General features: G+C 73.7%; 37 protein-coding genes and 1 tRNA gene (1 of these 38 running past the window's edge). 19 read left to right on the top strand and 19 right to left on the bottom strand.

Features of this window, described 5'->3' with window-relative positions:
* Positions 1-163 precede the first annotated feature (163 nt).
* The 4 genes from BM237_RS24790 to BM237_RS24770 all read right to left on the bottom strand — a co-directional run bounded on the left by BM237_RS24790 (position 164) and on the right by BM237_RS24770 (position 4,383).
* The gene (locus tag BM237_RS24790) at positions 164-1,330 is read right to left on the bottom strand and encodes a HEAT repeat domain-containing protein (RefSeq protein ID WP_245794017.1); all 1,167 of its coding nucleotides are present in this window, start codon (positions 1,328-1,330) and stop codon (positions 164-166) included.
* Positions 1,331-2,049: 719 nt separating this feature from the next.
* Positions 2,050-2,520, bottom strand: a complete 471-nt coding sequence (locus BM237_RS24780; protein WP_175541122.1) for a GNAT family N-acetyltransferase — start codon at positions 2,518-2,520, stop codon at positions 2,050-2,052.
* 87 nt (positions 2,521-2,607) lie between these two features.
* Positions 2,608-2,694, bottom strand: a tRNA-Ser gene (locus BM237_RS24775).
* Between the two features lie 48 nt (positions 2,695-2,742).
* A complete protein-coding gene (locus tag BM237_RS24770) occupies positions 2,743-4,383 on the bottom strand; it encodes a S1C family serine protease (protein WP_093851945.1) in 1,641 nt (546 codons plus the stop codon).
* Between the two features lie 188 nt (positions 4,384-4,571).
* Between BM237_RS24770 and BM237_RS24765 the strand changes: the two genes are divergently transcribed.
* The 3 genes from BM237_RS24765 (at position 4,572) to BM237_RS24755 (ending at position 7,185) form a co-directional block, all read left to right on the top strand.
* Positions 4,572-5,378: a glycerophosphodiester phosphodiesterase gene (locus BM237_RS24765; RefSeq protein ID WP_093851944.1), complete on the top strand. Its 807-nt coding sequence runs from the start codon at positions 4,572-4,574 to the stop codon at positions 5,376-5,378.
* Positions 5,379-5,568: 190 nt separating this feature from the next.
* Positions 5,569-6,114, top strand: coding sequence for an ATP-binding protein (locus BM237_RS24760; protein ID WP_093851943.1), 546 nt, complete (start codon positions 5,569-5,571; stop codon positions 6,112-6,114).
* A gap of 102 nt (positions 6,115-6,216) precedes the next feature.
* Positions 6,217-7,185, top strand: a complete 969-nt coding sequence (locus BM237_RS24755; RefSeq protein ID WP_093851942.1) for a DUF5926 family protein — start codon at positions 6,217-6,219, stop codon at positions 7,183-7,185.
* A 236-nt stretch (positions 7,186-7,421) separates the two neighbouring features.
* Here BM237_RS24755 and BM237_RS24750 read toward each other — a convergent pair whose 3' ends face one another.
* Together BM237_RS24750 and BM237_RS24745 are read right to left on the bottom strand one after the other, a co-directional pair.
* A complete protein-coding gene (locus tag BM237_RS24750; protein WP_175541121.1) occupies positions 7,422-8,174 on the bottom strand; it encodes a hypothetical protein in 753 nt (250 codons plus the stop codon).
* 163 nt (positions 8,175-8,337) lie between these two features.
* Positions 8,338-9,048: a bifunctional DNA primase/polymerase gene (locus tag BM237_RS24745; protein ID WP_093851941.1), complete on the bottom strand. Its 711-nt coding sequence runs from the start codon at positions 9,046-9,048 to the stop codon at positions 8,338-8,340.
* Positions 9,049-9,781: 733 nt separating this feature from the next.
* On the opposite strand from BM237_RS24745, the gene BM237_RS24740 reads away from it, so the two are divergent.
* Together BM237_RS24740 and BM237_RS24735 are read left to right on the top strand one after the other, a co-directional pair.
* The gene (locus tag BM237_RS24740) at positions 9,782-11,350 is read left to right on the top strand and encodes a PP2C family protein-serine/threonine phosphatase (protein WP_175541120.1); all 1,569 of its coding nucleotides are present in this window, start codon (positions 9,782-9,784) and stop codon (positions 11,348-11,350) included.
* Between the two features lie 158 nt (positions 11,351-11,508).
* Positions 11,509-12,984, top strand: a complete 1,476-nt coding sequence (locus tag BM237_RS24735) for an aminopeptidase P family protein (protein ID WP_093851940.1) — start codon at positions 11,509-11,511, stop codon at positions 12,982-12,984.
* A 125-nt stretch (positions 12,985-13,109) separates the two neighbouring features.
* Here BM237_RS24735 and BM237_RS24730 read toward each other — a convergent pair whose 3' ends face one another.
* A complete protein-coding gene (locus BM237_RS24730) occupies positions 13,110-13,721 on the bottom strand; it encodes an ATP-binding protein (RefSeq protein WP_093851939.1) in 612 nt (203 codons plus the stop codon).
* 214 nt (positions 13,722-13,935) lie between these two features.
* On the opposite strand from BM237_RS24730, the gene BM237_RS24725 reads away from it, so the two are divergent.
* The 9 genes from BM237_RS24725 to BM237_RS24685 all read left to right on the top strand — a co-directional run bounded on the left by BM237_RS24725 (position 13,936) and on the right by BM237_RS24685 (position 24,337).
* On the top strand, positions 13,936-14,865 hold the full coding sequence (locus BM237_RS24725) for a hypothetical protein (protein ID WP_093851938.1): 930 nt from the start codon (positions 13,936-13,938) through the stop codon (positions 14,863-14,865).
* Positions 14,866-15,025: 160 nt separating this feature from the next.
* A complete protein-coding gene (locus BM237_RS24720) occupies positions 15,026-15,853 on the top strand; it encodes a YcnI family protein (protein ID WP_093851937.1) in 828 nt (275 codons plus the stop codon).
* Positions 15,854-15,972: 119 nt separating this feature from the next.
* Positions 15,973-16,674 carry an SCO family protein gene (locus tag BM237_RS24715; protein ID WP_093851936.1) on the top strand — a complete coding sequence of 234 codons (702 nt, stop codon included), beginning with the start codon at positions 15,973-15,975 and terminating at the stop codon, positions 16,672-16,674.
* A complete protein-coding gene (locus BM237_RS24710; protein ID WP_093851935.1) occupies positions 16,671-17,201 on the top strand; it encodes a copper chaperone PCu(A)C in 531 nt (176 codons plus the stop codon). The genes BM237_RS24715 and BM237_RS24710 overlap by 4 nt, the downstream gene beginning before the upstream one ends.
* A 16-nt stretch (positions 17,202-17,217) precedes the next feature.
* Complete coding sequence (locus BM237_RS24705) at positions 17,218-19,224, top strand: copper resistance CopC/CopD family protein (protein ID WP_093851934.1); 2,007 nt, start codon at positions 17,218-17,220, stop codon at positions 19,222-19,224.
* A 71-nt stretch (positions 19,225-19,295) separates the two neighbouring features.
* Positions 19,296-20,630: an iron uptake transporter deferrochelatase/peroxidase subunit gene (efeB, locus tag BM237_RS24700; protein WP_093851933.1), complete on the top strand. Its 1,335-nt coding sequence runs from the start codon at positions 19,296-19,298 to the stop codon at positions 20,628-20,630.
* A gap of 43 nt (positions 20,631-20,673) precedes the next feature.
* Positions 20,674-21,612: a prephenate dehydratase gene (gene pheA / locus BM237_RS24695; protein ID WP_093851961.1), complete on the top strand. Its 939-nt coding sequence runs from the start codon at positions 20,674-20,676 to the stop codon at positions 21,610-21,612.
* A gap of 629 nt (positions 21,613-22,241) precedes the next feature.
* Positions 22,242-23,519 carry a serine--tRNA ligase gene (gene serS, locus BM237_RS24690; protein WP_093851932.1) on the top strand — a complete coding sequence of 426 codons (1,278 nt, stop codon included), beginning with the start codon at positions 22,242-22,244 and terminating at the stop codon, positions 23,517-23,519.
* The gene (locus BM237_RS24685; RefSeq protein WP_093851931.1) at positions 23,516-24,337 is read left to right on the top strand and encodes an HAD family hydrolase; all 822 of its coding nucleotides are present in this window, start codon (positions 23,516-23,518) and stop codon (positions 24,335-24,337) included. The genes serS and BM237_RS24685 overlap by 4 nt, the downstream gene beginning before the upstream one ends.
* Before the next feature lie 82 nt (positions 24,338-24,419).
* Here the strand turns inward: BM237_RS24685 and BM237_RS24680 are convergent, their stop codons facing one another.
* The 5 genes from BM237_RS24680 to BM237_RS24660 form a co-directional block, all read right to left on the bottom strand.
* Entirely contained in the window at positions 24,420-24,893 is a 474-nt protein-coding gene (locus BM237_RS24680) for a MarR family winged helix-turn-helix transcriptional regulator (protein ID WP_093851930.1), read from the bottom strand.
* Between the two features lie 94 nt (positions 24,894-24,987).
* On the bottom strand, positions 24,988-25,707 hold the full coding sequence (locus BM237_RS24675; protein WP_093851929.1) for an ABC transporter permease subunit: 720 nt from the start codon (positions 25,705-25,707) through the stop codon (positions 24,988-24,990).
* 58 nt (positions 25,708-25,765) lie between these two features.
* On the bottom strand, positions 25,766-26,683 hold the full coding sequence (locus tag BM237_RS24670; RefSeq protein ID WP_093851928.1) for an ABC transporter ATP-binding protein: 918 nt from the start codon (positions 26,681-26,683) through the stop codon (positions 25,766-25,768).
* Between the two features lie 101 nt (positions 26,684-26,784).
* Positions 26,785-27,726, bottom strand: a complete 942-nt coding sequence (locus tag BM237_RS24665; protein ID WP_093851927.1) for an ABC transporter permease — start codon at positions 27,724-27,726, stop codon at positions 26,785-26,787.
* Positions 27,716-28,759: an ABC transporter ATP-binding protein gene (locus BM237_RS24660; protein WP_093851926.1), complete on the bottom strand. Its 1,044-nt coding sequence runs from the start codon at positions 28,757-28,759 to the stop codon at positions 27,716-27,718. Before BM237_RS24660 ends, BM237_RS24665 begins: the two co-directional genes overlap by 11 nt.
* A gap of 195 nt (positions 28,760-28,954) precedes the next feature.
* Here BM237_RS24660 and BM237_RS24655 point away from each other — a divergent pair, with 195 nt between their 5' ends.
* Positions 28,955-30,841, top strand: coding sequence for an SDR family oxidoreductase (locus tag BM237_RS24655; RefSeq protein WP_093851925.1), 1,887 nt, complete (start codon positions 28,955-28,957; stop codon positions 30,839-30,841).
* An 88-nt stretch (positions 30,842-30,929) separates the two neighbouring features.
* Positions 30,930-31,478, top strand: coding sequence for an RNA 2'-phosphotransferase (locus BM237_RS24650; protein WP_093851924.1), 549 nt, complete (start codon positions 30,930-30,932; stop codon positions 31,476-31,478).
* A 137-nt stretch (positions 31,479-31,615) separates the two neighbouring features.
* Here BM237_RS24650 and BM237_RS24645 read toward each other — a convergent pair whose 3' ends face one another.
* The 4 genes from BM237_RS24645 to BM237_RS24630 all read right to left on the bottom strand — a co-directional run bounded on the left by BM237_RS24645 (position 31,616) and on the right by BM237_RS24630 (position 33,158).
* Complete coding sequence (locus BM237_RS24645) at positions 31,616-32,008, bottom strand: type II toxin-antitoxin system VapC family toxin (protein ID WP_093851923.1); 393 nt, start codon at positions 32,006-32,008, stop codon at positions 31,616-31,618.
* On the bottom strand, positions 32,005-32,286 hold the full coding sequence (locus BM237_RS24640; protein WP_093851922.1) for a hypothetical protein: 282 nt from the start codon (positions 32,284-32,286) through the stop codon (positions 32,005-32,007). The genes BM237_RS24645 and BM237_RS24640 overlap by 4 nt, the downstream gene beginning before the upstream one ends.
* A gap of 225 nt (positions 32,287-32,511) precedes the next feature.
* Positions 32,512-32,913 (bottom strand): DNA-binding protein, encoded by a 402-nt coding sequence (locus tag BM237_RS24635; protein WP_093851921.1) that lies wholly within the window; start codon positions 32,911-32,913, stop codon positions 32,512-32,514.
* A complete protein-coding gene (locus tag BM237_RS24630; RefSeq protein WP_093851920.1) occupies positions 32,910-33,158 on the bottom strand; it encodes a type II toxin-antitoxin system CcdA family antitoxin in 249 nt (82 codons plus the stop codon). Before BM237_RS24630 ends, BM237_RS24635 begins: the two co-directional genes overlap by 4 nt.
* 79 nt (positions 33,159-33,237) lie before the next feature.
* On the opposite strand from BM237_RS24630, the gene BM237_RS24625 reads away from it, so the two are divergent.
* From BM237_RS24625 to BM237_RS24615, 3 genes are all read left to right on the top strand, one after another.
* Positions 33,238-34,137 carry an LLM class flavin-dependent oxidoreductase gene (locus tag BM237_RS24625; protein ID WP_093851919.1) on the top strand — a complete coding sequence of 300 codons (900 nt, stop codon included), beginning with the start codon at positions 33,238-33,240 and terminating at the stop codon, positions 34,135-34,137.
* 195 nt (positions 34,138-34,332) lie between these two features.
* A complete protein-coding gene (locus BM237_RS24620) occupies positions 34,333-35,193 on the top strand; it encodes a Cof-type HAD-IIB family hydrolase (protein WP_093851918.1) in 861 nt (286 codons plus the stop codon).
* A gap of 207 nt (positions 35,194-35,400) precedes the next feature.
* Complete coding sequence (locus tag BM237_RS24615; protein ID WP_093851960.1) at positions 35,401-36,312, top strand: aldo/keto reductase; 912 nt, start codon at positions 35,401-35,403, stop codon at positions 36,310-36,312.
* A gap of 82 nt (positions 36,313-36,394) precedes the next feature.
* On the opposite strand, the gene cydD is transcribed toward BM237_RS24615, so the two are convergent.
* The 3 genes in view from cydD to BM237_RS24600 are tightly spaced (at most 19 nt apart) and all read right to left on the bottom strand, a layout consistent with a single transcriptional unit that may run on beyond the window.
* The gene (gene cydD / locus BM237_RS24610; protein ID WP_093851917.1) at positions 36,395-40,084 is read right to left on the bottom strand and encodes a thiol reductant ABC exporter subunit CydD; all 3,690 of its coding nucleotides are present in this window, start codon (positions 40,082-40,084) and stop codon (positions 36,395-36,397) included.
* Entirely contained in the window at positions 40,081-41,118 is a 1,038-nt protein-coding gene (gene cydB / locus BM237_RS24605) for a cytochrome d ubiquinol oxidase subunit II (RefSeq protein ID WP_093851916.1), read from the bottom strand. The genes cydD and cydB overlap by 4 nt, the downstream gene beginning before the upstream one ends.
* A 19-nt stretch (positions 41,119-41,137) precedes the next feature.
* Positions 41,138-41,227 carry the 3' end of a cytochrome ubiquinol oxidase subunit I gene (locus BM237_RS24600; RefSeq protein WP_093851915.1) on the bottom strand. The gene runs 1,422 nt beyond the window's last position, so only the last 90 of its 1,512 coding nucleotides appear in the window; the start codon falls outside the window, past its right edge — the gene reads right to left on this strand; it ends in the stop codon at positions 41,138-41,140.

The following is a 41,227-nucleotide window of genomic DNA, read 5'->3' as shown; positions in this document are numbered from 1 at the left end:
GATCCTCCGCAAGGCCCGGTGCAGCACCAACCGCATCGGTCGCACGGTCGCCGCCGTTCACGCCATCGAGATCGCCTGGCGCTCAGGATGAGAAGCGTTCACTGACATCCGGTGGAAGATGTCGTGCGCGGAGTGGATGTCGGTGCGGCGCAGGGTTTTGTCATCAGAGCAGGGCTCGGATGTCGTCGCGCTGCTCCGGCAGGTTGGCCTCTCTGAGCCAGCGGAATTTGTTGCCGATGTTTCCCCAGCATTCGTCATTGGCGGTGACGGCTCGCAGAAGCTCCCGTTGCACGGCCGACAGCGGCAGGTCAGGGCTGTAGCCGGTGGGGAAGGCTTTGACGAGCAGCGGACCCCAGTCCTGGTCGACGGTGTAATCGCTGGCGAGCGGTATCAGGGCCATGGCCGCTGGGGCCAGGTCCTCGAAGGCGTCGACGCGGTCAAGGACGGCCTTCAGGAGGGTGAAGCGGAACCAGCCGTCAATCTGGGGAAGGGGGTCGGGGAACCAGTGGTCTGCCTCGGCCGGGTTCTGCAGGGCTTCGAGCAGGACGGCGGTGGCGCGGGGTGTGTGCGCGCATCCGGTGGCCAGAGCGGCGCAGGCGCGCACGGCGGGATCGGGATCGTCGAGGAAACCGGTGGTGTCCTGGCCCCAGGCGCCCATTGCCAGAGCCGCGGAGGAGCGTTCTCGGCGGCTGCCGTCTGCTGCGAGAACGCTTCGCAGGCGGCGGGCGACGCGGGGGACCAGTTCTGCGAGGTCGGGTGCCTTCAGAAGCAGGGTGACCGTGCCGAGCGCTGCCTCTCGGGTGTCCGGATGCGGATCGTCGAGGAACGGTTCGACCGCGTCGTAGAGCTCGGGTCGGATATTTCGGCATGCGCGGATCGCTTCGAGTTCGTCTTCGTCTTGGCCGTCGCGCTCACCCCCGTACTCGACCTCGTCGCCGGGGTCCTCACCGTAGGAAGCCGAGTCGACCATCTGGCCGAGCCAGTCGAGCAGTGCGGCTCGCAGTGGCCGGGTCCGGTCGTCCCAGGGGAAGAAGCTCTCGTGCTCGGCCAGAGTCCGGGGATGAGGCAGGATCGCCGCCACGAACCGTGCGGCGGGCGGGGTGGCGCTGTACAGGGATCCTTGGTGCAGCACGGACATCTCGAGCATTCCCAGTGCCTCGGCCTGCACCTCAGGGTCCTCGTCCAGGAGTTGGCACAGGTACGGCGGGATTTCCCCGGCACTCCCATACGCATGCTGCAGAGCGTCCCATTCGGTTGCCACGAGCAGCTCTCTGGCCGTCGGAGGCAGTCCGGACCAGATGCGGGCGGCACGTTCCTCGTCTCGATTCATCACATACACACCCTGCCGAACAGCACTGACAAGTGGTTGTACCAGGGTGCCGGGGGTTTTTCAGGAGTGCGGGATGTCGTCGTCGAGGAGTGGGTTCGGGGAGGCTGGTTCGGGTGGCGGCAGCTTCGTCGTACGTGGCCAGGGTCCGGTAGAGGGTGGAGCGGCCGACGCCGAGGCGCCCGGCGATGGCGAGGTCGGGTTCGGGCCGGACTCCCAGACGCGGCCGGGACCGCGGGCGGTGGGGATGTGGGTCGCGGGTCCGGACTTGAGCTCGGGGATCTTGCTGTAGCGGCCGGTGTGGTGGTCGACGGCGACGACGTCAGCCCCTACTGACACCCGTCATGTCGCCGGCCGCTGACAGTCCGTGTCGCTAGCTACTGACAGCCCGATGGCGTCCGACAGCAGGTGTCGGACGCCTTGATCCCTCCCTGGCGCCGCCTTCAACATCTCCGGACGCAGTAACCGGCGGAAGCGAGTTGAGGTCGCCTCTTTCCCCCGTGGAACATCTCTGCCCGCTCTCGGAACGCGGGTCGAGGGTGAGGTGATCTGGCACACCGAGCACAACCACCAGATCAAGATCAGACTCACTTGTGCGGGGTAGCACAGCACGTGGTTGTCTCGGCTCGGCCGTCGTGGGCCGTGGGAGAGGACGTTCCGCCGGCGAACCTGCTGGGCAGACCCCGAAACCGTACTGAGCATCGACCGGGAGGCAGGGAAACCTACCGCTGGGCCGGGACTTCGTCGAGCACCAGAACGATGTGCTCGTGCTCGCCGTACCGGACCGTCCCGGTACGCCGGAAGCCGTGTTTCTCCAGCAGCCGCACCGAGCCGGTGTTCCCGGCGAAGGGATCGGCGTACAGGGGACGGGTCTTCTCCCGCTCCAGGAACAGCGCCAGGGCCCGCGTGCCGACGCCCCGGCCCCAGTGCCGTCTGCCGAGCCAGTACCCGATGAAGCGCCGTCCCTCGTCCCACCAAGCCACCATGTTGCCCGCCAGTTCCCCGTCGACGGTGACGGCCTGCACGAAGACGGTGGGATCGCCGAGGACCCTCGTCCTCCAGTGAGTCATGAAGGCCTCCCGCTCCCGGGGCGGGAACTTCGACCGCCGCACGGCCTCGGGATCGTGCTCCTGCGTGAAGAACTCCTCCAGATCGGCCGATTCGACGTCTCTCAAGCGCACCTGGTCACCCATGCCGACGAGTCTGCCGCCGACCACTGACACTCCCGGAACGCCAACGGCCCCCGACCGCATGCGCTGGTCGGGGGCCGTTGTGAGGTGCGGAGGCTGTGGGATTTGAACCCACGGTGGTGTCGCCACCACGACGGTTTTCAAGACCGTTCCCTTAGGCCGCTCGGGCAAGCCTCCCCACGCCGCGCCGTGCGGTACGGCGTGGGGGACAGCCTAGCCGGTTCGTCAGTCGCCCTCGCGGGAACCCAGGGTCAGTTCGGCCTTGTTCTGCTTGCCGCCACGCATGTAGGTGATCGAGATCTTCTCGCCCGGCTCGTGGGCCCAGATCTCGCTGATCAGGGTGGGGCCGCTGTCGATCGGGACACCGTCGAGCCTGGTGATCACGTCGCCCGGCTTCAGGCCCGCCTTGTCGGCCGGGCCGCCCGGGGTGATGGGGTCGCTGCCGTCGTCGGTGTCCTCGATGATGCGGGCGCCGTTGCCCTGGGCGCGGAGGTCGACCTGGACGCCGATGACCGGGTAGACGGGCTCGCCGGTCTCGATCAGGGCCTTGCCCACACGCTGGGCCTGGTTGATCGGGATGGCGAAGCCGAGGCCGATGCTGCCGGGCGCGCCCTGGCCGAGGCCGCCGCCGGCCGACTGGATGGCGGAGTTGATGCCGATGACCGCGCCCTTGGCGTTGAGCAGCGGGCCGCCGGAGTTGCCGGGGTTGATGGAGGCGTCGGTCTGGAGGGCGCTCATGTAGGAGGCCTTGGAGCCCTGGCCGTCGCTGGAGGCCACGGGGCGGTTCTTGGCGCTGATGATGCCGGTGGTGACCGTGCCGGACAGGCCGTACGGGGCGCCGATGGCGATGGTGGCGTCGCCGACCTGGACCTTGTCGGAGTTGCCGAGCGGCAGCGGGGTGAGCTTGGCGTCGCCGGCGTTCTTCAGCTTGATGACCGCCACGTCGTAGCCCTGGGCCAGGCCGACGACCTCGGCGTCGTACTCGCGGCCGTCGGAGAAGGTGGCGGTCAGCTCGCCGCCGTCGGCCGCGCTGGCCACCACGTGGTTGTTGGTCATGATGTGGCCCTGCTGGTCGTAGACGAAGCCGGTGCCGGTGCCGCTCTCGCCGCCGCCCTCGGCCTGGATCGTCACGACGCTGGGCAGGGCCTTGGCCGCGATGCCGGCGACGGAGTCGGGGGCGCGGTCGACCTGTTCGAGGCCGCCGTCGGCGGAGATGGTCGTCGAGCCGCGGTCCGCGCGGTCGGCGGCCCAGAAGCCGACGCCCGTGCCGACGCCGCCCGCGAGGAGGGCCGCCGCCGCGACGGCGGCGATCAGGGCGCCGAAGCCGCGCTTCTTCTTCCCACCCTCTGGGGGCGGCGGGGAGGCGAGCGGCGCGCCCCAGGGGGAGGCCGGGCCGCCGCCGGGGGTGCCGGGGGCGGGCTGCGGGGTGCCGTAGGCGTCGTAGCCGCCGCCCGGTGCGCCCCACTGCCCGGCGGAGGAGTGGGGGGCGGGGGAGGCGTACGCGGCGGGGGGGTCCTGCGGGGCGTGGTGGCCCTGCGGGGGCTGCGGGGCCGGGTGGCCCTGCGCCTGCCCCTGTGCGACGTGCCCCTGCTCGGCGTGGCCTTGTGCGGCGGGGGACTGGTGGCCGGGCTGGGGCGACGGCTGGGGGCCCTCCGGCTCGATCTTCCGCAGGAGGGTCGTCGACTCGTCCCTCGGCGCCGCCTCCGGGGCGGGGGCGGGGGCCTGGAGGTCGTAGTCCTCCGGCGGGCTGTCGGTCGGTGTCCTGGGCGCGGCGGCGTCGTTCGCGGCGGACCGGTCGGCCGGCGGGTGCGGCACGGGGGCGCCGGCCGCGTGCTCGCCGGCGGCGCCCTCGTTCTCGGTGCTCACAGCTCTCTCCTCAGGTACACGACAGTCGCGCACCTTCCCGGAGGCGGCGCGCGTATTCAGGTGTATGGCGTCAAGCTTCTCCCACCGCACGTCGGACCGGCGTAAGCGCACCCGTCCGAACGGACGCCCGGGCCGCCGCGCACGGGGCGGGGTGGCACCATAACGCGGTGAGCCCTGACCAGCCCCAGATGTCGCCCGGATCCCGGCGCCCCATCTCAGTCGTCGCCCACCGCGGGGCCTCCGAGGACGCCCCCGAACACACCCTGGCCGCGTACCGCAGAGCCGTCGAGGACGGCGCCGACGCGCTGGAGTGCGATGTGCGGCTCACCGCCGACGGGCACCTGGTGTGCGTCCACGACCGCCGCGTCAACCGTACCTCCAACGGCCGCGGCGCCGTCTCCTCGCTGGAGCTGGCCGAACTGGCCGAACTGGACTTCGGCTCCTGGAAGGGGCGGCTCGGCGACGAGGAGTCGCCCGAGACCGAGAGCCGCGAGCACACCTCCGTCCTCACCCTGGAGCGGCTGCTGCGACTGGTGGAGGAGCAGGCCTCCGCGGGGCGCCGGGTGGAGCTGGCCATCGAGACCAAGCACCCCACCCGCTGGGCGGGGCAGGTGGAGGAGGAGCTGCTGCGGGTGCTGGCCCGTCACGATCCGGCCATCCCCGTGCGCGTGATGAGCTTCTCGGCGCGCTCCCTGCACCGGATACGGGCCGCGGCGCCGTGGATCCCCACCGTCTACCTGATGCAGTTCCTGCTGCCGCGCCACCGCGACGGGAGGCTGCCGCCGGGCGTGGGGATCGCCGGGCCGAGCATCCGCATCCTGCGCAACCACCCCGAGTACGTGGCGTGGGCGCACCGGGAGGGCCACCGGGTGCACGTGTGGACGGTGGACGATCCGGCCGACGTGGAGCTGTGCGCGCTGCTCGGCGTGGACGCCATCATCACCAACCGGCCCCGGCACGTGCTGTCCCAGCTCGACGAGATGTTCCGGGACTGAGCCGGGACCGGGGCGGGGCGGGTGCTGAGCGGGGACCGGAGCGGGGCGGCCCGCGCACCACGGCGCACTCGGAGCCACCGGTGGTGAACGGGCGGTGAGGGCTGCGTCACGGTACCGGGTCGGGCGGTTTCCGCCGTCGGGCAAAAGGGCATCCATCACGTGGCGTGGGGCGAACAAGGAGGTCTCGGGGGTGGCGTTGGTGGTTGCACAGGAGGCGCCGACGTCGTCGACGATGGCCGTACCCCACGGTCCCGCGGGCGTGGGTGCGGCGAGGCGCAGGATGCGCGAGGAGCTTCTCGGCTCCGGTACGCCCGAAGCCGTCGTGGACGACGCGGTTCTCATTCTTTCCGAACTTCTCAGCAACGCGTACCGGCACGCCAGACCGATCGGCGTGAGCGACTGCGTGCGCGCGGCCTGGGGCCGCACCGCCGATGGCGGGGTGAGCGTCTCCGTGACCGACGGCGGGGGCCCCACCAGACCCCGGCCGTCCAGCCCGTCGGTGACGGCGCGGGGCGGCAGAGGGCTGTCGATCATCACCTCGCTCGCCAGCGACTGGGGCGTGCGCGAGGACCGCGGCGGTCGCGGACACGGCCACGGTCATGGGCAGGGTCACGGACACGGGCACGGCCACGGCGGGGTGACGGTGTGGGCGGTGGTGGCGCCGTCGGAGGACGACGCCTTCTCCTCCTCGATGCGCTTTGACCTGTCGGAGCTGGAGGGCCTGGAGGACCTCTGAGGTAGTCGTTCCGGGTGGTCTCCCCCGCGTACGCGTGCCGCCTCGGCCCCAAGGGCTAGGCTCGCGCCGAAAGCGTCCTCAGAGACCGGGAGACCCCACCCCATGGCCAAGAAGCGCCGACCCCAGACCAAGGCCGCCAAGCCGCGGCTCGCCGACGGTGAGATCCCCGTCGTCGGCGCCCGCGAGCCCTGCCCCTGCGGATCCGGCCGCCGCTACAAGGCCTGCCACGGGCGTGCCGCCGCGCAGGCGGTGACCGAGCTGGTGCGCCGCCCGTTCGAGGGGCTGCCCGGGGAGTGCGACTGGGTGGCGCTGCGCGAGCTGGTGCCCGCCGCGACGGTGCCGCTGAAGCTGAGGGAGGAGCTGCCCGAGGACGTCCCCTCGGTGACGCTGGCCACCGTCCTGCCGATGGCCTGGCCCGCGCTGCGCCGTGACAACGGGGCCGTGCTGCTGGGTGTGCAGAACGACACCCCCTCCGGCGACATCAGCCGCGATCTGGCCGATGTGCTGCGGCGGGCCCTGACGGCGAAGCCGGGCACCCCGGTGGCCGCCGAGCGCATCCCCGCCGACGCCCCGCGCCTGCAGGACCTGCTGGACCTCGACGCGTCCTTCGTGCCCGAGGTGCACAGCGGCTTCGAGTTCTGGGTGGAGGACGCCGGCAACCAGAGCCCGGAGGTCGCCGCCTCGCTGGAGCGCGCCAACTCCGCCGCCCTGCCGACCGCCCGGCTGGAGGGGGTGGAGGCCGCGTACTGGTGCGAGACCCCGGAGAAGAACCACCTGCGCTGGGTCATGCCGCACCCGGAGGAACGGCTGCTGGACGCGCTCGCCCGGCTGCACGCGGCGGGGTCGTCGTCGCTGGGCGAGGGCACACGGCTGGTCGGCTCCTTCCGGGCGCACGGCCTGATGGTCCCGGTGTGGGATCTGCCGAGCGCGATGGGCGCGCAGGAGTGCGAGAAGCCGGCCGCGGCCTTCGCGGAACGACTCGCCGAGGCGCTGGAGTCCACCGATCCGCTCACCGCGGAGGAGCGCCGGGCGCGCAGTGGATTCACAAATCGCCAGATCACTCTCAACTGACAGACGAATTCCGGCTGATGAGAGAAGAAAAAGGCAAGTGATTCCCGTCACAACGGGACGTACTCGCAGGTAGACAGGCGGCCGGAAGACGTCGGTGGAATTTGCGAACGGGCCGTTACTTGTTACGGTTCTTGCAGCCCGGTCGCTGGTGCATCCCCCGTCGCCAGCGACCGGGTCTTTTCATGCCCGCACTTCCCGCATACGGGTTCGGCGCGTGCGGGCGGCCCCCGACTCCCTTATTCCCAGCGGGAGTCGGCGGACCGGGCGCCTTCTTTGCCGCCTTTGCCGTCCCCGCCCTCCACGGCTTCACCGGCGCCCCCGGTTTCGCTGCCGGTTTCACCCCCGGTTTCGCTGCCGGAACGCAGCAGCAGCCCCTCCCCGTCCGGTGCCGCGACCTCCGCCACCGCCGTGTACGGCCCGCCGTCCGGGGGGTTTCCCTTCACACGCCGGTGCGGGGTGTCGCACACGCCCTCCCGGCCGCCGGCGGGCAGTTCGCAGGGGACGCCGACCGCCTGGCCGCCGGGGCCGAGCAGACTCAGGGCGCCGTGCAGCGCCTCGCCCGTGGAGTTCCGGTGGTACACCCGCCCCCAGACGGCGCCGCCCCGCGTCAGGACGCAGGTCTGCGCCCGCACCCCTCGCGGGGAGGTGGCCCAGGAGCCGCAGAAGGCCGAGGTCTCCGGCAGGTACGCGCCGGATGTTCCGGGCGGCGTGGACGGTTCGGGCGGTTCGGAGGGCTCGGGCGGTTCGGAGGGGAGGAGCCCGTGCGGGAGGGGGAGCGGGGAGCGCTCGGGCGCGGAGCCGGTGACGGGGTCGGTGGCGTCGGCGGTATCAGTGGCGTCGGCGGCGGAGACGGCCGTACGCCCCTCGCCCGGTCGCCGCTCGTCCGGCCCGGCGGTCGCGGCGGTGAGCGGCAGGACCGCCGCGAGGGCGACCCCGGCCGCGAGCGCGGTCACACGGAGGCCGGAGGCACGCTGCCGCGGCTCGTACATGGCGGTCCACCTGCAACTCGCTGGAGGGAAAGGACTCTTCGGCGGCCCGAACATACCGGGACGAAGAAGGCGTCCCGGCGGGCAGACCGCCTGTTTCCCTCCAACCCCGGCGCATCATCACCCGTACGAGTGAGCAGGGGCCGGGCCCGCGGGGCCCGGCGAGTCAGTACGCCAGTCGGCTGCCCGTGTCCGGGACGGCCGCGCTCGCCCGCACCAGCACGTCCACCAGCGGCTCCATCCTCGGCAGCCACGGCACACCGCCCCCGCGCAGGGTGCCGCGGGCGCCGACGCCCAGCGCGGCCGGCGGGCGCTCCCAGCGGAGCTGCCCCGCGCCGGTGCGCGACGGCGGCAGGGCCACATATCCGCCCTCGCCGTGGAACCGCAGCGAACTGGGCACCCAGTCCTGGGCGTGGAGCAGCTCGCCCAGCTCCTCCAGGTCGTACGGCGCCACCAGCAGCGTGCAGCGGGTCGGGCTCGCGATCACCGGGCCGGTACGCAGCCCGAGCCGGTCGAACTCCTCCAGCGCCCGGGTCCCCGCGGCCGCCGGGAGGCTCAGCGCACAGGGGGCGCGGCCGCCGGTGGCCAGCAGGATCGGCGCGTCGGGCCGGTTGGTCCACCACCAGCGCACCATGCGCTCGTCGGTGGTGGCCGCCGGCAGTTCGGGGTCGAAGGGGTGCGCGCCGGGCACCACGCAGTCGGGCCGGGGACAGGAGCAGCGCCCTCGAGGCTGCCCCGACTGGCGTGCGGTCAGGCGCCTGGACTCCCGCGGCGCCACACCGGGCAGCACGGGCCACCCCCACCGTGTCGCGCACACGAGCGCCGCGTCGCGCAGCGCCCAGCGGGTCATGCGTCGCCTTCCGAGGATCTCGCGCATCAGCGCTCGTTCCTTTCCGTAACGCCATGGATCGACAAAAAACGTCGACAAGCACACTGACAAGGACTCAGCAGGACCAGAAGGCCGATCACGGTCTTCCGGTCCCTCACACCTGTTACACCTGTGGATCTCGTGTGACCGCGCCCGGGCTCCCCGGGCAGTGCGTCACCGTGCTGTTCTCCGCGGCCGTGGCCGGGGCGTTCGTGAACCGGGCGCGGAACGCGGCGTGCCGGCACACGCCGGACGCCGCTCGTGCCCGCCCGTACCGCCGTACCGTCCGGCGGTCCTCCGCCTGCCGTGCTCCGGTCCTCTCGGCGCATACGAGGACGCGCCTCGTTCCCACTGCGTGGGACGCACGGATCCGTCGCCGGGTTCCGCCGGAACCCGGTCGCCGCTCGCCCGCCCAGTCCTTCGTGCCGTGGGTGACCGTGTACCCACGTCAATCGTGATGACGCGCCGCCGTACCGGGAGCCAGTCGACCGCGCACCGTTCGGCACAGGGTACGTTTTCGGCCAAGCTCGTGGCCACCCCCGCGACGCCTTCGGATGCTCCGGGAGCAGCGGTCGGACCCGGACGGGAAACCGGTCGGCGGGGGACATCCGCGGCCTGCCGGGGCGATGCTGGACACCCGTTATCAGGGCGTGTACACCTGAAGACATTGATAGCGGAGCAGCACGACATGGGGGTTTGCGATGCTATTGACGACGCCGGCCCACACTGAGGGCAGCCGCCCATGAGCGCCCAGCAGCCGCCGAAACTGGCCGGAATCGAATCGCCATCGCCCCTTCCCCAGCACACTGTTCCGCCCTCGGCGACCGCGCACCACCGGCAGTCCGCCCCCTCCCCCCGGCCCCCGGCCGTCGACGACCCCGCCCTCGCACGTCCCGTCGAGCGGCTCGCGGCCGTCCAGGACCGCCTCGCCGGGTGGATCTCCGACCTCACCACCCTCCACGACCTCACCGAACGGCTGGTGCGCACCGACACCCTGGAGGGCGCGGTGCACGAGGCGCTCCGCGCCGGAGCCGCCCTGGTGGGCGCCCGGCGCGGACTGATCGCCCTGGAACCGGCCGACGGGCTCGGCCCCGACACCACCGTCGGACTCGGCCTGGGAGCGGCGGACCTCGGCCACATCGAGACCCTTCCGCGCGACTCGGCCTCCCACGCGCGCCTCCTCGACGGGCTCCCCGGGACCGGCGTCGAGGCCGGTACCGGGGGCGGGGACGGAGGGGACGGAGGGGACGGAGGAACAGGCCCCGGCGGTCTCCGGGAGATCACCCACCCCCACATCGCCCGGGACGAGGACCTCGACCCGCGCCACCGCGAGGTCGCCGCCCGCCTCGGCTACGCCGCCAGCCACGCCGTCCCGCTGGCCGCGCGGAGCACCGGACGGCTGGGCGCCGCCGTCTGGCTGTACGACGAGCCCGCGCGGCCCACCGAGCGCCAGCGCCATCTGCTCGGCCTGTACATACGGCACGCCGCCGAGCACATCGCCCGCCAGGTGGACCTCGCCCGCGCCCGCTCCACCGTGGACACCGTGCGCGAGGGACTGCTGCCCACCCGGCTGCCGCGGGTGCCGGGGGTGCGGCTGGCGGTACGGCACCGCACCGGCCCGCGCGGCGGCGGCGACTGGTACGACGTACTGCCGCTGCCCGAGGGGGCGCTGGGGCTGAGCGTGGGCGGGGTCACCGGATCCGGCCCGGACGCACTGGCCGCGATGGGGCGGCTGCGGGCCTCGATGCGGGCGTACGCGGTGATGGAGGGCGAGGACCCGGTCGCGGTCCTGTCCGACCTGGAGCTGCTGCTGCGGCTGACCGAGCCGGCCCGGTCGGCGACCGCGCTGTTCGGGTACGCCGAGCGGACGCCGCGGACCGGGGGCGGTCCGGAGGCGGGCACCAGGATCGTGCTGGCCGGGGCCGGACACTGCCCGCCGCTGATCGTCGGTCCGGAGCGCACCGAGGTCGTGGAGACCGCGCTCTCCGCGCCGCTGGGCATGCTCGCCTGCTGGGAGGCGCCCAGTGTCGAGGTGGACCTGGCGCCCGGGGAAACGCTCCTGCTCTACAGCGACGGCCTGCTGCACCGCACCGGCGAACCGCTGGAGCGCGCCTTCGCCCGGCTCCGGGCCGCGGCCGTCGCCGCCGCCCCGGCCGTACGCGCCGACCCCGACGCGCTGCTGGACCATCTGCTGCGCTCGGTGCTGCCCGGTGGGCGGGACGGTGCGGGCGGTACCGGGGACGGGGACGCCGGGAACACCGGGGACTCCGAGGACTCCGAGGACGTCGTGCTGCTGGCCGCCCGCTTCTGAGCCCCGTCCGCAGCCTCGCCCCCAGGCCCCGTCCCCAGGCTTCGCCCGCAGGCCCTCGCGTGCTCTGTCCACAGGCCCCGACCGCCCCGACCGGGGCGGACCTACGATGGGAGTCGGCCCGCACCAGGCCCACACCACCAGCAGGAGGAGGCAGCGACGTGGCTGACCAGCAGACGCCGGAGACCCCGGAGGAGCAGGGCGAACCCACCTCGGAGGAGCCGATCAAGCAGCGGAAGAACGGCCTGTACCCGGGCGTCTCCGACGAGCTCGCCGAGAACATGAAGTCCGGCTGGGCCGACACCGAGCTGCGCGACCTCGACCCCGTCCCACAGGCCGCGCACACCGCCGAGCGGCGCGCGCGGCTCTCCGCCCGCTTCCCCGGCGAGCGCCTGGTGGTCCCCGCGGGCAACCTCAAGACCCGCTCGAACGACACCGAGTACGCCTTCCGCGCCTCCGTCGAGTACGCCTACCTCACCGGCGACCAGACCGAGGACGGCGTCCTGGTCATGGAGCCGAGGGCGGACGGCGGCCACGACGGCGTCCTGTACCTGCTGCCCCGCTCCGACCGCGGCAACGGCGAGTTCTGGCTGGACGGCCAGGGCGAGCTGTGGGTGGGCCGCCGCAACAGCCTCACCGAGGCCGAGAAGCTCTACGGCATGCCCTGCCGGGACGTGCGCACCGTGGCCGACGTGCTGCGCGAGGCGTCCGGCGACGTGCGCGTGGTGCGCGGCCACGACGCGGGCGTCGAGGCCGCCCTCTCCGACAAGACCACCGCCGAGCGCGACGAGGCGCTGCGGGTCTTCCTCTCCGAGATGCGCCTGGTCAAGGACGACTTCGAGGTCGGCGAGCTGCAGAAGGCCGTCGACTCCACCGTGCGCGGCTTCGAGGACGTCGTCCGCGTGCTCGACAAGGCTCAGGCCACCTCCGAGCGCTACATCGAGGGCACCTTCTTCCTGCGCGCCCGCGTGGAGGGCAACGACATCGGCTACGGCTCGATCTGCGCCTCCGGGCCGCACGCGACCACCCTGCACTGGGTGCGCAACGACGGCCCCGTCCGCTCCGGCGACCTGCTGCTGCTGGACGCCGGCGTGGAGACCCACACCCTCTACACCGCCGACGTCACCCGCACCATGCCGGTCGACGGCCGCTTCACCGACCTCCAGCGGAAGATCTACGACGCCGTGTACGACGCGCAGGAGGCGGGCATCGCGGCGGTGAAGCCCGGCGCGAAGTACCTGGACTTCCACCACGCCGCGCAGCGCGTGCTGGCGGAGCGGCTGGTGGAGTGGGGCCTGGTGGAGGGCCCGGTCGAGCGGGTCCTGGAGCTGGGCCTCCAGCGCCGCTGGACGCTGCACGGCACCGGCCACATGCTCGGCATGGACGTCCACGACTGCGCCGCGGCGCGCCGCGAGGCGTACGCCGAGGGCACGCTGGAGCCGGGCATGTGCCTGACGGTGGAGCCGGGCCTGTACTTCCAGCCGGACGACCTGACGGTGCCCGAGGAGTACCGGGGCATCGGCGTGCGCATCGAGGACGACATCCTCGTCACCGAGGACGGCAACCGGAACCTCTCCGCCGCGCTGCCGCGCCGCTCGGACGAGGTCGAGGAGTGGATGGCGCGCCTGCGGGGCTGACGTCCGGGCGCCCTGTCACGGTGCGCGGGGCTGACGTCCCGCCACGGGACAGAGCACGGGACAGCGCACGGGACAGCGCACGGGACAGAGCGGGAGCCCGGCCGCGGAATCGGCCGGGCCCGCGCTCAGGACGCCCTCAGCAGCGAGTCCTCCCGCCACTTGAGGAGCTTGTCGAAGCAGACCATGGCGCCGTCCCCCGGACGGTTGCGGAAGTCGACGTGGTCGGCGAGGGCCTCGATCAGGAACAGGCCCCGGCCGTGCTCGTCGGTGTGGACCCCGTCGCGCGCCTCCTCGCGGAACCCGTCGCGGGCCGGGCCCGCGCTTCTGGCGAACAGGGGCCCGAAGGCGGTCGCCGCATCGAGGTCCGACGGACTGTTCGTGCCGACGGCGTCGGCGGCCGTGTCGGCGGTCGTGTCAGTGACCGTGTCGGCGGTCGCGGCGCGGGGCGCGCTGCGGTACCCGTCCACGAAGCCCGGCCCGTGATCGGTCACCTCGATGCGGCACATGTCGTCATCGATGTACGCCGTCACGTGGTACTCCCCGGCGCCCGCCGGCCCCGTACCCCCGGGACCGCCGTGCTCGACCGCGTTCGCACAGGCCTCCGAGAGCGCGATCGACAGGTCGTAGGAGACGTCGGGATCGACCCCCGCCGTCTCCATGGCCCCGAGCAGGAGCCGCCGGGCGAGCGGGACGCTCGCAGCCTCACGCCGCAAGTGGAGAGACCACCAGATGCTCATGCTCAGCCTCCTGGCTGCGGCTCGACATACGCTACGTATTGCCCGGGGCGGCGACGGTAAGCACGGCGGCGGCGCGCTACCCCTCATTCGGCGGACCCGATGAGTTCCGCAATGTACGGAAAATGTACGAGGTGATCCCCTCGTCCGGTTGTCAACCGCGTTGTGAGGGTGCCCCGTGTCGCGGCCGGACGGGTGATGAGATGATGGCCCGGCCATGAGAGCCCCCGTCGCGCGTGCCGCCGCCGACCTGCGACTGCTGCGGGCCGCGGTGTTCGCCGCGGTCTGCGTCACGCTGTCCGCGGCCGGTCACGTGTCCGCCGCCGGGCAGTCCCTGTCGGTGTGGGCGGTCCTGGCCGGCTTCGCGGCCGTGCTCGCCACCGCCGTGCCGCTGGCCGGACGCGAGCGCTCGCTGCCGGGCATCGCGGCGCTGCTGGCCCTGGGGCAGGTCGCTCTGCACTTCCTCTTCTCCTGCGGCCAGGCCGCGCACACGGCCCAGACCCAGACCCCGGCCGCCCCGGACCGGGGCGACGGCGGGGTGCTCGCGCTGGCCGGGCGGCTGCTGTGCAACGACCGGGCCGCCGCCGCCCTGAGCGAGGCCGAGGCCCGGCGCATCGTCGCCGACGCCGGGCTCTCCGGAGCCCTCCCCGGCGGCCACGCCGCCGGGGGGCACACCGCCGCGGGCGCCGCCGACACGGTGGCCGGTGCGACGGCCGGCACGGCGATCGGCGGCGCGGCCGACTGCCTGCGGTACGCCGTGAACTCCGCACTTTCGCTGCTCTCCGCCCCCATGCTGCTCGGCCATCTGCTGGCCGCGCTCGCCATGGGCTGGCTGCTGCGGCGCGGCGACGCCGCACTGTGGCGGCTGGTGGGGCTGTCGGCCCACTTCGCCGACGGACTCGACGGGCTCGACGGGCTCGACGGGTTCACCGGCGGACTCTGCGGGCTGCTCGTACGCGCCCTGCGCACCGCGCTGCGCTGCGTACGCGCCCTGCTGCGCGGGCTGCTGCCCGAGGACGCCGTGCCGGTGCGCGCCCCGCGCGCGGACGCGGCCGGCGGCCCGGTTCCGCCCGCCTCCCTGCTGCCGTCGCACTCGGTGGTCAGGCGCGGGCCGCCCGCCGCGCGGGATCTGACCCTCGCGGCCTGAAGCGCACGCTCCCCGCTCTCCCGAGCACGGGCATGGTGCGCCCGCCGCCGCGCACCATGCCCGGGCTCGTCCGGCCGGGAGGCGCAGAGCGCGCCTCCCCGACCCAAGTGCGGTCGCGGCCGGGGAGCGCCCCCATGCCTGATGAGGAGTGTCCTTCAGCATGCAGTCCCAGACACCGGTCACCAAGCCGTCCACCGTGCCGCTCGCCGCGTCGTCCGCCGTGCCGTCCGTCCGCCGTCTCGCCGCGGCCGGCGCCGTCGCGGCCGCCCTGGCCCTCGCCGCCGCCGGACCGGCCGCCGCCCACATCTCCGTCAACCCCGGCGAGGCCGAGCAGGGCGGCTACACGACGATCGACGTCAAGGTCCCCAACGAGCGGGACGACGCCTCCACCGTCAAGGTGGAGGTCACCTTCCCCGCCGACCACCCGCTCGCCTCGGTGATGCCCCAGCCGGTGCCCGGCTGGGAGGTGAAGGTGACCAAGGCCAAGCCGGCCGAGCCCGTGGAGGCCCACGGCCGGAAGCTCACCGAGGTCCCCTCCAAGATCATCTGGACGGAGACCGGCGGCGGCATCGAGCCGGGCACCTTCCAGCAGTTCCCCGTCTCCGTCGGGAAGCTTCCCGAGGACACCGACCGGCTCGTCCTCAAGGCCGTCCAGACGTACGGCAACGACGAGGTCGTGCGCTGGATCGAGGAGCCGCCCGCCGAGGGCGAGGGGGGCGAGGAGCCGGAGCACCCGGCGCCCGTGCTGAACCTCGTCCCGCCCTCCGGGGGCGGCCACGGCGGTGACGCGGACGCCGGCACCGAGACCGGTACCGACCAGGCCGCCGCCGGCACCGAGACCGGTACCGAGACCGCGGCCCAGGGCGAGGCGGGCGGCGCGGCGGACGCCTCCGACACCACCGCCCGCGTCCTCGCCGTCACCGGCATCGCCGTCGGGGCCGCCGGCGTCGCCTTCGGCGTCCTGGCCGGACGCCGCCGCACCTCCTGACACCCGGCCGCCCCCGGAGGGGCCCGCCCGCACCGGCGGCCCCCTCCGGGTCCGCGGCCGCCGCCCACCACCACAAGCAACACCACCACAAGCACCACCGCGAGAAGGAAAGAACCCTCATGCACCGCACTCCGCGCCGCCACCCCCGGCGCACCCGCCGCGCCCTCGGGCTCGCCCTGGCCGCCGTGCTGCTCACCGCGGGCACCACCGCCTGCGGCGGCTCCGGCGACGACGGCTCCGGCAGCTCCGGCAACGCCCCGGCCTCGGCGGACACCGGCACCGGCACCGGCCCCAAGCAGGGCGTCGTCCTGGACAACCCCTTCGACAAGCCGGAGCTGGTCCTCACCGACACCGACGGCGAGACCTACGACCTGGTCGAGGAGACCGAGGGCCACCCGACCCTGATCTACTTCGGCTACACCCACTGCCCCGACGTGTGCCCCCTGACGATGAGCAACATCGCCGTCGCCAAGTCCAAGCTGCCCGAGGCCGAGCAGGAGAAGCTGCGGGTCGTCTTCGTCACCTCCGACCCCGAGCGCGACACCCCCGAGTCGCTCGGCGAGTGGCTGCGCGCCCAGGACCCCGACTTCATCGGGCTCACCGGCGACTTCGAGAAGATCCGGGCCGGCGCCCGCTCCCTGGGCATCTCCCTGGAGCCGCCGGTGGAGGACGAGAACGGCGACATCGTCTCCTCCCACGGCACCCAGGTCCTGGCCTTCCTGCCGAAGGACGACCGGGCGCACGTGCTCTACACCGAGGACGTGCCCGTCGAGACCTACGAGAAGGACCTGCCCGCGCTCGCCCAGGGGAAGCTGCCGTGAACCGCCGAACCCACCGAACCCACCGAACCCGCCGGATCCGCCTGAGCGACCGCCCCGTCCGCCGGTCCCTCGGGCTCGCCCTGGCCGCCGCGCTGCTCACCGCGGGCACCGCCGCCTGCGGCGGCTCCTCGGGCCCGGAGCTGACCGTGGAGGGCGCCTACGTGCCCGAGCCGGTCACCGCCGACCGGGCGGGCGGCTTCCTGGTCGTCCGCAACGACGGCGACACCGCCGACCGGCTCGTCTCGGCCGCCAGCGACATCTCCGACGACGTGCAGATCCACGAGACCACCGGCGGGCGGATGCGGCGGGTGGACTCCCTGACCGTGCCCGCCGACGGCACTCTGGAGCTCAGCCGGGGCGGCAACCACCTGATGTTCATGGACCTGGAGCGCAAGCCCGCCGAGGGCGAGAAGGTCTCGGTGGAGCTGCGCTTCGAGAAGTCCGACCCGATCACCGTCGAGGTCCCGGTCGAGGCGGTCAACCACGTCCCCGACGCCTCCGGGCACACCGAGCACTCCGAAGAGTGAGGCAGGTACCCCCGTCATGACCACCACCGCTCCCCGCGCCCTGCCACGGCCGGCCGGCCGACCCGGCCCGCACGGGCGGTCCGGGCTGCTCGGCGTGCTCGGTCTGCTCGGTGCGCTGGCGGCGCTGCTGCTCGGCGGCGCCGCGCCGGCCGCCGCGCACGCCACGCTGACCGGCAGCGACCCGGCGCGGGGAGCGGTGGTGGACCGGGCCCCCCGGCAGGTGACGCTCACCTTCTCCGAGAGCGTGTCCATGGCGGACGACGCCATCCGCGTCCTCGCGCCCGACGGCGGGCGGGTGGACACCGGCCGGGTGCAAAACCTCTCCGGCGGCGGCGAGATCCGCCACGGCACCGGGCTGCGCGACGGGCTGCCCGAGGGCACCTACACCGTCGTCTGGAAGGCGGTCTCGGCCGACAGCCACCCCATCTCCGGCGCCTTCACCTTCTCCGTCGGCGCCCCCTCGCGGACCTCCGCCGCCGTGCCGGGGGAGGAGCCGGGCGGCGGCGCGGTCGGCGTGCTCCACGACATCGCCCGCTACGCCGCCTACACCGGCTTCGTGCTGCTCGTCGGCGGGTCGGCCTTCGTCCTCGGCTGCCTGCCGGCCGCCGCCCGGTCGCGGGCGGTGCGGCGCCTGGTGGTGGCCGGCTGGGTCACGCTGACCGCCGGCACCGTCGCGGCGCTGCTGCTGCGCGTCCCGTACACCGGCGCGGGCGGGCCGGGCGACATGCTCGACACGGGTGCGCTCCGGACGGTGCTGGAGACCAGGACGGGTACGGCGCTGGTGTCCCGGCTGCTGCTGCTCGCGGCGGCAGGGCTGTTCGTCTCGCTGCTGTTCGGGGCGTACGCCCGGCGAAGCGGCGGGGAGCGGGCCGGGGACGACCGCGGCGACCGGCGCGACCGGCGGAGTCCGGCCATCGGCCTGTCGGCGGGCGGCGCGGTCCTCGCCGTGGGGCTCGCCGCGACCTGGGCGGCGGCCGAGCACGCCTCGACCGGCCCCCAGACCGCCGTGGCGGTGCCGGCCGACATCGTTCACCTGCTCGCCGTCGCCGTCTGGCTGGGCGGTCTGGCGGCGCTGCTCGCCGTACTGCGGTGGGGGCCCGCGGTGGGCGGGGATGCGGTGCGCCGCTTCTCGCGGACCGCACTCGGCTCCGTGGCCGTCCTCGCCGCCACCGGCCTCTACCAGTCCTGGCGGCAGGTGGGCGGCTGGGAGGCGCTGACCTCCACCTCGTACGGGCGGCTGCTGCTGGCCAAGATCGCGCTGGTGGCGCTGCTGCTCGTGGCCGCCCGACTCTCCCACCGCCACACCGCCCGGCTGGTGGACGCGCCCGGGGAGCGGCCCGTCCCCGAACCGGTGTCCGTCCCCGAACCGGAACCCGTCCCGGAACCGGTGGCCGTCCCCGAACCGGGCCCGGACGTCACCCCCGAGCGCGCCGCGCAGCTCGCCCGCCAGCGCGCCGCGGTCGAGGCCGCGCGCCGCAGGCGGGAGCGCGACGCCGACCCGGCACGCGCCGGGCTGCGGCGCTCGGTGCTCGCCGAGGCGGCCGTCGCGGCGGCCGTCCTGGCCGTGACGACCCTGCTCACCGCGGCCGAGCCCGCCCGTACCGCCGTGGCGTCCGGTACGGCGGCCGGCACCGCCGCCGAGCAGGGACGGGAGCAGGGCGGGGCCGGCTCCGACCGCTGCGGGCCGCTGGTCCTCACCGTCCCCTTCGACACCGGCGGCCCGGGCGGCGCCGGCCGGGCCCAGCTCCTGCTGGACCCGGGCAGGAGCGGCGGCAACTCCCTGCTGGTGCGCACCACCACCACCGGCGGCGAGCCCCTGGACGCGCCCGAGGTCCGGGTCGCCTTCACCCTTCCCGCCCGGGACGTCGGCCCGCTGACCGCCTCCCTGGGGCGGACCGGCGAGGGCCGCTGGTCCGCCTCCGGCCTCCAGCTCCCCCTGCCGGGCGTCTGGGAGGCCGCCGTGACCGTGCGGACCTCCGACATCGACCAGGTGACCGAGCGGAAGACCTTCGAGCTCGACTGACCGCCACCCGCACCCCGCCCCCGTACCGCCCGAGACACCGAGCACCACCCGAGAACCGAGACTGGGCAGCGATGACACACCACCCCGACAACGGCACCGGCACCGGCACCGGCACCGGCAATAGCACCGACAGCAGCACCGGCACCGGCAACGGCCCCGAGCAGTCCACCGACCCCCGTCCCGGCCCCTCCCGCCGCCGTCTGCTCGGCGCGGCGGGCGCGGCCGGCGCCGCCGGGCTGGCGCTCGGCGCGGCGGGCGGCGCCCTGGGCACGGCCGCCGCCACCGAGCCGCCCACCGCCCTGTCCACGGTCGGCAGCAGCCGCGTCCCCTTCCGCGGCGACCACCAGCCGGGCATCACCGAGCCCGCGCAGGCGCACGGGCACCTCCTCGCCCTCGACCTGGCGCCGGGCGCCGGGCGGAAGGAGGCGGCCGCGCTGCTGCGCCGCTGGACGCGGACGGCCGAGGCGCTGATGGCGGGCGAGGAGCCCGCCGCCCGGCTGCACGACACCGGCATCGCCCTGGACGCCGGACCGTCCTCCCTCACCGTCACCTTCGGTTTCGGCCGCACCTTCTTCGACCGCACGGGCCTGGCCGCGCGCCGCCCGTCCGCCCTCGCACCGCTGCCCCCGTTCTCGGCCGACGAGCTGGACGCCAGGCGCTCCGGCGGCGACCTGTGGGTGCAGATCGGCGCCGACGACGCCCTGGTCGCCTTCCACGCGCTGCGCGCCCTCCAGCGCGAGGCGGACGGCACCGCCCGGGTGCGCTGGCAGATGAACGGCTTCAACCGCTCCCCGGGCGCCACCGCCTCCCCCCGCACCGCCCGCAACCTGATGGGCCAGATCGACGGCACCAACAACCCGAAGGAGACGGACGAGGACTTCGAGCAGCGCGTCTTCGTGCCCGCCGGCGGCGACCCGGAGTGGATGGCGGGCGGCTCGTACGCGGTGGTGCGGCGGATCCGGATGCTGCTGGACGACTGGGAGCGCGTCCCGCTCGCCGATCAGGAGAAGGTGATGGGCCGCCGCAAGTCCGACGGCGCCCCGCTGTCGGGCGGCCTTGAGACCACCCCGGTGGATCTGGACGAGCGGGGCCCGGACGGCGGCCCGGCCATCGCCGCCGACGCACACGTACGGGTGACGGCGCCCGCGTCCAACGGCGGCGCGGCGATGCTGCGGCGCTCCTTCTCCTACCACGACGGCTTCCGCGACGACGGGGCGCCGGACGCCGGGCTGCTGTTCGTCGCCTGGCAGGCGGACCCGATGCGGGGCTTCGTGCCCGTGCAGCGCAAGCTCGACCGGGGGGACGCCCTGTCCCGCTTCATCCGGCACGAGGCGAGCGCGCTGTTCGCGGTGCCGGGCGGTGCGCGCGAGGACGAGTACGTGGGCCGGCGCCTGCTCGAAGGCTGAGACCGCGGGCTGCCCGTCCCCCGGCCGGACTACTGTGGACGGCATGTCACCCGCGAGCCGCTACACCTACCTGGGCCCCGAGGGCACCTTCACCGAGGCCGCGCTCCGCACCCTCCCGGAGGCTGCCACGCGCGAGCTGGTGCCGATGGTGTCGGTGCCCGCCGCGCTGGACGCCGTGCGCAACGGGGAGGCGGGCGGCTCCCTGGTGCCGATCGAGAACTCGGTCGAGGGCGGGGTCACCGCGACCCTGGACGAGCTGGCCACCGGCCGGCCGCTGATGATCTACCGCGAGGTGCTGCTGCCGATCGCCTTCGCGCTGCTGGTGCGGCCGGGCACCGCGCTGGAGGCGGTCAAGACGGTGACCGGGCACCCGGTGGCCCAGCCGCAGGTGCGCCGCTGGCTGGCGGAGCGTCTGCCCGACGCCCAGTGGGAGTCGGCGGCCTCCAACGCGGACGGCGCCCGGCTGGTGCAGGAGGGCCGGTACGACGCGGCGTTCGCGGGCGAGTTCGCGGCGGCGACGTACGGTCTGGAGCCGCTGGTGACCGGCATCCACGACGCGGAGAACGCCGCCACGCGCTTCGTGCTGGTCGGCCGGCCGGGGCGGCCCGCGGCGCGGACGGGCGCGGACAAGACCTCTTTGGTGCTGTGGCTCGGCGACGACCACCCCGGCGCGCTGCTGGAGCTGCTCCAGGAGTTCGCGGTGCGGGGCGTGAACCTGGTGCGGATCGAGTCGCGGCCGACGGGTGAGGGCATCGGCCGGTACTGCTTCTCGGTGGACGCCGAGGGGCACATCTCCGACCGGCGGGTGGGCGAGGCGCTGATGGGGCTTCGGCGCATCTGCCCGAAGGTGCGCTTTCTGGGGTCGTATCCGCGGGCGGGCGTGGAGCCGTCGCAGACCACACCGCTGCGGCGGGGGACGACGGACGACGAGTTCGCGGAGGCGGCGGACTGGCTGGCGCGCTGCGTCGACGGCCGCGCCTGAGGGGTGTGCGGCACTTCCCGGAAGTTATCCACAGGGGCGGTGGGCGTCCTGTGCACAACACGGAACGGACAAGTTTCCATTTCGGGCAAAAGCCGCGAATCACCCTTCTCTGTTCACAGCCCCTCAGAAACTCTTCATCCGCCCAATTCGATTGATCGACACCCGGGAGGGTGGCATTTCCCTCCGAAAAGGCGTGTAGGAGATGCGTGAGGAGGGAATCGATGGGCGAGCGCGAATCCCGCACGCGCGCCCCCTCCGTCTTCCACAGGATTTCCATACCCCCTGTGGAAAACTCGACGGTCTCCCCCCGAGTCTGTGGATAACAATCGCCGCTCCTCCCGGCCGAGCCCCGGTCAAAGCCCGGCCGAGCCCCGGTCAAAGCCTGGTTGAGGCCTGGCCGGCCTCGCGCACACCGCCTCGCACACGCCCTCCCGCGCGCCTTCGCGCACACCCTCGCGCCGTCACCCCTTTCGTCCACCTCCGTACCCGCACGCCCCCCTGTACGGTGACAGCGGAAATTTCCTTGACGACCCCTTTCCCCTATTCCGCCGCGAACGACAAAAGCCGCATAACGCCACGTATCGCCATATCGGGTCGAGCGGACCGCACGCCCCCGGTACCCTGACGGCGTGATTGACCTTCGCCTGCTCCGTGAGGACCCAGACCGTGTGCGCGCCTCCCAGCGCGCCCGTGGAGAGGACGTCGGCCTCGTCGACGCCCTGCTCTCCGCCGACGAGCGGCGCAGGTCGTCCGGCGTCCGCTTCGACGAACTGCGCGCCGAGCAGAAGCAGCTCGGCAAGCTGATCCCGAAGGCCGCCGGCGACGAGAAGGCCGAGCTGCTCAGGCGCGCCGGCGAGCTGTCCGCCGCGGTCAAGGCCGCCGACGCCGAGCGCGACGAGGCCGAGGCCGAGGCGCAGCGGCTCCTCCGCCAACTCGGCAACCTCGTCCACCCCGAGGTCCCCGTCGGCGGCGAGGACGACTTCACCGTCCGCGAGACGCACGGCACCCCGCGCGACTTCGACGCCGAGGGCTTCGAACCCAAGGACCACCTGGAGCTCGGCCAGGCACTCGGCGCGATCGACGTCGAGCGCGGCGCCAAGGTCTCCGGCTCGCGCTTCTACTACCTCACCGGCGTCGGCGCCCTGCTGGAGCTGGCCCTGGTCAACGCCGCGATCGCGCAGGCCACCGAGGCCGGCTTCATCCCGATGCTCACCCCCGCGCTGGTCAAGCCGCGCGCCATGGAGGGCACCGGCTTCCTCGGCCAGGCCGCCGAGAACGTCTACCACCTGGAGAAGGACGACTACTACCTCGTCGGCACCTCCGAAGTGCCGCTCGCCGGCTACCACATGGACGAGATCGTCGAGGCGGACAAGCTTCCGCTGCGCTACGCGGGCTTCTCCCCCTGCTTCCGCCGCGAGGCCGGCTCGTACGGCAAGGACACCCGCGGCATCTTCCGCGTCCACCAGTTCGACAAGGTGGAGATGTTCTCCTACGTGACCCCCGAGGAGTCCGAGGCGGAGCACTGGCGGCTGCTGGAGTGGGAGAAGCAGTGGCTGACCGGCCTGGAGCTGCCGTTCCGGGTGATCGACGTGGCCACCGGCGACCTGGGCGCCTCCGCCTCGCGGAAGTTCGACTGCGAGGCGTGGATCCCCACCCAGGGCAAGTACCGCGAGCTGACCTCGGCGTCGAACTGCAACGAGTTCCAGGCCCGTCGGCTGTCCATCCGGATGCGCCAGGACAAGAAGGTGCGCCCGCTGGCCACCCTCAACGGCACGCTGTGCGCGGTGCCCCGCACCATCGTGGCCCTGCTGGAGAACCACCAGCGGGCCGACGGTTCGGTCCGCGTACCCGAGGTGCTCCGCCCCTACCTGGGCGGGCGCGAGGTGCTGGAGCCCGTGTCCCGGTGAGCACCGCAGCGCCGGGCTTCCCCTTCAGGCTGGTCGCCACCGACCTCGACGGCACGCTGCTGCGCAGCGACGACACCGTCTCGGCACGCACCCGCGACGCGCTCGCCGCCGCCACGGCGGCGGGCGCCGCGCACATCGTGGTGACCGGCCGCGCCGTGCCCTGGACCAGACACATCCTGGACGAGCTGGGCTACGACGGCCTGGCCGTCTGCGGGCAGGGCGCGCAGGTCTACCACGCGGGCGAGCACCGGCTGCTGACCTCCGTCACACTCGACCGGCAGCAGGCCCGGCTGGCGGTGGAGAAGATCGAGACGGAGACCGGCCCGCTGGCGCTGGCCGCCTCGCGGGACGGGCTGGACGGCGAGGTGCTGCTCGGGCCCGGCTACCGGCCGGTCGGCGAGAGGCTCCCCGCCGTCACCGGGACCGATCCGGACGAGTTGTGGGCCGAGCCCCTGAACAAGCTGTACATCCAGCGCCCCGGACTGGACGACGACGTGCTGGCCGACGCCGCCCGGCGGATCGCGGGTGATCTGGTGAGCGTGGTGATGGCGGGCGAGGGCATCGTCGAACTGCTGCCGCTGGGGCTGTCCAAGGCCCGCGGGCTGGCGATCGCCGCGCGCCGTCTGGGCCGCTCGGCCACCACCACGATCGCCTTCGGCGACATGCCCAACGACATCCCCATGTTCGCCTGGGCCGCCCACGGCGTCGCCATGGCCGACGCCCACCCGGAGCTGCTGGCGGTGGCCGACGAGGTGACCGAGTCCAACGACGCGGACGGCATCGCGGTCGTGCTGGAGCGGCTGCTCGCCGGTCTGTGAACCGGCGCCCTGTGAACCGGCGCCCTGCGAGCGGGCTTCCCGCGAGCGGAAGCGTGTGGGACCGGGTCGGTCCGGGGCCGGGTCAGTCCGCCGGCGGCGGGCCCTCGCCGGTGCCCTCCAGCACCGCCCGGCAGATCTCGTGGAGCCGCCGGGTCTGCTCGGGCGTGAGGCTGTCGAACAGGGAGAGCCGGACCTGCTCCACATGGCCGGGCGCGATGGCCTCCAGCTCGGCCAGCCCCTCGTCGGTCAGCGTGGCCAGGGTGGTGCGGTGGTCGGCGGGGTGCTGGCACCGGCTGACCCACCCCTTGGCCTCCAGCCGGGCGACCGCGTGGGAGAGCCTGCTGGCCGATGAGCGGGTGGTCCGGGCGAGCCGGCTCATGGTGAGGGTGCGCTCGGGCGCCTCGGAGAGCATGGCCAGGATCTGGTAGTACGCCAGCGGCATCCCGGCGTCGCGCTGCAACTGCCGGTCCAGTTCCTCGCGTACGCGCTGGGTGGCGGCCAGGAACGCCCGCCAGGTCCGCTGCTCTTCGTCGTCCAGCCACCGTGTCGTGCCCATGTTTCCAGCGTACGAGGCCGAAGGGCGGTGCCCTTCGGCCTCGTACGTCCGGTGTTCGGTGCCCGGCGTCCGGTGTTCGGTGACCGGTTCCCGGTCACTCCTCGCCGGCGAGGGTGAGGGTGCGCAGCTTCCGCCCGGCGTACCAGGCGCCGGCGACGGTCACCGCCGCCAGCAGCACCGCGGCGACCGGCAGTCCGACGTCGGAGGCGATGCCCGCGCCCGGCGCGGTCTTCTCGGCCAGGGCCAGGGCCCACTGCTGGACGCTGAGGGTCCGGGCGCCGGGGACGAGGCTGCCGATGAGCGCCTCCCAGATCAGGGCGTAGACCAGGCCGAAGACGACGGCCTGCCGGCTGACCGTGCCCAGCAGCAGGAACAGCGCGCTGTAGGCGACGGACGCGGCGACCGCGGCGACGGCGTAGGCGACGGCGATCTGCCGGCTGTTGCCGTTGAGGACGAACCCGGCGATCAGCATGGGGACGGCGGAGAACACCATGGTGACGCCGACGGCGACGGTCAGCTTGGTGAGGATGATCGTCGGCCGCTTCAGCGGCTTGGCCAGCAGATAGACGATCGAGCCGTCGTCGATCTCCGGGCCGATCGCGCCGGTCCCGGCGATCACGCCGATCAGCGGGACCATGGTGGCCAGCGCGAAGCCGCCGAGCACCTGGTTGGCGACGGCGTCGTCGGCGCCGACCAGCAGACGGACCGCGACGGAGATCGCGATCAGTACGGCGGGCAGGACGAACAGGATCAGCGCCCGGCGGCGGCCGAGCAGGGCCCGGTAGGTGAGCCGGGCGACCGTGGGGTCGTACATCGGTGTGGGGCTCCTTGGTTCTCAGACGGTCTCGGGGTCCTCGGTGGCCCGGTTGTTCTCAGGCCGCGACGAGGTAGGAGAAGACGCTCTCCAGGGACTCGTCCGAGGGCGAGACCGTGAGGAGCCGGATCCCGTGCTCGCGGGCGATGCGCGGGAGCTGCTCGGTGAAGCGCGTGAAGTCGATCGCCTGGACGCGCAGGGCGCGTTCGGACCAGTCGAGTTCGATGCCCGCCGTGCTGGGATCGGCGATCAGGGCGGCGGCCAGCGCGCGGTCGTCGCTGGAGCGCACCAGATAGCGGTGGGGGCGGTCGGTCATCAGCCGGCGGATGCGCCGGAAGTCGCCGGAGGCCGCGTGCCGTCCCGCGACGATCACCTCGATGTGGGAGGCGAGCTGCTCGACCTCCTCCAGGATGTGGGAGGAGAACAGCACCGTGCGGCCCTCGGCGCCCATCCGCCGCAGCAGTTCCATCAGCTGCATGCGCTGGCGCGGGTCCATGCCGTTGAACGGCTCGTCCAGCAGCAGCACGGACGGGTCGTGGACGAGCGCGGAGGCCATCTTCACGCGCTGCCGCATGCCCTTGCTGTAGGTGGAGACCTTCCGGTCCTGGGCGTACTCCATCTCCACGGTGGCCAGGGCCCGCCGCGCGGCCTCGCCCGCATCGGGCAGGCCGTGCAGCTCGGCGTTGGCCAGCACGAACTCGCGGCCGGTGAGGAAGTCGTACATCGCCTCGCGTTCGGGGACGACTCCGATCTCCCGGTAGACCCGCTCGTTGCGCCAGATCGCCGCGCCGTCGAGGGTGACGGACCCGGTGGAGGGGGCCAGGAAGCCGCCCATCATGTTGATCAGCGTGGACTTGCCCGCGCCGTTGGGGCCGAGCAGCCCGGTGACGCCCGGGCCGATGTCCATGGTCACGTCGTTGACGGCGACCACGTTGCCGAACCAGCGGGACACATGGTCGATGCGGATGGTGGTCATGGGTCAGGCCGCCTTCTCGTTCCTCGTCCGATGCTTCGCCGCCGGGTCCGTCCCCGTCCGGACCGCTGCCGTCCGGCCCGTCGCCGTCCGGTCCCCGGTCATCACAGGCCCGCCTTGCGGTAGCGGGCCATCAGCGCCGCCCAGCAGCCGGCGATCAGGGCGAGGGTGACCAGGGCGTAGACGGCCGCCGCGGCGGTGCCGGGCTCGTGGAAGCCGGGGAAGCCGGAGTCGCCGCCGAGGAACGCCGACTGGATGCCGTCCACCAGCGTGCCGGGGGAGGCCAGGCCGAGCCAGGTGACGGCGGTGGCGCTGTTCGCCTGGAACTCGGCGACCGCCTGGACGGTGGTGACCGCGAAGTAGGGGATGGTGAGCACCGCGATGACCGCGGCGACACCGAAGCCCCGGCGCGGGGTGAGCGCGGCGACCAGCAGGCCGATGCCCGCGTGGAGCACGGAGAACACCGCGGTGGAGCCCAGTCCCTGGAGGAACTGCGTGCTCTGGTCGGCGAAGCCGAGCTTCGCCAGCAGCCCGCCCGCGTACAGCACCACCAGCGGCAGGGAGGTGAACAGGAACAGCGCCGCGGTCATGGCCGCGTACTTGGCCCCCACGTAGTCGGCGCGCTCGATCGGGCGCGAGAAGTACAGCGGCACGGTGCGGAAGCGCAGGTCCAGGGAGACCGACTGCGGGGCCTGGGCGGCGATGTAGAGGCCGATGACCGGCTGCATCACCAACACGTAGTCGGTGTACCGCATCGGTAGCTCGTCGGCGCCGGTGACGACGGTGACCGCGACCATCGCGCCCGCGGGCAGGACCATCACGGCCAGCAGGATGAACGGCAGCACCTTGGACTTCGCCGAGCGGCCCAGGCCGTACGCGCCGCGCAGGGACTGGACCAGCAGCGACCACCGGGCGTAGGAGCGGCCCAGCCGGGGTCCGTCGTAGTGGCGGTAGCCGATGTTGTGGATGCTGGCGTCCTCGCCGCGCTGGGCGGGGACGGCGGCTCCGGGATGGGTGCCGGGGTGGTTGCCCGTGTCAGGCCGCATCGGTGCTGCCTCCCTTCTGCGTGCTCTTCTCGGCGGCCTGCTCCGCGGCCTGCTCGGTGGTGTCCGCCGTGGTGCCCGCCGTGGCGCCCGTGGCGCCGGGCGTCTGGAAGACCTCGGCGATGCGGTGCCTGCGCTGCTCCATGCGGACCAGGCCCAGACCCAGCTCCGCGACCGTGTCGCGGACGGTGTCGTGGACGGCCTCGGAGCCCGCCTCGACCAGCAGCACGTGCCCGGCGCCCGGCAGGCCCTCGCCGCCCGCCCCGGGGGGCGCCACGGTGAGCCCGGCCCCGGCCAGGGCGGTGCGCAGGGCCTCGGTGCCGTCGGGGTGGGCGTCGGTGTCGGTGACCTCGACGGCCAGGGTGGTCGTCTCCTGGGTGAAGCTGGCGGTGGAGGAGGAGCGCAGCAGCTTCCCGCCGTCGATGACGACGACGTGGTCGCAGGTGCGCTCCAGCTCGCCCAGCAGGTGCGAGGTGACCAGCACCGAGATGCCGAAGTCGGTGTGGACGCGGCGGATCAGGCCGAGCATGTCGTCGCGGCCGACCGGGTCGAGGCCGTTGGTGGGCTCGTCCAGCAGCACCAGCCGCGGGTCGTGGACGAGCGCCTGGGCCAGCTTGACCCGCTGCTTCATACCCGTCGAGTAACCGCCCATGGGGCGGTAGCGCTCCTCGTACAGGCCGACGTGGCGCAGGGTGTCGGCGGTGCGCTCGCGGGCGGCGGAGGCGGGCAGGCCGGACATCCGCGCCATGTGGACGACGAACTCGGTCGCCGACACGTCGGGCGGCAGACAGTCGTGCTCGGGCATGTACCCGACGCGCTCGCGGATGGCGCCGCCCTCGGTGGCCACGTCCAGGCCGAGCACGGAGGCGGTGCCCTCGCTGGCCGGGGCCAGTCCCAGGAGGATCTTGATCAGGGTGGACTTGCCCGCACCGTTGGCGCCCACCAGTCCGGTCACCCCGGGTTCGATCTGCATGGTGAGCCGGTCGAGCGCGGTCACCCGTGGGTACCGCTTGCTGAGGCTTTCGGTCGCGATCACAGTCACCCCACGACCGTAATGCCGCCTGCCACCGGTCACGTCACCCCGGGGGCGTGATTGTTCCTCGTACTGGAGGCGTAGATGCCCCTAAGGGCTCATCCGGCGGGGTAGGTCCTGACCGGATCCGGTGTCATGCCGGGAAGACCGGCTACCCGGGGTGCGGGAGTGCCGGGCGTGGTGGGAGGAGAGGCACACATGGAGTCGGAGGCGAGTGGCCCGGGGAGCGCGCGGGAACGGCGCGTGGCCGGGGCGGACGGCGTGGAGCTGTGCGTCGCCGAGCTGGGCGAGGCGGTGGGGGCGGACGGGAGCCGCCGCCCCACGGTGGTCCTGCTGCACGGCTACCCGGACTCCAAGGAGGTCTGGGCACCGGTGGCCGAACGACTGGCGGACCGCTTCCACGTGGTGCTGTACGACGTGCGCGGCTGCGGCCGGTCCGCCGCCCCGCGGCCGCTGCGCGGCGGCTTCACGCTGGAGCGGCTGACCGGCGACTTCCTGGCGGTCGCGGACGCGGTCAGCCCGCACGCCCCGGTACATCTGGTCGGGCACGACTGGGGCTCGGTGCAGGGCTGGGAGTTCGCCACGGCCGAGCGCGCCCGGGGCCGGATCGCGTCCTTCACCTCGATGTCCGGGCCGTCCCTGGACCACTTCGGGCACTGGTTCCGCAGGCGGCTGACCCGCCCCACCCCGCGGCGTCTGGCCCAGGCGCTGGGGCAGGGCGCCCGCTCCTGGTACGTGTACGCGATGCATGTGCCCGTCCTGCCGGAGCTGGCCTGGCGGGGGCCGCTGGGCAGGGCCTGGCCGGGCATGCTGCGGCGCTCCGAGGGCATCTCGGGCGGCGGTCACCCCGCGCCCTCGCTGCCCCGCGACGCCGCGCACGGCCTGTGGCTGTACCGCGACAACGTACGGGCCCGGATGCTCCGGCCGCGCGAGGACGCCTACGCCCATGTGCCCGTGCAGCTCGTCACCCCGACCGGGGATCCGTTCCTCTCCCCCGCGCTGCGGGAGGAGGCGGAGCGGTGGACGCCCCGCCTGACGTGCCGCTCCCTGCCCGCCGGCCACTGGGCGCCGCGTACCCGGCCCGACCGGCTGGCCGACTGGATCGGCTCGTTCGTCGAGGAGTGCGAGAGGTGCGGGGCGGACGGAGAGCGCGGGGAGCGCGGGGCATACGGCGGCGGGGAGGTGGGCGCACCGGCGACGGTGCGGCGCGGCGGACGGCGCGGGCGCCGGGGGCGCGCGCGGCAGGAGGAGTACGCGGAGCACTTCGGCGGCCTGCTGGTGCTGGTCACCGGCGCGGCCCGGGGCATCGGCCACGAGACGGCGCTGGCCTTCGCCCGGGCCGGCGCCCGGGTCGTCGCCGTGGACATCCGGGGCGAGGAGGTGGCGCGTACGGCCGAGCTGGCCCGGCGGGCCGGCGCACAGGAGGCGTGGGCCGAGGCCGTGGACGTCTCCGACCGGGCGGCGATGGAGGAGCTGGCGCGCAGGACGGCCGCCGAGCACGGCGTGGTGGACGTGCTGGTCAACAACGCCGGGATCGCGGCGGCCGGGCCGTTCCTGGAGCACACCGCGGACGACTGGGAGGCGGTCCTGGGCTCCAACCTGTGGGGCACCGTCCACGGCTGCCGCCTCTTCGGGCGGCAGATGTCCGAGCGCGGGCAGGGCGGCCACATCGTCAACGTCGTCTCCTGCGCCGCCTACGAGCCCACCCGGGCCCTGCCCGCGTACTGCACCTCCAAGGCGGCGGCGCTGATGCTCAGCCAGGTGCTGCGCGCGGACCTGGCCGGCGAGGGCATCGGGGTCTCGGCGATCTGCCCCGGCATCGTCAGCACCTCCATCATCGAGGACACGCGCTTCCGCGGCACCGACGAGCGGGACGCCGACCGCCGCCGCAGGAGGGCCCTCCAGGTCTACCGGATCCGCAGGTTCGCCCCGGAGAGGGTCGCCGACACGGTGCTGCGCTCGGTGATCCGGAACAAGGCGGTGGTCCCGGTGGGGCTGGAGGCGTGGGGCGGTGTGGTGCTGGCCCGGCTGGCGCCGAGCGCGCTGCGGGCGTTCGCCCGGATCAACGTGCGGACACGAGCGTGAGGCCGGGCCGGCGGCCCCGGCGGACGCGAGGACCGCGGACGTGAAAACGAGGTGCGCCGCGACGGCTCCCGGGGCACCCTGGCCGGACATGGACGACAGGCGCCGCAAGCGGATCTCGAAGTACGTCGCACGGCATCTGCGGCACGCTCCCGAGCGGATCGGGCTCACCCTGGACGCCCACGGCTGGGTGGGTGTCGGGGAACTGCTGGAAGCCGCGGCGCGCCACGGCTTCCGGCTCACCCGCGAGGAGCTGGAGGAGACCGTCGCCACCAACGACAAGCGGCGCTTCACGCTCGATCCCGGGCGGGACCGCATCCGGGCCGCCCAGGGGCACACCGTCGGCGTGGACCTGGGCCTGCCTCCCGCCGAGCCGCCCCCGTACCTCTTCCACGGGACGGTCGGGCGGTACGTGGCCGACATCCGGCGGGACGGCCTGCGGGCGATGGCGCGTCACGACGTCCACCTGTCGCCCGACCGCGAGACGGCCGCCGCCGTGGGGGCGCGGCGCGGAAGGCCGGTGGTGCTGGTGGTGGACGCCGGGGCGATGCACCGGGACGGGCACGCGTTCCGGGTCAGCGACAACGGGGTGTGGCTGGTGCCGCACGTACCGCCGCGGTACCTGCGCCTGCCCGGCTGACGGCCGCCGCTGCCGCCGCGGGCGCCACGGAGCGGATGCGCCCGGGCACCCCCGTCACCTCGGTCGAGCCTCGTTCACCCACCGCAGCCTGACCTGTGGGAATACGGCAAGTCCTCGGAAGGAACCGGTATGGGCGCTCAGACCGGTTCGACGGCGATGCGGGGAAGGCACAACCGGCGGAGGTCGTCCGTGTCGCTGGTGATGACAGTGACGTCGCCATGCTCCGCGTGAGCCGTGGCCGCGAGCATCGCGTCGATGGCGTACTTGTGACCGTGCAGGTTTTCCGCGGCGAGCAGTCTGCTCGCCGTACGTGCGATCTCCTCCGTGATGGGACGCACCTTGGCCAGGGAGACCGCGTGGTCGAACGCCGCCTGCGGCACCTTCGGGTCGCGTGCCTCGACCAGCGTGGCGGCGCTCGTCACGACGAGCAGGTCCAGCCTGCGGGCGACGTCCAGCCATACGGTCATGTCGCGGTGCCGACGGGAGAGCTTCGAGAGTGCCTCGCTGTCGAGAACGAGAGTCCCGCTCATGCGGCGTCCGCCGGAGCGGACGCACCGCGGTGGGCGGCGTGGTGGGCGCGGATGCGCTCGGCCTTGTCCGACACCTCGGCGGGGTCGACAGGGCCGTGCTCCGCTTCGGCGGTGGCGATGTACTCGTCGATGGCCTCGCGCTGGAGCTGCCGCTGCACGGCCTCCTCGATATAGGAGGAGACGCCCTGCCTGCCGGCGCGCGCGCGGATCGCCTCAAGGGTCTCGGCTCGCAGGGAGACGCTGGTGACTCGGGTCTTGCCGGGGCGGGACGTGTCCATGGGAGCAGTGTATTACATGACCTGTTAACTCGCTGGCGCTCCGCAGCGGCCACCGGCGGCCACGCAACGGCCCACCGTGGTTCGGCGCGCTGCCGACGCCGACGGCCGCCGCGGGCGCCACGGAGCGGATACGCCCGGGCACCCCGGTGACCTCGGTCGAGCCTCGTTCACCCATCGCAGCCCGACCTGTACGGATTCCTCCGGCCGGCGAGCGCGGCCTTGCGTTCAGACGCCGATGAGCCGGACGCGGTCACCGCACAACCGGGCCATGTCATCGACATCGGACGTCAGCACGGCCACCGGGCCCGGCTGACGCAGTGCCACCTCGGCGACGGTCGCGTCGATCGCGTACTTGTGGCCGTGCAGGCCCGCGGTCTTGAGCAGTTGCGCGGACGCCCTCGCCGCCGCCTCGGTCACCGGCTCGACCTTGACGCGGGAGAGCGCCCACCGCAGTCGAGGCATGTTCACCCGCGCGTGGCTGACCTCCACGATGGTGTTGGCGCCGATGACGAGATCGGCCCCCATGGTGTGGAACACCTGGAACATGCCGAGGATCTTGCGATCCTCGGCGATCCAGGCGGAGAGCCCCTGGGAGTCCAGGACGACGGTCTCGACGTGCTCGATCACGCCGTGTCCGCCGACCCGCCGGCGTCGGCCGTGCCGAAGATCCTGGAGCGGGCCTCGGCCAGCTCCTCGTCGGTGAACTCCCCGTGTTCTTCCTGGTGACGCCGCAGGTCGGCGCCGAGCAACTGATGCCGCAGCTGACGTGCCACCGCCTCGGCGACATATCCCGAGACGTTGTCGGTGAGCTTCCTGAGCTCGGCGACCTGGTCGGTCGGCAGTGTCACCGTGATGCGTGTCGTGTCCGCCATGCCCCGAGCATACTCCGGTATGCGCGCCGACGGTCGTCCGTCGGCGATGCCCGCGACCACCGGGGCTAGGGTTGCGGGCATGCGTCTGAGCACCGTGATCCTCCCCGTCGACCGCTGGCACGAGACAGGCCGCGCGAAGTGGCGGCGCGCCGAGGAGCTCGGCTTCCGCACCGCGTACACCTACGACCACCTGTCCTGGCGCGTCCCGTTCCGCGACGGCCCCTGGTTCGGCGCGCTGCCCACCCTCACCGCGGCCGCCACCGCCACGGAGCGGATACGCCTGGGCACCCTGGTGACCTCGCCCAACTTCCGGCATCCGGTGACGCTCGCCAAGGAGCTGATCTCGCTGGACGACATCTCGGGCGGCCGGATCACCCTGGGCATCGGCGCGGGCGGCAGCGGCTTCGACGCGACCGCGCTCGGGCAGCAGCCGTGGACGCCGCGCGAGCGGGCCGACCGGTTCGCCGAGTTCGTGCCGCTGCTGGACCGGCTGCTCACCGAGGACGCGGTCTCCCACCGGGGCGCGTTCTACTCCGCCGACGGGGCCCGGAACATCCCCGGCTGCGTGCAGCGGCCCCGGTTGCCGTTCGCGGTGGCGGCCACCGGGCCGCGCGGGATGAGACTGGCCGCCCGGCACGGGCAGGCGTGGGTGACCACCGGCGACCCCAAGCTGTACGAGACCGGGACGCCTCAGCAGTCTCAGGCCGCGCTGCGCGGGCAGATCGAGCGGCTCGGCGAGGCGTGCGCCGAGGCCGGCCGGGACGCGGCCGACCTCGGCAAGGTCCTGCTGCACGGCTTCACCCCGGAGAAGAACACCCCCCTGGAGTCGGTGGAGGCCTTCGTGGACTTCGCCGGCCGCCACCGCGAACTGGGCTTCACCGAGATCGCGGTCCACTGGCCCATCCCCGGCACGGGCTTCGCCGCCGACCGGGCCGTCTTCGAGCGCATCGCCACGGAGGCGATCGCCCGGCTGGGCTGAGCGGAGCAGCGGGGGAAGGTGCGTGCGTTTCGCGCCATGCCCGGTGCGGCCCGTGGACGAGTCGTAGCGTTTTCCCTACGTGGACGGCCGGATGTCCCCGAGGCCGACCGTCTCTGTCCATCCGGTTCCGAATGCGTTCACCCCGTGGCTCATTCGGGCACCTTGGCGCACGCCTGTGCGGGCATATGCGGGACCATGGGGAGCGTGACCCACGCTCCCGCGCCCCCGATGACACGTCCGCGCCTCATCGCCACCGATCTGGACGGCACACTGCTGCGCGACGACAAGTCCGTCTCCGACCGCACGGTCGCGGCGCTGGCCGCCGCCGAGGAGGCCGGAATCGAGGTCTTCTTCGTCACCGGGCGGCCGGCCCGCTGGATGGGCGTGGTCAGCGACCATGTGCACGGGCACGGCCTGGCGATCTGCGCCAACGGCGCGGCCGTCGTCGACCTGCACCGGGGGCGGCGGATCGTGCAGGTCAGAGAACTGCCGCGCGACACCGCGCTGACCGTGGTCGAGGAACTGCGGACGGCCGCCCCCGACGTGAGTTTCGCCGTCGAGCGGACCGGCGGCATCCACTACGAGCCGCAGTACCCGCAGTTCCACCTGGACCCCGGCGCCCTGATCGCACCGGCGGAGAAGCTGCTGACGGACGAGGCCGAGTACGCCGACGAGCCGGTGCTCAAGCTGCTCGCCCACCACACCTCACTGGTTCCGGACGATTTCCTGGGCATGGCCCGCACCGTCGCGGGCCACCACGCGGAGTTCACCCGCTCCAGCCCGACCGCGCTGCTGGAGGTCAGCGGCCCCGGCGTCAGCAAGGCCAGCACCCTGGCCCGGTGCTGTGCGCAGCGCGGCGTGGCGGCCGAGGATGTCGTCGCCTTCGGCGACATGCCCAACGACCTGGAGATGCTGTCCTGGGCCGGCACCTCCTACGCCATGGCCAACGCCCATCCGGCAGTGCTGGCCGCGACCACGCACCGCACGGCCGCCAACGAGGAGGACGGCGTGGCCGCCGTCATCGAACGGCTGCTGGAACTGCCGCCGGCCGGCTGACGGGGCGGATGCGAGTGCGGGTGCAGGTGCGGGTGCGGGAACGTTTCGGCCGTGAGCGGTCAGGCCACGGGCGGCCAGGGTCGGCCGCGCGGTGGCGCTTGCCCTGGAGTGCTCTCCAAACGCCAGCATGGGGCCTTCGAGCGCGGCGGTGACGCCGCACGGACGAGAGGACCGCCGGTGAGCACACCGTATTTCGCCCTGGGCGCCATGGACTTCGGCACCCGGCTGGACCGGGGCACGTCAATGGCGCTGCTCGACCGCTTCGTCGAGCGGGGAGGGCGCTGGATCGACACCGCCAACTGCTACAGCTTCTGGATCGACCCCTCCGGCGTCGGCGGGCAGAGCGAGACCGTGATCGGCGAGTGGCTGGCCGCCCGGCCCGGCGTACGCGACCGGGTGCTGATCAGCACCAAGGTGCGCCAGCAGCCGACCGTGCCGGGGAAGTGGCCGGAGTCCGCCGAGGGACTGTCGGCGCCCGTCGTGCGCCGGGCGGTGCGCGAGAGCCTGCGGCGGCTGCGCACGGAGTGGGTCGACCTGTACTGGGCGCACGCGGAGGACCGCGGGGTGCCCCTGGAGGAGACCGTCGGCGCCTTCGGCGAGGTGGTCTCGGACGGGCTGGCCCGCCGGCTCGGTGCCTCCAACCACGCCACCTGGCGCGTGGAGCGCGCACGCGCGCTCGCCCGTGAGGCGGGGGTGGCGGGCTGGACCGCCCTGCAACTGCGGCACTCCTACGTCCAGCCGCGGCCGGGGGTCGTCCTGCCGGAGGACGGGCACCGGCTCGCGACCGACGAGTCGCTCGACTACGTGCGCAGCGAGCCCGACATGGAGTTGTGGGCCTACTCCTCCCTGCTGTGGGGCTCCTACACCCGCTCCGACCGCCCGCTGCCCGAGCACTACGAGCACCCCGGCACGGCGCGGCGCCTGGCCGTGCTCGGGCAGGTGGCCGCCGAGACCGGGGCCACCGCGAACCAGGTGGTACTGGCATGGCTGACCGGCGGGGACCCGGCCGTCGTACCGATCGTCGGAGTGAGCCGGACCGGGCAGCTCGACGAGGCGTTCGACGCGATGGAGCTGCGGCTGGACGAGGAGCAGCGGCGACGGCTGGACGAGGCGGTCTGAGGGTCTGCCGGGGAGCCGGCGGGAGCCGGAAGGGGAGCCGGAAGGGGAGCCGGAAGGGGAGCCGGAAGGGGCCGGGACTCCGTCAGGCCCGGGCCGCGACCGGCTCCCCGGTGGCCCGCTCCCGCTCCAGCATCCGCCGGAAGGGGCCGTCCGCCCAGGCCAGCTCCGCGTACGGGCCGCGCTGGACGGCGCGCCCGCCGTCGAGGACGACCACCTCGTCCACCGCCTCCAGACCGGCCAGCCGGTGGGTGATCAGCACGGTGGTGCGGCCCTCGGTAGCGGCCAGCAGATCGGCGGTCAGGGCGTCGGCGGTGTCCAGGTCCAGGTGCTCGGCGGGCTCGTCCAGGACGAGGACGGGGAAGTCGGCGAGCAGCGCGCGGGCCAGGGCCAGGCGCTGGCGCTGGCCGCCGGAGAGCCGGGCGCCGAACTCGCCGACGAGGGTGTCCAGACCGTCCGGCAGCTCGCCGACCCAGTCGTCGAGGCGGGCGGCCGCCAGTGCGGCGTGGAGGTCGTCGTCGGTGGCCGGCGGCCTGGCCAGGCGGAGGTTCTCGCGCAGGGAGCTGTCGAAGATGTGCGCGTCCTGGGCGCACAGGCCGACGAGGCGGCGTACCGCGTCGGGGTCGAGGGTGAGGGCGTCGGTGGGGGCGGTGGGGTCGGTGGCGGTGCGCGCGCCGGTGGGGGCGGCGCCGAGGGTGTAGCCGCCGGCGACGGGGTCGAGGAAGCGCAGCAGGACGTGGGCCAGGGTGGTCTTGCCCGAGCCCGACGGGCCGACGACCGCGACGCGCCGGCCGGGGGTCAGGGTGAGGTCCAGTCCCCGCAGGGCCGGGCGCTCCTGGCCCGGGTGGCGGGCGGTGAGGCCGGTGAGGGTGAGGGGGAACGGGTCGTCGGGCACCGGGGCGGGGTCCTCCGGCTCACGTACGGGGGCTGGGGCGTCGATCACCTCGTGGACGCGTTCGGCCGAGCGGCGGGTGCGCTGCCGGTGCTGGACGGCGAGCGGCATCCCGGACACCGCCTCGAAGGCGGCGAGCGGGGTGAGCACGGCCACCGCCATGAGGAGGCCGTCCAGCCGTCCGCCGTGGACGGCCGCGGCGCCGAACCAGGCGGCGGCGGTGACGGTGAGCCCGGCGGCGAGCGCGGACAGCCCGCCGCCGAGCGCCGTGACGGCGGAGCTGCGGGCGGCCAGGCGGGTCAGTACGGCGTCGGCGTCGCGTACGGCCTCGGTGCGGCGGGGCAGCGCCCCGGCGACGGTCAGCTCGGCGGTGCCGGTGAGCAGGTCGACGGTACGTGTGGTCAGCTCCCCGCGGGCGGGGGCGAGGCGGCGCTCGGTGCGGCGGGAGACCGCGGCGGCGAGCGCCGGGACGGCGACGCCGGCGGTCAGGAGGCCGACGGCGAGGGCCGCTCCGGCTTCGGGCAGGATCCACGCGGTGAAGACGGTGGCCGAGAGGGAGACGGTGGCGGCGACGGCGGCCGGGAGCAGCCAGCGCAGGAAGTAGTCCTGGAGGGTGTCGACGTCGGCGACGAGCCGGGCGAGCAGATCACCGCGCCGGGTGTGGCGCAGCCCGGCGGGGGCGAGGCGCTCCAGGCGGCGGTAGACGGTGACGCGCAGATCGGCCAGGACGCGGAAGACGGCGTCGTGGGAGACCAGGCGCTCGGCGTAGCGGAAGACGGCGCGGCCGATGCCGAAGGCGCGGGTCGCGGTGACGGCGACCATCAGGTACAGCACGGGGGGCTGCTGGGAGGCGCGGGAGATCAGCCAGCCGGAGGAGGCCATGAGGCCGACGGCGCTGAGGAGGGCGAGGGAGCCGAGGAGCAGGGCGAGGGTGAAGCGGGCGCGCAGGGGGTGCGCGATGCGGCGTACGCGGGTGAGGGGGTGGGGGGTGTTCTCGGGGGTGCCGGTGGGTGCGTCCGTGGCGGGTGCGCCGGTGGGCGCGGGGGTGGGCGCGGGGGTGGTGCGTGCGGGGGTCGGGGCCGGTCCGGGACGACCATTCCGGACGGCATGATTTACGGCCGTTGCCGTGCACCGTGTTGCGGGCTCCGATTGGCCGCAAATCACGCTTGAGTGTCCGGAACGGCCGTCCCTACCCGTCCCCTCCGGCACGCTGCCGGGTGCGGGGTGGTACGCGTCGCGGGTGGAGGGCTTCGTCTCGGCCGCGCCGGTGGGGGTGAGGCGGATGACGCGGTCGGCGAGGGGGAGCAGTGCGGGGCGGTGGGCGATGAGGATGACCGTGCGGTCGCGGGTGAGGCGGGCGATCGCGTCGACGACCTGGGCTTCGGTGGTGACGTCGAGGGCGGCGGTGGGTTCGTCGAGGAGGACGACCGGGCGGTCGGCGAGGAAGGCGCGGGCGAGGGCGACGCGGCGGCGCTGGCCGGCGGAGAGGCCGGTGCCCGCCTCGCCGAGGAGGGTGTGCGGGGAGAGGTCGGGGGCTCCGGCGTCGGTCAGGGCCCGCAGGACTTCGGCGTCGGTGGCCTCGGGGCGGGCCAGGCGGACGTTGTCGGCGATCGTCCCGGCGAAGAGGTGGGGGTGCTGGGGGACCCAGGCGATCTGGGAGTGCCAGGTGGCCGGGGCGAGGGTGGACAGGTTCTGCCCGTTGACGGTGATACGGCCGGCGGTGGGGGTGGTGAGGGCGAGGAGGGCGCTGAGCAGCGTCGTCTTGCCGGCGCCGGAGGGGCCGGTGACGGCGACGGTCTCGCCGGGTGCCACGGTGAGGGTGGTGGGGGGCAGTGAGTCGGTGGTGCGGCCCTCGTGGCGGACGGTGAGGCCGTCGAGGGCGATGGTGGCGGTACGCGCGTCGGGGGCGGGGGCGGTGCCGGGGGTGGGGGCGTCGGTTTCGAGGGTGGAGAAGACCTCTTCCGCCGCGGACAGGCCCTCGGCGGCGGCGTGGTAGTGGACGCCGACCTGGCGCAGGGGGAGGTACGCCTCGGGGGCGAGGATCAGCACGACCAGGCCGGTGTAGAGGTCGAGTTCGCCGTGGACCAGGCGCATGCCGATGCCGACGGCGACGAGGGCGACGGAGATCGTCGAGAGCAGTTCGAGGGCGAAGGAGGAGAGGAACGCGATCCGCAGGGTGCGCAGGGTGGCGCGGCGGTAGTCGGCGGTGATGGCGCGGATGTTCTCGGCCTGGGCCTTGGCCCGGCCGAAGACCTTGAGGGTGGGCAGGCCCGCGACGACGTCGAGGAAGTGGCCGGACAGACGGGACAGCAGGCGCCACTGGCGGTCCGTGTGGGCCTGGGTCGCCCAGCCGATCAGGATCATGAAGACCGGGATCAGGGGGAGGGTGGCGGCGATGGTCGCCGCCGAGATCCAGTCGTCGGTGAGGATGCGCGCGATCAGGGCGGCGGGGACGACGACGGCCAGCGCGAGCTGGGGGAGGTAGCGGGCGAAGTAGTCGTCGAGGGCGTCGATGCCGCGGGTGGCGAGGTTGGCCAGTTCGCCGGTGGGCTTGGCCGGGCGGGCGGGGCCGAGGGCGGTGGCGTGGGTGAGCAGGCGCAGACGCAGTTCGGACTTGACGGACGCGGAGGAGCGGTGGGCGGCCAGCTCGGTGAGCCAGGAGACCAGGGCGCGGCCGAGGGAGACGGCGGCGAGGAGGGCGAGGGGGGTGGTGAGTTCGGTGGGGGGTGTGTGGTGCTGGAAGGCCCGTACGACGATCTCGGCGATGAGCATGGCCTGGGCGATGACCAGGCCCGCTCCGGCCAGGCCGAGCACCACCGCGGCCGTGAGGAAGACGCGGGTGGTGCGGGCGTACCGGAGCAGGCGGGGGTCGACGGGCTTCATGTGCGGGTGGTTTCCGGTTCCGGGTGCGGGGTGTCGGGGGTGTCGGCGATGTGCTGGGTGCCGATGCGCTTGCGGAACACCCAGTACGTCCAGCCCTGGTAGAGGAGTACGAGCGGAGTGGCCAGGGCGGCCAGCCAGGTCATGATCGTCAGGGTGTAGGGGGAGGACGCGGAGTTGGTGACCGTCAGGCTCCAGGCGGGGTCGAGCGTGGAGGGCATGACGTTCGGGTAGAGCGCGAGGAAGAGCATGGCGACGGCCGCGACGACGGTGACGCCGGAGAGGGTGAAGGACCAGCCCTCGCGTCCGGCGGCGATCGCGCGGACGGCCGCGAGCAGGGCGAGGGCGGCGACGGCCAGGGCGATCAGGGTGGTGGTGTCGCCGCGGTCGAGCTGGGTCCAGCCGAGGAAGGCGACCGCGAGGGCGGCGGTGAGCAGGCCCAGGCGTACGGCGAGGGCGCGGGCCCGGACGCGGATGTCGCCGACGGTCTTCAGGGCGGTGAAGACGGCGCCGTGGAAGGTGAACAGGGCGAGGGTCGTCGCGCCGCCGAGCAGGGCGTAGGGGTTCAGCAGGTCCAGCAGGCCGCCGGTGTACTCCTTGTTCGCGTCGATGGCGACGCCGCGGACGATGTTGGCGAAGGCCACGCCCCACAGGAAGGCGGGGAGCAGGGAGGTCCAGAAGATGGCGCGCTCCCAGTTGGTCTGCCACTTCTCCTCGGGGCGCTTGGCGCGGTATTCGAAGGCCACGCCGCGGACGATCAGGCAGACGAGGATCAGCAGCAGGGGCAGGTAGAAGCCGGAGAAGAGGGTGGCGTACCAGTCGGGGAAGGCGGCGAAGGTGGCGCCGCCGGCCGTCAGCAGCCAGACCTCGTTGCCGTCCCAGACCGGGCCGATGGTGTTGATCAGTACGCGGCGCTCGCGGCGGTCGCGGGCCAGCGTCCGGGTGAGGACGCCGACTCCGAAGTCGAAGCCCTCCAGGAAGAAGTAGCCGGTCCACAGGACGGCGATCAGGACGAACCAGACGTCGTGGAGTTCCATCGGGAAACCTCGGTCGGACCTAGTAGGAGAAGGCCATGGGGCGGTCGGCGTCGTCCTTGTCGTGGCCGCCGATCCGGGTGGGCGGGTCGAGGTCGGCCTCGGTGAGCTC

It is taken from the genome of Streptomyces mangrovi, from assembly GCF_900114215.1.
Taxonomy (GTDB): Bacteria; Actinomycetota; Actinomycetes; order Streptomycetales; family Streptomycetaceae; genus Streptomyces; species Streptomyces barkulensis.
Note: the sequence above shows the minus strand (reverse complement) of the source record. Positions and strands in the feature narration are given on the sequence as shown.

What these genes read in the sequence shown, in the direction of transcription:
- BM237_RS24780 (WP_175541122.1), bottom strand. Translation starts at nt 2,520, where the DNA reads ATGGGTGACCAGGTGCGCTTGAGAGACGTCGAATCGGCCGATCTGGAG.
- BM237_RS24740 (WP_175541120.1), top strand. Translation starts at nt 9,782, where the DNA reads ATGAGCGCCCAGCAGCCGCCGAAACTGGCCGGAATCGAATCGCCATCG.
- BM237_RS24745 (WP_093851941.1), bottom strand. Translation starts at nt 9,048, where the DNA reads ATGCGCGAGATCCTCGGAAGGCGACGCATGACCCGCTGGGCGCTGCGC.
- efeB (WP_093851933.1), top strand. Translation starts at nt 19,296, where the DNA reads ATGACACACCACCCCGACAACGGCACCGGCACCGGCACCGGCACCGGC.
- BM237_RS24620 (WP_093851918.1), top strand. Translation starts at nt 34,333, where the DNA reads ATGGGGAGCGTGACCCACGCTCCCGCGCCCCCGATGACACGTCCGCGC.
- BM237_RS24640 (WP_093851922.1), bottom strand. Translation starts at nt 32,286, where the DNA reads ATGGACACGTCCCGCCCCGGCAAGACCCGAGTCACCAGCGTCTCCCTG.
- BM237_RS24675 (WP_093851929.1), bottom strand. Translation starts at nt 25,707, where the DNA reads ATGTACGACCCCACGGTCGCCCGGCTCACCTACCGGGCCCTGCTCGGC.
- BM237_RS24615 (WP_093851960.1), top strand. Translation starts at nt 35,401, where the DNA reads ATGGACTTCGGCACCCGGCTGGACCGGGGCACGTCAATGGCGCTGCTC.
- pheA (WP_093851961.1), top strand. Translation starts at nt 20,674, where the DNA reads ATGTCACCCGCGAGCCGCTACACCTACCTGGGCCCCGAGGGCACCTTC.
- BM237_RS24705 (WP_093851934.1), top strand. Translation starts at nt 17,218, where the DNA reads ATGACCACCACCGCTCCCCGCGCCCTGCCACGGCCGGCCGGCCGACCC.
- BM237_RS24645 (WP_093851923.1), bottom strand. Translation starts at nt 32,008, where the DNA reads ATGAGCGGGACTCTCGTTCTCGACAGCGAGGCACTCTCGAAGCTCTCC.
- cydD (WP_093851917.1), bottom strand. Translation starts at nt 40,084, where the DNA reads ATGAAGCCCGTCGACCCCCGCCTGCTCCGGTACGCCCGCACCACCCGC.
- BM237_RS24730 (WP_093851939.1), bottom strand. Translation starts at nt 13,721, where the DNA reads ATGAGCATCTGGTGGTCTCTCCACTTGCGGCGTGAGGCTGCGAGCGTC.
- BM237_RS24650 (WP_093851924.1), top strand. Translation starts at nt 30,930, where the DNA reads ATGGACGACAGGCGCCGCAAGCGGATCTCGAAGTACGTCGCACGGCAT.
- BM237_RS24680 (WP_093851930.1), bottom strand. Translation starts at nt 24,893, where the DNA reads ATGGGCACGACACGGTGGCTGGACGACGAAGAGCAGCGGACCTGGCGG.
- BM237_RS24750 (WP_175541121.1), bottom strand. Translation starts at nt 8,174, where the DNA reads ATGTACGAGCCGCGGCAGCGTGCCTCCGGCCTCCGTGTGACCGCGCTC.
- BM237_RS24715 (WP_093851936.1), top strand. Translation starts at nt 15,973, where the DNA reads ATGCACCGCACTCCGCGCCGCCACCCCCGGCGCACCCGCCGCGCCCTC.
- BM237_RS24790 (WP_245794017.1), bottom strand. Translation starts at nt 1,330, where the DNA reads ATGAATCGAGACGAGGAACGTGCCGCCCGCATCTGGTCCGGACTGCCT.
- BM237_RS24725 (WP_093851938.1), top strand. Translation starts at nt 13,936, where the DNA reads ATGAGAGCCCCCGTCGCGCGTGCCGCCGCCGACCTGCGACTGCTGCGG.
- BM237_RS24655 (WP_093851925.1), top strand. Translation starts at nt 28,955, where the DNA reads ATGGAGTCGGAGGCGAGTGGCCCGGGGAGCGCGCGGGAACGGCGCGTG.
- BM237_RS24625 (WP_093851919.1), top strand. Translation starts at nt 33,238, where the DNA reads ATGCGTCTGAGCACCGTGATCCTCCCCGTCGACCGCTGGCACGAGACA.
- BM237_RS24755 (WP_093851942.1), top strand. Translation starts at nt 6,217, where the DNA reads ATGGCCAAGAAGCGCCGACCCCAGACCAAGGCCGCCAAGCCGCGGCTC.
- cydB (WP_093851916.1), bottom strand. Translation starts at nt 41,118, where the DNA reads ATGGAACTCCACGACGTCTGGTTCGTCCTGATCGCCGTCCTGTGGACC.
- BM237_RS24765 (WP_093851944.1), top strand. Translation starts at nt 4,572, where the DNA reads ATGTCGCCCGGATCCCGGCGCCCCATCTCAGTCGTCGCCCACCGCGGG.
- BM237_RS24720 (WP_093851937.1), top strand. Translation starts at nt 15,026, where the DNA reads ATGCAGTCCCAGACACCGGTCACCAAGCCGTCCACCGTGCCGCTCGCC.
- BM237_RS24630 (WP_093851920.1), bottom strand. Translation starts at nt 33,158, where the DNA reads ATGGCGGACACGACACGCATCACGGTGACACTGCCGACCGACCAGGTC.
- BM237_RS24670 (WP_093851928.1), bottom strand. Translation starts at nt 26,683, where the DNA reads ATGACCACCATCCGCATCGACCATGTGTCCCGCTGGTTCGGCAACGTG.
- BM237_RS24665 (WP_093851927.1), bottom strand. Translation starts at nt 27,726, where the DNA reads ATGCGGCCTGACACGGGCAACCACCCCGGCACCCATCCCGGAGCCGCC.